Annotated in this window: 38 protein-coding genes (1 of these 38 running past the window's edge); 20 read left to right on the top strand and 18 right to left on the bottom strand. The window is 46.9% G+C overall.

The window, feature by feature from the left end:
* The 9 genes from R2X38_RS11140 to R2X38_RS11100 form a co-directional block, all read left to right on the top strand.
* Positions 1-1028, top strand: the 3' portion of a protein-coding gene (locus R2X38_RS11140; RefSeq protein ID WP_317522303.1) for an extracellular solute-binding protein. Its footprint begins 217 nt before the window's first position; 1028 of the gene's 1245 nt are visible here — the last part of the coding sequence; its start codon lies beyond the left edge, outside the window; its stop codon occupies positions 1026-1028.
* A 352-nt stretch (positions 1029-1380) separates the two neighbouring features.
* Positions 1381-1983, top strand: coding sequence for a carbohydrate ABC transporter permease (locus tag R2X38_RS11135; RefSeq protein WP_237156886.1), 603 nt, complete (start codon positions 1381-1383; stop codon positions 1981-1983).
* Between the two features lie 2 nt (positions 1984-1985).
* Positions 1986-2807: a carbohydrate ABC transporter permease gene (locus R2X38_RS11130; RefSeq protein ID WP_039464854.1), complete on the top strand. Its 822-nt coding sequence runs from the start codon at positions 1986-1988 to the stop codon at positions 2805-2807.
* Positions 2807-3286 (top strand): hypothetical protein, encoded by a 480-nt coding sequence (locus R2X38_RS11125; RefSeq protein WP_317522302.1) that lies wholly within the window; start codon positions 2807-2809, stop codon positions 3284-3286. Before R2X38_RS11130 ends, R2X38_RS11125 begins: the two co-directional genes overlap by 1 nt.
* 92 nt (positions 3287-3378) lie before the next feature.
* On the top strand, positions 3379-5550 hold the full coding sequence (locus tag R2X38_RS11120; protein ID WP_317522301.1) for a glycoside hydrolase family 3 N-terminal domain-containing protein: 2172 nt from the start codon (positions 3379-3381) through the stop codon (positions 5548-5550).
* A gap of 104 nt (positions 5551-5654) precedes the next feature.
* Complete coding sequence (locus tag R2X38_RS11115; protein ID WP_317522300.1) at positions 5655-7253, top strand: sulfatase; 1599 nt, start codon at positions 5655-5657, stop codon at positions 7251-7253.
* 117 nt (positions 7254-7370) lie between these two features.
* The gene (locus tag R2X38_RS11110; protein ID WP_317522299.1) at positions 7371-9032 is read left to right on the top strand and encodes a methyl-accepting chemotaxis protein; all 1662 of its coding nucleotides are present in this window, start codon (positions 7371-7373) and stop codon (positions 9030-9032) included.
* Between the two features lie 265 nt (positions 9033-9297).
* On the top strand, positions 9298-11931 hold the full coding sequence (locus tag R2X38_RS11105; protein WP_317522298.1) for a glycoside hydrolase family 3 C-terminal domain-containing protein: 2634 nt from the start codon (positions 9298-9300) through the stop codon (positions 11929-11931).
* Positions 11932-12175: 244 nt separating this feature from the next.
* Positions 12176-12667, top strand: a complete 492-nt coding sequence (locus tag R2X38_RS11100) for an outer membrane beta-barrel protein (RefSeq protein WP_317522297.1) — start codon at positions 12176-12178, stop codon at positions 12665-12667.
* A gap of 119 nt (positions 12668-12786) precedes the next feature.
* Here R2X38_RS11100 and R2X38_RS11095 read toward each other — a convergent pair whose 3' ends face one another.
* The 12 genes from R2X38_RS11095 to R2X38_RS11040 form a co-directional block, all read right to left on the bottom strand.
* On the bottom strand, positions 12787-14331 hold the full coding sequence (locus tag R2X38_RS11095; protein ID WP_317522296.1) for an alpha-L-fucosidase: 1545 nt from the start codon (positions 14329-14331) through the stop codon (positions 12787-12789).
* 105 nt (positions 14332-14436) lie between these two features.
* Complete coding sequence (locus R2X38_RS11090) at positions 14437-15912, bottom strand: sulfatase-like hydrolase/transferase (RefSeq protein WP_317522295.1); 1476 nt, start codon at positions 15910-15912, stop codon at positions 14437-14439.
* Positions 15913-15929: 17 nt separating this feature from the next.
* Positions 15930-17402 carry a hypothetical protein gene (locus tag R2X38_RS11085; protein WP_317522294.1) on the bottom strand — a complete coding sequence of 491 codons (1473 nt, stop codon included), beginning with the start codon at positions 17400-17402 and terminating at the stop codon, positions 15930-15932.
* A complete protein-coding gene (locus R2X38_RS11080) occupies positions 17392-20550 on the bottom strand; it encodes an efflux RND transporter permease subunit (RefSeq protein WP_317522293.1) in 3159 nt (1052 codons plus the stop codon). Before R2X38_RS11080 ends, R2X38_RS11085 begins: the two co-directional genes overlap by 11 nt.
* The gene (locus R2X38_RS11075) at positions 20550-21848 is read right to left on the bottom strand and encodes an efflux RND transporter periplasmic adaptor subunit (RefSeq protein WP_317522292.1); all 1299 of its coding nucleotides are present in this window, start codon (positions 21846-21848) and stop codon (positions 20550-20552) included. Before R2X38_RS11075 ends, R2X38_RS11080 begins: the two co-directional genes overlap by 1 nt.
* A 2-nt stretch (positions 21849-21850) precedes the next feature.
* Positions 21851-23272: an efflux transporter outer membrane subunit gene (locus R2X38_RS11070; RefSeq protein WP_317522291.1), complete on the bottom strand. Its 1422-nt coding sequence runs from the start codon at positions 23270-23272 to the stop codon at positions 21851-21853.
* 84 nt (positions 23273-23356) lie between these two features.
* Entirely contained in the window at positions 23357-24853 is a 1497-nt protein-coding gene (locus R2X38_RS11065) for a sulfatase (RefSeq protein ID WP_317522290.1), read from the bottom strand.
* Between the two features lie 49 nt (positions 24854-24902).
* A complete protein-coding gene (locus R2X38_RS11060) occupies positions 24903-26213 on the bottom strand; it encodes an anaerobic sulfatase maturase (RefSeq protein ID WP_317522289.1) in 1311 nt (436 codons plus the stop codon).
* Between the two features lie 308 nt (positions 26214-26521).
* A complete protein-coding gene (locus tag R2X38_RS11055) occupies positions 26522-27931 on the bottom strand; it encodes a sulfatase (RefSeq protein ID WP_317522288.1) in 1410 nt (469 codons plus the stop codon).
* Between the two features lie 57 nt (positions 27932-27988).
* A complete protein-coding gene (locus tag R2X38_RS11050; protein WP_317522287.1) occupies positions 27989-29404 on the bottom strand; it encodes a sulfatase-like hydrolase/transferase in 1416 nt (471 codons plus the stop codon).
* A 67-nt stretch (positions 29405-29471) separates the two neighbouring features.
* Entirely contained in the window at positions 29472-30956 is a 1485-nt protein-coding gene (locus R2X38_RS11045; protein WP_317522286.1) for a putative glycoside hydrolase, read from the bottom strand.
* Positions 30957-31002: 46 nt separating this feature from the next.
* Positions 31003-31434 (bottom strand): hypothetical protein, encoded by a 432-nt coding sequence (locus R2X38_RS11040; protein ID WP_317522285.1) that lies wholly within the window; start codon positions 31432-31434, stop codon positions 31003-31005.
* A gap of 544 nt (positions 31435-31978) precedes the next feature.
* Here R2X38_RS11040 and R2X38_RS11035 point away from each other — a divergent pair.
* The 7 genes from R2X38_RS11035 to R2X38_RS11005 all read left to right on the top strand — a co-directional run bounded on the left by R2X38_RS11035 (position 31979) and on the right by R2X38_RS11005 (position 42608).
* Positions 31979-32884: a hypothetical protein gene (locus tag R2X38_RS11035; protein ID WP_317522284.1), complete on the top strand. Its 906-nt coding sequence runs from the start codon at positions 31979-31981 to the stop codon at positions 32882-32884.
* Positions 32885-33349: 465 nt separating this feature from the next.
* Positions 33350-35089 carry a sulfatase gene (locus tag R2X38_RS11030; RefSeq protein WP_317522283.1) on the top strand — a complete coding sequence of 580 codons (1740 nt, stop codon included), beginning with the start codon at positions 33350-33352 and terminating at the stop codon, positions 35087-35089.
* A gap of 200 nt (positions 35090-35289) precedes the next feature.
* A complete protein-coding gene (locus R2X38_RS11025) occupies positions 35290-36612 on the top strand; it encodes a hypothetical protein (protein WP_317522282.1) in 1323 nt (440 codons plus the stop codon).
* Positions 36613-37029: 417 nt separating this feature from the next.
* Positions 37030-38745 carry a sulfatase gene (locus R2X38_RS11020; RefSeq protein WP_317522281.1) on the top strand — a complete coding sequence of 572 codons (1716 nt, stop codon included), beginning with the start codon at positions 37030-37032 and terminating at the stop codon, positions 38743-38745.
* 191 nt (positions 38746-38936) lie between these two features.
* Positions 38937-40256: a hypothetical protein gene (locus R2X38_RS11015; RefSeq protein ID WP_317522280.1), complete on the top strand. Its 1320-nt coding sequence runs from the start codon at positions 38937-38939 to the stop codon at positions 40254-40256.
* Positions 40257-40400: 144 nt separating this feature from the next.
* Positions 40401-41981, top strand: a complete 1581-nt coding sequence (locus R2X38_RS11010; protein WP_317522279.1) for a tetrathionate reductase family octaheme c-type cytochrome — start codon at positions 40401-40403, stop codon at positions 41979-41981.
* 3 nt (positions 41982-41984) lie between these two features.
* A complete protein-coding gene (locus R2X38_RS11005) occupies positions 41985-42608 on the top strand; it encodes a cytochrome b/b6 domain-containing protein (RefSeq protein ID WP_317522278.1) in 624 nt (207 codons plus the stop codon).
* Between the two features lie 98 nt (positions 42609-42706).
* Here the strand turns inward: R2X38_RS11005 and R2X38_RS11000 are convergent, their stop codons facing one another.
* From R2X38_RS11000 to R2X38_RS10990, 3 genes are all read right to left on the bottom strand, one after another.
* Positions 42707-43159, bottom strand: coding sequence for a septal ring lytic transglycosylase RlpA family protein (locus tag R2X38_RS11000; RefSeq protein WP_317522277.1), 453 nt, complete (start codon positions 43157-43159; stop codon positions 42707-42709).
* Positions 43160-43397: 238 nt separating this feature from the next.
* A complete protein-coding gene (locus R2X38_RS10995) occupies positions 43398-45119 on the bottom strand; it encodes a sulfatase (protein WP_317522276.1) in 1722 nt (573 codons plus the stop codon).
* Positions 45120-45244: 125 nt separating this feature from the next.
* Positions 45245-46963, bottom strand: coding sequence for a sulfatase (locus R2X38_RS10990; RefSeq protein WP_317522275.1), 1719 nt, complete (start codon positions 46961-46963; stop codon positions 45245-45247).
* A 573-nt stretch (positions 46964-47536) separates the two neighbouring features.
* Here R2X38_RS10990 and R2X38_RS10985 point away from each other — a divergent pair.
* The gene (locus R2X38_RS10985; protein WP_317522274.1) at positions 47537-49069 is read left to right on the top strand and encodes a sulfatase; all 1533 of its coding nucleotides are present in this window, start codon (positions 47537-47539) and stop codon (positions 49067-49069) included.
* Positions 49070-49553: 484 nt separating this feature from the next.
* Here R2X38_RS10985 and R2X38_RS10980 read toward each other — a convergent pair whose 3' ends face one another.
* The 3 genes from R2X38_RS10980 to R2X38_RS10970 form a co-directional block, all read right to left on the bottom strand.
* Complete coding sequence (locus R2X38_RS10980) at positions 49554-50990, bottom strand: sulfatase-like hydrolase/transferase (protein ID WP_317522273.1); 1437 nt, start codon at positions 50988-50990, stop codon at positions 49554-49556.
* A 76-nt stretch (positions 50991-51066) separates the two neighbouring features.
* Entirely contained in the window at positions 51067-52584 is a 1518-nt protein-coding gene (locus R2X38_RS10975) for a putative glycoside hydrolase (protein WP_317522272.1), read from the bottom strand.
* A gap of 32 nt (positions 52585-52616) precedes the next feature.
* Positions 52617-52958: a hypothetical protein gene (locus tag R2X38_RS10970; protein WP_317522271.1), complete on the bottom strand. Its 342-nt coding sequence runs from the start codon at positions 52956-52958 to the stop codon at positions 52617-52619.
* A gap of 532 nt (positions 52959-53490) precedes the next feature.
* On the opposite strand from R2X38_RS10970, the gene R2X38_RS10965 reads away from it, so the two are divergent.
* From R2X38_RS10965 to R2X38_RS10955, 3 genes are all read left to right on the top strand, one after another.
* Positions 53491-54519, top strand: a complete 1029-nt coding sequence (locus tag R2X38_RS10965; protein ID WP_317522270.1) for a hypothetical protein — start codon at positions 53491-53493, stop codon at positions 54517-54519.
* Between the two features lie 142 nt (positions 54520-54661).
* Positions 54662-55960 carry a hypothetical protein gene (locus R2X38_RS10960; protein WP_317522269.1) on the top strand — a complete coding sequence of 433 codons (1299 nt, stop codon included), beginning with the start codon at positions 54662-54664 and terminating at the stop codon, positions 55958-55960.
* 146 nt (positions 55961-56106) lie between these two features.
* Entirely contained in the window at positions 56107-57450 is a 1344-nt protein-coding gene (locus tag R2X38_RS10955; RefSeq protein ID WP_317522268.1) for a putative glycoside hydrolase, read from the top strand.
* The last annotated feature ends 221 nt before the right edge of the window (positions 57451-57671 follow it).

Here is a 57671-nt window from a genome sequence, read left to right as displayed (position 1 = left end):
TGTATGCGGGTATTTTTGGTTACATGGTTCCGAGGTACGCCAAGTTAGGTCGTTTGATGTATCTTGATGACTTCGATGGTTTCGATGAAATGACAGATCGCATCGAACCGCAATTTATGGAAAAGCATTTCGGTCGCCAGTATTACATCCCGTGGCATGCTACCACGCAAATGATGATTTATAACAAGGACCTATTCCGCGAAGCAGGATTAGATCCTGAGTTGCCGCCTCAGACTTGGGATGAGCTGTTGGTTGCTGCCGAAAAAATTAATAACTTGCCAGCACGTTCGAATGGCAGCCGGGTTCATGGCGTTGCCCTGTGGAACGACGCGCTAGCAAGCGGTGGCTGGTACTGGAACATGCTGTCACCGATGTATTACAACTTCAACGATGGTGAGTACCAGCTACTTAACCGCTACGGTACCCACCCGGTATTCGATAAAGAAGAAGCGGGCATGGTGCCATTCCTTGAGACCATGAAGCAGCTTCAGCAGTTTGCCCCGCTAACGATGGAGCAGAACTTCTTCTCGCGTACCATCGGTATTTGGCCGCAGTACGGTATTGCCTGGCGTGCCAACCTTCAGGACGCAGCAGGCAAACCAATGGTGATCGGCGAGGATGTCGGCATTGCTCCTATTCCGGTTCGTGAGAAGGGTGATACGCATTACTCCAACCTTGATGGCCGAGCTTTGATGGTATTTAAGAATACTCGTCATATTGAACAGCGCAGCTGGCAGCTTATCGAGCTGCTGATGGAAGATGATTTCAATCTCAAGGCGAATATGGCGCTGCAGAACTTGCCGACCCTGGCGTCATTGCAAGAGCACCCATACTTCCAAACGGAGGACATCAAACCGTTTGTCGACCAGCTACAGCATGTGGTGATGAACGAGTCCAATGCAGCGGTATCGGAAGTATCGAGCATCATACTGAATTACTATTCGCAATCGGTTGTTATGAACAGGCTAACAGCAGAAGAAGCAGTTCGCGCAGCAACAGAAGATGTTAAGAAAATAATGCATCGGTAACGGTTAACGATATTGCGAATTCGGCTGCAGGCCTTGCTGCAGCCACCAAAAGATTTTAATTTTCAAATGGAATAAAGCCATGAACATAAAACGTTACTGGGTGCCATACCTGTTTATGTTGCCGTGGGTAGCATATTTCATAATATTTATGCTGTACCCGTTCTTCTTGTCATTACAAAATAGTTTTTTAGATATAAATATTCTTAATCCTGAAAATACCCGCTTTGTTGGTTTAGGTAACTGGGTTAACTCAGCAACAGATTATAAATTTTGGAAATCTCTTTTTAATGTCTTTTTCAATCAGATAATTTTCATCACATTGAGTTTCGTGTGTGCAATGGGCGCAGCCCTGATGCTGAATGAAATTACTTTTTTGTCGAGCCTGTTTAGAACCGTTCTTTTTATTCCGGTTGTGACATCAATCACGGTTGCAATGATTATTTTTGACTTTGTTGCAGGCCCGAATGGCCCAATTCAGTCGTTAATGATGGATTGGAATGTGCTGAGTTCGCCAATCTTCTGGAAATTCGAAAAATGGTTACCAATGCCGGTGATCGCGGTATTCAGTGCCTGGAAGTGGTTTGGCGTTCAGATGATTATCTTCCTTGGCGGTATTGCCAGTATTAACCGTTCATTGCTTGAAGCAGCAGATATTGATGGGGCGACCTGGTGGCGCAAGATCACCAAGATTATCTTGCCGCTGATCAAACCGCAGATTGTCTTTGTTATGACCATCAACGTGATTAACGGTTTGCAGATGTTTACCGAAGTATTCATGAACTTTGATTTGCAGGGCGGTCCTCACAATTCGGCCCTCACGCCTGTACTTCACTTGTACCAAACCGGTTTCGAACAGATGAAGATGGGTGAAGCATCAACCATTGGTCTTCTGCTTGCGATTGTTATTTTCGTGTTGACCATGCTTCAGTTGAAATTGACTAAGGGTAAGGACTAACCATGAATAATTCCAACAAAGGTAAGCTGCTCATTTATATCGGCTTGTTAGCTGCCAGCCTGATCGTGCTTTACCCGTTCTTCTTTATGATCATCAACTCGTTCAAGTCTGGCTCGGAGATCATGCACTCGCCGAATGCGTTGCCGACCTCATGGTCAGCCAAGGGCTATATCGAGGTGTTTGACAGCGTTAATCTATGGCGCATCTTCTTCAACACCATTTTTGTCTCGGTATCGGTGATGGTGCTGAACTGCTTGCTGTCTGCCATGGTGGCCTTTGCAATTGCCAAAACCAAGATGCCTGGTCGCCAAGTATGGCTGCGTTTGATTCTGTCTTCGATGATGGTACCGGCGATTCTGTTCACCATTCCTGTGTACATGATGATGTATGACTGGGGCTGGGTGAATACCTATCGCGTGCTTATCATCCCGGGAGCCATCAGTGCCTACAATATCTTCCTGCTATACCAATTCATGACTCAGGTCGATGAGGCATACCTTGAGGCGGCACGTATTGATGGTGCCAGCGAGATGCGTATTTTCTTCAAGGTTGTCCTGCCAATGATGCGCCCTGCGATGGCGACGGTTGGCATCCTGACCTTCATGGGGGCATGGAACGACTTCATGGGGCCGCTACTGTATATCCGTGACGACTCTATGCTGACCCTTCAGCTAGCACTGTTTAAGTTCCAGCAAGATATTCCTGCCGGCAACCTCGAACAGGTATGGGCGATGACGACCATGATTGCCGTACCGGTTGTGTTTGTTTTCTTCTTCATGCAGAAGAACTTCATCAAGGCGTTCACTGGGGTAGGAGTTAAGTAATGAATGTATCTCAGCTTAAAAAAATCGTTCTCCTACTCTCCGTTGTTCTCGTGGCTTATTGGGCGGCGTGGGGCAAGGCGTACTTCTTGTCCAAAAGTTATTTTGACTATGCGGTAGAGCAAGAAGCCGCGGGAAATTACGTCATTGCGCTTAAAGGAATGAACAAGCTGGAACTGCGTATCGACGAGCAATACCTCGGTGGTTACCAGCAAGTGATCGAATCCTGGGAGCATGCGCTGTTTGGCATCCGTCCCGCTTTCTATGAGGAAGCATTGGTCGCGCCAGGGCGGTTAATTCCGCAATTTGCCGATGACGATCTTCAAGCCTTCATTGATATCTATGTTCAGCTCGATAGCAAATACGTACCGGAAGTCGCCTATTCGCAGCTTCAGCGTGCACGGCAGACTGGCAATGACGAGCTGGCTGCAGAGATGGAAGAGTTTCTGACCCAAGCATTCCCTTACTTTGATTTTGAATAAATCATTTTTCACTTTTGCCGCCCTGTTAGGGCGGCTTTTTTTCAATGATCTCTGCTGAGATGAATTCGCACAAATAGATTTCGGAGTATTGTATGGAATTCCCATATAAGAACAGTACTTTACCTGTTGAAGAAAGAGTCGAAGACTTGTTGTCACGAATGACAGTGGCAGAAAAAATTGGCCAGCTGTGCCAATCCCCAATGCTTGAATACAATATCAACCGTGATATTTACCTTGAGCGTATCCGCCAGGGCCATTGGGGCTCGCGTATTTTGGCCGATACAGCTTGGGCCGGTAATGCGCCAGGTGAAACGGTGAGCCCAGCCCAGCTTAATGAAATCCAGCGCGCAGCCGTTGAGGGTAGCCGTCTTGGCATCCCGCTTATCATTGCCCGCGATGTAATTTATGGCCAGCAAACCGTGTTGCCGATCCCGTTGGCCCAGGCAGCGTCATGGAACCCAGAGCAAGTTCAGAATGCCTACCGCTGTATCGCCAAAGAAGCAGCGTCGCTCGGGATCCATTGGACGTTTGCGCCAATGCTCGATATCGTTCGCGACCCACGCTGGGGCCGTGTTATTGAAAGTAGCGGTGAAGATCCATATCTAACCAGCCAATTTGCCAAAGCCGTGGTAAAAGGTTTCCAAGGTGATTCGCCGGCAGATGAAGACTCTTTGGTGGCTTGTGCCAAGCATTTCGTCGGCTACGGTGCTTCAGAGGGCGGCCGTGACTATGACACCACGGAGATTTCCGAAAACTCTTTACATAATGTTTACTTGCCACCGTTTGCCGCTGCCGTTGAAGCAGGTGTCGAAACCGTTATGTCCGGTTTTAATGATCTGGGCGGTACGCCGGTGTCGGGTAGCCAATCGCTGATCAATGGCTGGCTCAAATCAGAGCAGCAATTCGATGGCATGGTGATCAGTGACTGGGGATCCATTTCGGATCTTGCCTATTTCGGTGTCGCCAAAGGTGCTGAGGGTGCTGCTGCAGAGGCACTTAAAGCCGGTGTTGATATGGCGATGACCAATGAAGCCTATGAAGATCACCTTCAAGATCTTCTGGACAAAGAAGCCATTGATATGGCCCATATCGTTGAGGCAACCCGCCGGGTACTGCGTACCAAGTTCAAGGCGGGATTGTTCGAGCGACCTTATGTCGATGAGTACAAGCACAAGAGTGTCATGCGTCACCCAGAGCACCTTGCACAGGCGCTAACTGTTGCCGAGCAGAGTATGGTGCTGCTTAAAAACAACCATGATGTGTTGCCGATTGAGGCTAAGCCGATGACTATCGCAGTGATTGGCCCGCACGCTCACTCTAAGCGTCAGCATCTAGGTTCTTGGTGTTTGGACGGTCGTGCCGAGGATGTGACCAGCATTTATGAAGGCATTAAAGCGTGGACAGCTAAACTCGACTGCACCATTGAACTGTTAACTGAGGAAGCAGCATTTACCGATGAAATGGTCGAATGTGCTCATCGTGCCGATCTTGTGATCCTGTGTACCGGCGAAAGCCACCGCCGCACTGGTGAAGCTCGCAATGTTGCAGAGCTAACTTTGCCTGCTGGCCAGGAAGAATTGATCCGTGCTATCGGTGAAGTCGGCAAGCCTTTGGTTGTAGTGCAATGTACCGGCCGTCCAGTACCGTCTGAAGCGACAGAGCAGTTTGCCGATGCGCTTCTGTACGCATGGCAGTCCGGTACCGAAGCAGGTCATGCCGTGGCACGTTTGCTATTCGGTGATGTCTCCCCGTCAGGTCGATTGCCGATGTCGGTGCCGCGCAGTACCGGTCAGATCCCGATGTACTATGCCCGCAAGCCACTTGGCAAAATGCGTGATTTCCAAGACTACCAGCCTTACAAAGATCAAAAAGCCACCCCGTTATATCCATTCGGTTTTGGCTTGACCTATGGTGAGTTTGAATACTCCAACCTGCGCTTGAGCCAAGCTGAGCTGACGGCAGGTGACACCTTGTATGCAACAGTGACTTTACATAATAAAGGCACGCTAACTGCGACAGAAGTCGTTCAGTGCTACATCCGTCAGCAAGTTGCATCTACTACACGACCTGTTCGTGAGCTGAAAGATTTCTGCCGAGTAACCTTGGAGCCGGGTGAGACCAAAGAGGTCGTGCTATCGCTACCTGCTGAAAAGCTGCGCTTCTACGGCATCAACAAAACCTTCGCGCTGGAATCTTCAACGGTCGAACTGTATGTCGGTGGTGACAGCAATGCCACGCTTGGTGCGACCGTAGAGGTGAGCTAATTCGCTTCTAACGCTTATTTTTCAGCAACCACTTTTCTACAACTACTTTAGCAACATACGGCGCCCCGTTGATCTAGGCGGGGCGCAGATAAGAGCCAGCTATCATGACGAAAGAACGACAGGCTGAGCCGTCAGCGACTCGCCCCAACATTATCTACATCATGTCTGATGACCATGCGATTCGGGCATTGAGTGCTTACAACAGCGATATTGCCCATCTTGCTCCGACGCCTAATATAGACCGTATTGCCCAAAACGGTGCGCGGTTTGACCAATCCTTCGTGACCAACTCTCTGTGTGGCCCTTCCAGAGCCGCCATGCTGACGGGGAAATTTGGCCATAAAAATGGTTTCAACCACAACGGACAGTTGTTTGATGGTTATCAGCCGACTTGGCCAAGGCTACTGAAAGCCCATGGTTATACAACGGCTTGTATTGGGAAATGGCATATCAACCTCACTCCTGAAGGGATCGACTTTGATCATTGGGAAGTACTGAACGATCAGGGGGAGTATTACAACCCTGACTTTATTACCGCCCAAGGCGTCAAGCGGGAGCATGGATACACTACTGAGCTGATCACCCAGAAGTCTCTGCGTTGGCTGGAAGAGCAACAGCAAAGTGACCAGCCTTTTGCCCTGCTGCTTCACCACAAAGCGCCACATCGCAACTGGATGCCGGCCCCGCAACACATGCGTGCGTTTGAGAATACCATCTTCCCAGTGCCGGATAACTATTTCGACACCTATGAAGGCCGAGCGGCAGCTGCCATGCAAACCATGACCATCTATCGGGATGCCCAGGAAGGCCATGATTTGAAAATGACCAAAGGGGTGGGTGAAACAGAATGGCGCGAGGATATCTGGCCATTTCTGCTGGCGCGTTTAACACCGGAGCAACGTCAGGCATGGGATGAAGCCTACCAAGAGCGTAATGATTGGTTCAACGCCTACGAAGCCAATATGACGGCAGAGGAAATTGCCATCTGGAAATACCAGCGTTACTTGCAGGATTACCTGGCCACCATCAAGTCGGTCGATGAGTCTGTGGGTGAGGTGCTTGATTATCTTGAAGCGAACGGCCTCGCAGATAACACCATTGTGGTCTATACCTCAGATCAAGGCTTCTACATGGGAGAGCATGGTTGGTTCGACAAGCGCTTTATGTATGAAGAATCATTCCGTGCGCCTTTGCTGATCCAGTACCCGAACCGGATCAAGCCGGGGACTGTAGTGGATCACTTGGTGCAGAACATCGACTACGCACCAACCTTCCTTGAGTATGCGGGCCTTGATGTACCTGCGGATATCCAAGGTGAATCTATGGTGCCGTTGCTCGACGGCGAATCACCTGCGGATTGGCGCCAGTCTCTCTACTACCACTTCTATGAATATCCGGCGATGCACGATGTGACCAGGCATTACGGTACTCGTGATAGTCGCTATAAGTTGATGCACTTCTATTACGATATCGACGAGTGGGAGTTTTACGATATCGAAGAAGATCCGACCGAGATGAACAACGCGATTAACGTTCCGCGCTACCAGCAAGAGATCGCGCGGCTAAAAGCGGAGATCAGCAAACTCGAGGCGAAGTACGATGTGCCGCCACGGGAGGAATGGGTCAATTTACCGCTTGAGTATGAGCCAGCGCCGACGCTGGAAGAGCTTTTCCCAGAAAGCTATCAGGTTGCTTGCCAGTAAGAGTGAGCGAAATACATCTGTTCGTGCTTTGCGTATGTCAACGAATCAGGGCTTAGGCCGCGTGTACTGCCCTAAGCCCTGATGATTAAATACCTACAGAAGAGAATAAGAATAATTATGTCATCACTATTCACATGGACGAGAAAAATCACCAACCGGCTTGTTGTCACTATCGCCATTGCTTTCTGCTCGATTGCCTTTGTTGGGTATGAAGGATTAAGTGGGTTAAGCCAGTTGTCCAATCAAACCGCCACCTTGGTTGAGGATGATTTGGCAAAGGTCATCACCATTAGCGATATCCAGCAGCGAGTAGAACAGGCTAGGGTACACTCCTTGTTGGCGATACAGCATGATCCCAATGCTTTTAGCGGCAGCTATCATGATCATCCCATCTCGGCGCATACCGATCTGATCTATGAAAGTTATGATGATCTTCAGGCGCTGTATTTTGATTTGATGACATTCAATATGGGAGCAAGCCTTGAGGCGGCGGCCACACAGGCGAGCTCTCTGACTGATGAATTGTTCTTTTCGGGCTTTGAAGTCATTGTTGATTTGTTGGAACTAGGTGAATTCCAGCAAGCCAATGTGCTGCTGCTCAGCGAGGTAAACCCTAAGATCGAGCAACTAAAAACGTTACTTCATACCATGAATGACCTAAGTGCGACCGGTGCTAGGGATGCCTATACCGAAGCGGTCAGCGACGGGCAGAGCTTTGTCTGGAGTATGAGTACAGCACTGATTGTGAGCACATTACTGTTAATCGGCATAGCCTATTTGACCATCCGTCGCATTGTGTTTGCACTCAAGGAACTTCAGGCCACGGCCAATAATATTGCCGAAGGTAATCTAACTTGCCGAGCTCAGGCTCAGGGCCAGGATGAATTTACGGTTATTGGCGATGCGGTTAATAACATTGCGGCAAGTTTCCAACAAACTGTCTCTTTGATTGGCGATTCGGCTAATCAGCTCAATACTGCCTCCCAGCAAAATACTCAGCTCAGTGAGCAGACGGCATCAAATGCTGCATCGCAGCAGGCACAAATCCAACAAATTGCCACCGCTACCGAAGAGCTGACAGCAACGGTCAGTGATGTGGCGGCTAGCGCAGTGGCAGCAGCTGAAGCTTCCCAGAAATCAGATGAGCTGGCACAAAGCGGTGTGGGTGTAGTGAATGAAGCGATTGCTCAGTCTGTTGATTTGGCAGATGAAATTGAACAAGCCAAAGTTGCTATCAACGAGCTTGGCAAGCATTCGCAAGATATCGGTAGCGTGTCAGATACGATTCGTGAGATTTCTGATCAAACCAATTTATTGGCTTTGAACGCCGCCATTGAAGCGGCAAGGGCCGGTAGCTATGGTCGCGGTTTTGCGGTGGTCGCAGATGAAGTCCGTACCTTGGCACAGCGTACCAAGAGCGCCACGGAAGATATTCAAGATACGATAGCTCGCCTGCAAAACGGTTGCCAGCATGCCATTGAGCGTATGGAATCCGGCGATCAATATGCCCGTGAGAGCACGGTCAAAACTAAGCAGGCAGGCGAAGCATTACAGGCCATCACTGAAACAGTTGCTGGTATCGCAGAGAAGAACATCCAGATAGCCTCGGCGGCAGAGCAACAGGCCGTGGTAACCGGTGATGTAAATACCAACGTGTTTGAAATAAATGCATTGGCCGATAAAACCGCAGCAGATTCGGAATCAAGCAAAGGGGCCTCTGAATCTATTGTCAAACTGGCCCACTCTCTCACCAGTGAAGTGAATCGTTTCACCGTTTAGCCATCATATCTTTGCTTGATGCAACATTATTTCAAGCCGGTGGTGTTCACCTCGGCTGAGATGGTGACCAATAGCTGGCTCATGTCATAAGAGGCTTTTCACTGTAACCTATACCTCTCTGATACCAGTGATAGAGAGGTTTTTTTATGTCTTTTTAGGGTGAATCTAGCTCTCAAAAATGACATCAAGCTTGTGAAGTGATTGGTTTTAACCTATCTGTTTTGATAATCTAAAATCAATTCGAAACGTTTATATTGAGGCGAGAATGAAACTGAAAAAGATGGCCATCGGCGTCAGTCTATCTGTTGCAGCCATGGGGGTTAGTGCTGATAATCCCAAGCAGAATAACGAGGAGTACATAGCTTTTTTTGATCACACTCTGTCGATCGAAGAGCGCTTGGATGATATTAGCGCCCGGCTCACGGATAAAGAAAAAGGCAATATGATCACCCTGTGGAATGAGGGGGTACCGCGTTACGGGTTGAAGTCATTTATGCCCGGCGAAGCGCTTCATGGTCTGGCGGCTCCTCGCAATAATGCTGCGACGGTCTTTCCTCAGTCGATTGGTCTGGCCGCTACTTGGTCTCCTGAAACGATGAAGCGGATGGGCGATGCCGTATCCGATGAGGCTAGGGCCCAATATCACAACGGACCGGTCATTCGAGATGGCAAGCGTGGTCCGCTGACGTTCTGGTCCCCGGTGATCAATATCGCCCGCGATCCGCGTTGGGGGCGTACCCAGGAAGCATATGGCGAGGATCCGCTACTCAACGGGGTCATGGCCAGTGCCTATGTAAAAGGTCTTCAGGGGGATCATCCCAAATACCTCAAGACGGCTGCGGGTGCCAAACATTTTGTCGCTAACAATGAAGAGCATAACCGTTTTCATGGCAATGCGGATATTTCTGAAAAGCAACTTCGAGAATACTATTTCCCCGCCTATAAGCAGGTTGTTCAAGAGGCCGATGCCCAGATTGTCATGACAGCCTACAACGCCTTGAATGGCGAACCTGCGGTAACCAATACCTGGCTGATCAAAGACATCTTGCGCGGCGAGTGGGGCTTTGACGGCTTTGTGTTGGGTGATTACGGCTCTATTTTGATGACCACCAAAGGCTGGAAGGATAGGGGCTTTCGTGGGCATGATATCTATGATACCTACGTCGATTCCGCGGCAGCGGTATTGAATGCCGAGACTCTGGATTTCGATAATACCCGTATTTTCCGAGATGAAGCGATTACCGCAATAAAACAAGGCAAAACAACCTCAGAACAGCTTGACCGTGCGTTTCGCAATACCATGCGGGTCGGCTTGCGCCTGGGCATGTTTGATCCTGAAGATATGTCACCCTGGAAGGATCTGCCGTTCGATATCATGACCACCTTCAAGCCGTTGGCTCTTGAGCTGGCCGAAAAGAGTATGGTGCTGCTGCAGAACGAAGACATTGATGGTACGCCACTGCTGCCGTTGGATAAATCAGCGTTGAAAAAAGTGGCAGTGATTGGCCCTAACGCCAATACGCTCAACTTCGGCACGTATTCGGGAACCCCGAGAAACCCAGTTACAGCGCTAGACGGCATTAAGGACTACCTAGGCAGCGATGTCGAGGTGGTGTATGTGCCTTGGCAAGGTAGTAATAACATCTTAAGTGCGATTCCAATGGATAACATCACCCTGCTGGATACTCAGGGGATGGGCGTTTGGCAAGCTGACTACTTCAATAATCGCGGTGCCACTGGCCAGCCGATAGCGTCCAATAACGTCGGGGATATCGACTTTAATTGGACCGGTTCTAAACCTCATTCTGATATCAAGGACAATAATAGTTACTCCGTTCGTTATACCACTTCGATAGTCCCTCCGCAGAGCGGCCTTTATACCCTAGGCTTTGAGAGCCTCGGTGCCAACGTCACCTTGAACGTAAACGGTTCAACTGTGCTGCGTAGCCATGGTGATACCAATAAGCGTCTACCATCAACGGTCGAGATTGAGCTTGATGGCGAGAAGACTTATGAGCTCGAGCTTTATTCTATGCGTTTACCTAGAGCAAAAGGCCATGAACTGATGTTTGGCTGGCAGCTGCCACAGGTCAACTCAGCTCATGCTGGTCAGGAGTTGGCCGCGGCAAAAGAGGCGGACGCCGTCATTGCGGTGATGGGCCTTTCGACAGATTACGAGCGTGAATCGATAGACCGTATAGCAGAAGGCCTGCCGCGCGAGCAAACCGATATGCTAAAAGGTGTCGTTGAGGCAAACCCTAATACCGTGGTTGTGCTTCAATCAGGTTCGTCGATAGAGAGCCCTTGGCTGAAAGAGAATATTCCGGCGATTTTGCAAAGCTGGTATCCAGGCGAACAAGGTGGTGCAGCTATCGCTAATACTTTGTTTGGTGACAACAACCCAGGCGGTAAGCTTCCGCTTACCTTTGTGAAGTCGTGGAGTGACTTACCTGCCTTTAATGATTACGACATCAGCCAAGGACGTACTTACCTGTACTTTGACAAAGAGCCGCTATGGGCTTTCGGCCATGGCCTGAGCTATACCGAGTTTGCCATGTCAGATCTGAAGCTCAAGAGCGGCAAGGTAGCCAAAGACGGCCACATTGATGTCACCGTCACGGTAGAAAACACCGGTAAAAAGGCAGGTGATGAGGTGGTCCAAGTCTACATTACGGATATGTTTGAACGCAGCGAGAAGCCAAAGCAACGCCTGAAAGCGTTCGAGCGTGTCTCGCTTGAAGCAGGCGAAAGCAAGCAAGTTAACCTCAGCATCGATGTCAACGATCTGGCTTACTGGGACGAGAAAACCAAAGGTTGGATGCTCGGTGACAAATACGAAATCCGGGTAGGTAACGCGTCGGATAATATTTTGCTGACTGAGACGATAAAAGTTGAGTAGCTGAAATAATATATTGACCACCTTCATTAATTGAAATACTCACCGTTTGCAAAAAACGAACGGTGAGTATTTAAGGTAAAAGCCACTTTTTCTATATTCCAGTAATGTAATTTTAAAAAGCAGGGGGAATAAAGAGAGAGTTAGGTTGGGTATTGATTATATTTCTTCGCAATCCGGTCGTTGTAAGTAGTACGTGGTTTTTATAGAACACGTTGGTTTTAAAATTAAAAGATAGATAAATTTCATGAACAAATTAAGTTTTGCTGCTTTGACAGCTTTAATAGCTCTTTCTGGTCAATTGCATGCCGCTGAATTACAGCATCGTTTGGGGGTAGGTTATAGCACTACGGACTTTGAAGCATTAGGTGTTAGCTTTGGCTATGGCAATGGAATCAAGTTGGAATATGGTTATGATTTCAACCAAATTGCTGGTATGCATGTTTCCTACGAGCAGAACAAAGACGGTATTTTAAAGGGAGACACCCTCAAATTAGGTGGTGACCTTGGCTATACGTTTGAATTTGATGAAGCGTCGATCAAGCCTTTTATTTCTGGGGGTTTTTACTCTTATGAAGAGAATTTTTACGATGACTCCGGCTTGTATTGGGGGCTAGGGGCTCGAGCCACTTACAAAAACTTCTATATTGATCTGCGCCAGGATTTTTTCGAGCTGAAAGATCAAGGTATCAGTGTTGATATGGAGCAGTTTGCTGTCACGCTGGGAATCAAGTTATAAGATTAGGCCGAACTTGCCCCAAGGCTTCATGTTTTCATGCTAAACGGGGAATAAGTAAAAAGCGTTACTGTTAACCAGTAACGCTTTTATTATTGCTATCTAAATCCAGTTCGGAGCTTTTATTTTACTTGAGCCTGTTCCACCGACTGTGCGAAGTGTAACGCTATTGGGTGCGCGTGCTCTGTGGGCTTGTGGTTAGGCATCGTCACCTCAAGGCCACGCTCCGTTTGCTCGTAGGATAGCTCTCCCTCGACGCCAGGCATGGTGATCGACGTCAACTCGCTGAGGTCAAACGCGCCTTTTTTCAATGAGGTGATGGTGAGAATTTGGCTGTCCCCCGGCCAGTCTAGTGCAATGGCGTAGACCGTTTTCCAGTCTTTACTGCGGGTAAACCGGATGTCCTCGGCGGTATAGTTATAGCCTTTGTGATTTAGTTCTCTTTGGTTCTCAGCCGTGGCAATGGTTGGCCCTTCACCATATAGGTGGAAAGGTCGAGTATTATAGATGGCTTCGCCGTTTTGTTTCAGCCAGCCTCCCATTTCACGCAGGCGAGAAACGTACTCTTCAGAAATGCTGCCGTCGGCACGAGGCCCGAAGTTAAGCATCACGACCCCGTTTTTACTGACAATATCGACTAACATGTCGACGAGTTCATTGGTTGGCCAGTACTGGTCATTGTCAGCAAACCCCCAAGAATGCATGCTAACCGAGGTGTCGGCTTGCCAGGTCATTGGCTGAATGCTGTTGAAGCGACCTCGCTCCATATCAACGACCGCACTCCCAAGCGGTAATTTGTGCCTATTTTTATAGGTCATGACCACCCCGGGTTGGCCGAAGCTTCCCTTGCCAAATTCGATGGACTTATTGTAAAAATAGGCGAGGAAATCCTTCCGCGGTTGCTCGAACTCGGGCCATTTGTTCCATCCCCAATCGAAGTAGTACAGATCGGGTTGATAGGTATCGACCAATTCGGTGGTGATATCCCACCAGCGTTTTAAATACCACTCGTCAACGCCCTTTCCGTGACCATACAAGTCATATGTTTCTGGTGTGACGTCACCGCCTTCTTGGTGATTCATTTTGTAGTAATCAAGGTTGAAGGCAAAGTGGTTGGAGATGCCGGTTTTAAGCCCTCGTTCACGGGCTGCACTTAGTAGCTCGCCTGTAATGTCACGTTTCGGCCCCATATCAACGGCGTTCCAACGAGTATGTTTGCTGTCAAACATGGCGAAGCCATCATGGTGGATGGATACGACGGTATAGAATTTGGCGCCAGCCTCCACCGCGAGATCCATCCATTCATCGGGATTGAATTTTTCAGCCGTGAAATGCGGGATCAGATCCTTGTATCCAAACTCAGCGGGATCACCGTAGCGCTCGGAATGATATTTAAAGAAATTATTTTCATTGTCCTTTCGGCTGTACATATGGCGCGGATACCACTCGGCGGCATGCCAACCACGGTATTCCGGTACAGAATAGACGCCCCAATGCGCCCAGACACCGAATTTGGCGTCTTGGTACCACTCTGGAACTTCGTAATTCACCAGGGAGTCTGGGGTTGGTGTGTAGCTTTGTGGCTCCCCCGCATTGGCTAGGCCTGAGGCGATTGCCAAAGCAACTGCAGCAGCGACCATCCGCACGGGGTTCATGGTATTTTTCATTGTTACTCCTGAGAAGGGACGCTCATTGCAGGGTGATTGGCATCACGAGAGCGTCCCAACCGATCAAGCCGTAAAGTGGCTTTTATTGGTGATTGAAACTGCGACTTACAGATCCTGGGTAAACTCCACGGTATATGGAGTGTCAAACAGCGCTGGGTATTCGGGCTCGGGGAACTCTTTGAGAAGCTCCAGGTATTCATTGAATAGCTCCTGGAATTTTTCCGGTTCTTCATGCCTTAGGTCGCGGCGCTGGGCAACATCGACATTGAGGTTGAACAGCATGGCTTTGACCTCTTCTTTGACCAGCTCGCGGTTATTGCGCTTTTCTCCGGCTACTTTGTGTTGGTCATTCCAAGTCAGTACCCAATCGCCTTTGCGGTAGGCAATATCGTGGAAGAAGCGGAAGAACATCGTCTCATGTGGCCTGCCTTCTTTCTCGCCATTTAGGTATGGCACCAGATCGACGCCGTCGAGCGCAGGCGTGTTGTCAACCAAAGGAATATTCCGCGTCAACGTTGGCAGAATATCCAAGGAAATAACCGGCTTGGTATATTGCTTTCCGGCAGGGACGACGCCAGGCCAATTAATCACAAACGGTACCCGGATACCGCCCTCAAAGGTGTCGCCTTTAAAGCCCCTGAGATCGGCTGGGTTACCCGCGAGGTTAACGGGCTCCTTGCGGCGCACGATGGTTTGATAACCGTTATCGGACAAGAACACGATGGCGGTGTTATCGGCGATCCCTTTTTCTTCAAGCGTTGCCATGATATCGCCAAGGCCATCATCCATGGCCAGCAGCATGGCAGCGATCACGCGGCGGTGCCAGGTGGCAAATTCACCGTCCATTAGCTCATCAACACGCTTTAGATAATGCTCTGGTGCTTGGTAGGGGGCGTGCACGGCGTTGTAGGCCAAGTGCAGGAAGAACGGCTTGTCATGGTTGCGTTCGATAAACTCGACGGCTTCGCGGCTGAACTCATCGGTTAGGTAGGTGCCATTCGGGTATTCAACCATTTGACCGTTGCGATAAATCGGTGAACGGTTGTTCTTACCGTTGTAATGCATATTGGCATTGAAATAGTCGTGGCCACCGCCGAGGAAACCGTAGAAATAATCCAAGTTACGATTCCACGGTTTGTGCTCGTCTTTGAAGTGGCCGTAATGCCACTTGCCGATGGCTGCCGTCTTGTAACCTGCTGCCTTGAAGTGGTCTTGCATCATAGGCTGGTTGGTAGGGAAACCGATTTTGGCATTGCGAGAAAAGTTGCCCCAGATCCCGAGGCGGTCTTGATAGCGACCTGAAATCAGCCCAGCGCGAGATGGGCCACATACCGATGAGGTGACGTAGCCTTGGGTAAAGTGGGTGCCGCCTGCAGCAATTTTATCTAGATTGGGCGTGAACATGTCATCCGCGCCCATGAAGCCTGATTCGTCATAGCCGAGGTCGTCGACTAATACCACAATGAAGTTAGTATCGGTCTGTGCGGGCTCTGCTGGTAATTGCTCTGCATTAGGCTGACCTGCCAGCGACAGACCGGGCAGTAAGGCTAGGCTCAATGCTGTTTTGGTAAATGTTTTCATGGAGGGTACTCTTTAATTTATTGTTGGTGCCAGAAAATAGGGTTGGAGTAGAACCACAAGTCTTGCCAAGGGGATTGGTTACCTTGCTGCCTTGTTGGCTCCAAGATGTCGGTACTGGTACCCCGCAGGCGTAGATAACCATTCTGATGTTCCCGCGGGATATCGATAGTCAAGGCTATGGTGTTGTCTTTGACCTGCCATTGAGACTGGTCAATTCGCTGGATGACTTGAGTGGTGCTATTGGCGTTGGGCTCATTGGCGATGGCAGGATCAACGGCGCCGGTAATCACATCGATACGGTTTAATACCGGCATATCACCGTTGGCATTCTTGCCTTCGCTCAGTTTGAGCTCTAGCTTCAGTGATAGTTTGTCTTTGTCACTGCTTACCACCAGAGTCTCACCAAGAGAAGCGCTATTGTTTGATTGTTGATTGGTATTTCCGTCAGTCAGTTCGGCATTAAGACCGCTGATCAGATCGCCGAAGACAATAAAGCTTCTACCGTGACGGAGCCCATCCATTATGTCAGCGGGCTCATTTCGGGCATAGACATAGGTTTTGTTGTACTCACCGGGCCAGAAATCTCGGCCACCAACACTGGTATGCGTATGTGAATCTGCCGAGGAGGTGATCCAAAAACGCATGCCGTTGCCAAGGATATGATCCCAAACCCCTCCTACAACAGCTGTCATTTGGTCAGCGCCCCTAAAGGTGCCATATTTGAAATAACTACCTCGGGCACCTCTGGCCGCCTGATGCCCAGGAGTGCCGACCATGCCGATAAACACCTCAGGATCGGTCTGGTGCCAGGTCATGAGTTTTTCAGGTGTCACTCTTGCCCATTCGTTGAGGCCGGTTGCCTGACGACTAGGGTGGTTCTTGATGATGATCGGCTTTTCAGCTTGGCTGGCGAGATAAGCAATACCCTTTTGCATGTGCTCGACATTGTTACGATTACGGGTTTTATTGCGGTACTCGCGAATAGAGTAATCGCGTTGGAAGTTGACCAGGACTTCGCGCTCATCGCTATTGATAGGCATCATGACCGTGGCATGTTCTCCGGCAGGCACGTCAAGTTCGATACCGAAGAACTGGTGGACAGCCGGTACGGACTCGCGGGCGGCCAATAATTCTGGATAGGCTTTGTTGTCGAGTAATTTTGAGTGCTCCGGGCCACCGTGGTCAGTGTTGACTAACCAGCTCAGGCCATATTTCTGGGCGGCTTGGGCATTATCAAGATAGCTATGTTCGCTATCCCCGCCTTTGATTGGAGACCACGGCGAGGTGGATTTATCCCACTTCACACTCCAGTGAGTATGGGCGTGGTGCTCACCGGCTAGCCATTGCCTTTGTTGTGTGCTGTCAGTTTCGAACGTATCAGCAACCCCCTGTGCTGACAGGGTGCTGATGAATAGAGCGAGTGCTAATTTACGCATAGCTGCTGGTGACCGCGACGATAAGGTCGAGATCTGGCTTTGCTTAGGCTGCATGGGAAATATCCTCTATCGAGTGAGTATCATGTTCAGTGTGCAGTGTTGTTTTTTGTGGCTCGGTGCCTAATTGGAAAAAGGCCTTAATATCTTCAAGCGCATGGTATAGGCAGGGCAGCAGTACCAAGGTAATGAGGGTGGCGAACAGAATGCCGAATCCCAGCGAAATCGCCATTGGGATCATCAGCTGGGCCTGGTTGGAGGTTTCCAAGATCATCGGTGCAAGTCCGCCGAAGGTGGTCAAAGTGGTCAGCATGATTGGCCTGAAGCGTCGTGCACTGCCGTTGATAATGGCTTCTACCGGTGGTTTGCCAGCGTCGCGGTTGCGGTTAACTTCCGTTACCAGAATCAGGCTGTCGTTTATCACTACACCACTGAGCGCCAGAATGCCGAGTAGGCTCACTATACTCATCACATAGCCGAGCAGAACGTGGCCGAGCACTGCACCAATCAAACCAAACGGGATAATGGTCATGATGATAAGTGGCTGGGTATAGCTCTTGAACGGGATAGCCAGCAGGCAGTACAGCGCCAGCATAACCAGAGCCCCATTAATGGCTAGGCTCTCCAGACTCTCTTTTTGTTCAGCTTGATCACCGCGGAAGCCAATGTCTAAACCCGGGTATTTTTCTTCAAGGATCGGCAGTACCTCACGGCGCAGCGTTTGGGTGAGGTTCATGGCCTCTGATGAAGGTGTAATATCGGCACTGACGCTGATCCGGCGCTGTCCATCGCGGCGGTGGATCGCTGAGGCCGAGTATTCACGGTACACGTCTGCGATTTGTGATAACGGAATGAACTGGTCGCCAACTTTGATCGGCAGTTGTTCAAGATGATAAACACTGGCTCGCTGCCAATCAGGGAGCTGCACTTTGACGTCGACCTCATCGCTGCCTCGTTGCTGGCGAATTGCTCGCACACCGCTGAACGCATGGCGGATCTGGCGGATCAAGCTTTGCTCTGTCAGTCCCATGCTTTTCCCTTCTGGACGAAGGGCTAGGCGGATCTGCTGACTACCTGACATGAAGCTGTTTTCGATATCAACGATACCGGCATAGTTGCCGAGGATCTCGGTTAATTCTTCACTGGCCGCACGTAGTGCATGGGTATTGCGGTGGGTGAGCTCCAAGGTTACCCCGGCGACATCCGCGCCGGGGCCATTGCCCGTCGCTGAGAAACGCACTGCATTCGCTGCGGGCACTTCACCGGTTAGCTCTCGCCATTGGGCTGAGACCTGACGAGTGCTCAGTGCGCGGTCTTCGCCTGGCTGCAAAAAGATCCGTGTCATGACGACATATTCGCCATCCCGGCTCCAGATCCGGCTTGAGATCCCTTTTGCCAGCGCTTTGCCTCCATTAGTCGCAACGACCTCTTTAGCTGCGCTTTCAAGTTGCTCTTTGACCATTTCTGCTTCTTCAGCAGAACTACCGACAGGCATAAAGGCGCGGGCGACAGAAAATTCGGCTTCGACCCTAGGCATGGTGGTAAAGCCCATGTGGCCGCCCGAAATATAGGCAATTGAGCTGATCAGCATGGCAAACCCTGTTGCGACTACAATGTAGCGGCCAGCGAGTAAGTGCTTCAAGGCAGGCTTGTAGATAAGCCGTATAAACCATTGCAGTCCGGCGTCGACTTTGCTTTGAACGGCATTAAATGGTCTTGTCCAGCGAGGAGGCTGACGATAGTCAATATGGGCGACGTGGGCAGGGAGAATAAACAGCGCCTCGACCCACGAGATGATGAATACCGCAGCGACCACAATTGGGACGACTTTAAAGGTCAGGCCCAGTGTTCCGGGCAAAAACCAGATTGGGATAAAGGCGACGATATTGGTCAGGATACTAAAGGTGAGTGGTGTGGCGATATCCTTTGCCCCCTCAATGGCGGCGTCGGTAAAGCGCATTCCCTGGCTCATCTTTTCATGAATGTTCTCCCCGGCGATGATAGCGTCATCCACCACGATGCCAAGCGCAATAATAAAGGCGAACATGGAAATCATGTTGATCGATACATCCATGCTCGGCAGGAATAGTACCGCGCCTAGGAACGCCGTCGGGATACCCACGGTAACCCAGAAGGCTAGCCTCACATCGAGGAACAACGCCAGAACCAGTAGTACTAACAACAAGCCACTAAAGGCATTTTTAAGTAGCAATGACATGCGTTGCTGGTAAATCACCGCATCATCATCGACGACTTCCAGTGAAATACCGGGCTGCAAGCTCGCTTCGAGCTCTGGCATCAAAGCGTATACCGACTCTGAAATAGAGACGGGTGTTTGATCGGCAATACGGTAGATCCGGATGCTGGCAGAAGGGTAGCCATTGTAAAAGTTACGGTTATGGCGGTTGGCAAAGCCATCTCGAATGGTGGCGATATCTTCCAAGTATCGCTTGCTGCCGCTCGGGGTTTGCATAACGACGATATCGCTAAAGTCCTCTGCCCAGCCTCGACTTTCATCAATTTGCAGCAAGATGTCACCGCCAGCGGTTTCCAGCCGTCCACCCGACTGATTGATGGCGTGACGACTGATACTGTTGGCAATATCGTCGAGTCCCAAGCCATACTGCTGCAGGGTCAGGCTATCGACTTGGACTTGCACCTCGTATTTGGAAAAACCGCCGATTTCTACTTGGGTTATCCCTGGTGAGCTCAATAGGATATTGCGAATCTCGGTACTGGTCTCTTTCAAGGCAATGAGGTCAGCATCACCATAGAGCACCAGTTCAAAAGATTGATCGCGGGTTTCGTTGCGAAATATTCGCGGCTTTTCGGCCCCGGCGGGCAAGGGGGCCCGATTCACGGCACTCTCGACCTCGCGCAGTACTCGTTCGGCATCCACGCCATTCATCAGTTCAGCGGTGAGGTTGCTCCCTGCGGAGTTTGCCCAACCGTGGATCTCCTTGATCCCTTCGATACCATTGATGGCATTTTCGATCGGCAGGGTCACCCCTTGTTCCATCTCTGCTGGGGTGGAGCCTGGGTAATGTACCCAGATCCGAATGGAGTTGTGCTGATAGTTCGGGTAGACCTCTTTCTTAATTTGCCACGCCATTAACAGGCCGCCAATAATAAAGAACAGCATCAGCAGGTTAGGGGTCACTCCATTACCTGCCATCCAGGCGATAGCACCGCGACGGTTTTTCATCAGCTTGGCTCTCCTTGTTGGCTAACCTGAGGGTCAGTCGATGGGCTATCTGCTGTTGAAAGATCAAACTCGAGAGGGACTTGCCGAACTTCCAGATGGATCCCCTCCACGGCACCGGGAAGCGGGGTGGTGATCAACTGATCGCCATCATTTAGGCCGTTATCAATCAATACATAGTCTTGGGCACGGAAGGTTACTGAGACTGGCTGGGCAACAAGGGTGCCGTCTTCGGCCATTAGCCAAACGAATTTTTCCTGCTGCAGGTGGCGACGTGGAATACGCGCGACATTTTCAAACGGGTTGGTATCAATCTCTGCTTGTAAAAAGGCATTAAGCAGAACCTTAGGTTTACCACTATTTTGGGGCTGCCTCGCCAGAGGATCTTGGATCTCAATCAGTAGGTGGGCCAGTTTGACCTTGTTGTCGAGAGTTGGCAGCAAACTGACCACGCAACCTTGTCGGTTAGCTCTCGGTCCCCACTCATGAGGATTGCGGATGGTGACAGCAGAGCCTAAACATTTTCCTTTTGAGTCGGTTGCACGGCCATTGTCGGGAACGGTGATCCATTGCAGCTGGTGGGCGGGAACACTGACTCGTAGCCAAAACGTATCGGTGGCGACAAGTTCAGCAATCGATGAGTTATCTCGTAGCAAACTACCTTTTGCAACATCTAACGAGACAATTTGTGCATCAAACGGTACGGTGATGCGAGTGCGTTCATAATTCAACTCTGCACGCTGTAAGGCGGCTTGACTACGGGCGATATCGGCTTCGATTTGTGCCAGCTGCGGACCACGTAATACCAAATCAAGGTCGTCTGCTGCCAATGATTGTCCTGAAAGCGCGTATTCCAGCTCGGCGGCACGTCGGCGGCCATATTCGACCTGATAAAGGGCCTGGTGGCGATCCAAAGTGGCTTGTGCTTCCTTGACGGCCAGGGCGTGGTCGCGAAGGTCAATATTAAGCAGGGTTTCTCCGGCTTTGACATAACCGCCAGGTACCAGATCTTCTGCCATAGTGGTAACCAGACCGCGGAGCTGCGAGCGTAAACTGATTGTTCGCTTGGGCTCGACCGCGCCTTGTACCACTATTTGCGGGATATCACGGCTAAGCATGATGGTTTCCACATCAACGGTGCGGCTAGGTGGTTGGCCAGGGCGGGCTGGGCGGTGAGGTTTACCTTGCATAAACTGGTGGCTGGCGTAGATTCCGCCGGCCAGGATCAGGCAGGGAAGTAACAGTTTGAGCGCTGTTGCCAGATATTTTCGGGAATTAGATTGTTGGATGGGGCTGGTCATGCTCAGGATTCCATTCTTGGTTGCAGCTCAACTGCACCGTCTGCTGATAGAGATATAAGTTGTCCGCCTAGAGACTGATAGGTGGCAATGCGGCGCAGGAACAGTTGCCGCTGGGCATTAAGGGATTGTTTTTGTAGCGTGAAAAGCTTTTCCTGGGCATTGAGGACATCAAGATAGCCCTGCATACCCCGGCTGTAGCGAATAGATTCGACCTCGAGAATATTCTCGGCCTGACGGGTTTGGCGGCGTAATGAGTCGAGTTGCTCTTGCTGGCTTAGCTCAGAGAGGACATTGATTTCCACTTCCTCTATCGCACTGAGTACACCCTGGGTGTAGTTGTAGAAGGCCAAATCAGACGAAGCTTCGGCGACTTTTTGCTCCGCTTCGAGTTTTCCTGCGTTAAAAATCGGAACGTTTAACTGTGCACCCAAATCCAAGCGCCAGATATCAAAGGCATTTGACCAGTCACTGCTGGCTGCTGAACTATTGATGGAGATATTTGGCAGTCGAGCCGCGGCTGCAGCCGAGACATCCTGTTGGCTGGATTCATATTGGTACCAGAGTGCTCTGACATCGGGTCTTCTATCCAATAAAGTTGCCGGTAAGCCTGTTTCCGGCAATGCAGGCAAAGTAGGGAAAGTCGAATAGGCCCAGTCAACGGCTGTTGTTGGCGAGCGCCCAAGCAGGACATTAATTTGCCTTTCTAGAATCAGCAGGCTTTTACGGGCTTGTTTCTCTTGCGCTTCTAAGTTTTCCAGCAGCTGTTCCTGACGCCACAAGGCACTAATACTGCCTTGGCCGGTTCGATAGCGGTGACCAGTGATCTCGGCAATAATCTTGGTGTTGCTAATTTGCTTTTCGAGTATGGCTAAGGACTGGTGCTGTTCAATCAACTGATACCAGCGTCTAGCGATATCTCCGGCAAGGGTTTGGGCGGCTGCCTGCATTTGCTCTTCGCTGGCGAGGTAGCTGAAATAGGCCGCAGAAGCTCTGGCTTGGTTCTTGCCCCAGAGGTCAAGCTCCCAGCTCGCGTTGAGCCTGAGATTTTCTGTCGTTTCTTGCGTAATTTCGCCGCCGATTGCGTCACGTTCGCGGCGAACATTGCTACCAGCCACACCAGTGACAGTAGGATATCGACCTGCGTCTCGCACATCAGCTGTAGCTGCTGCTCGTTGTACACGGGCGATACTTGATTGCAGGCTGAAGTTTGACTTCAGGGCAGTACTGACTAATTGATTGAGTTGCGGATCGTTAAATTCACGCCACCAGAATTCATCGGCTTGTGCATCACCGGAAATACTGAATGATGGTGCAACAACGGGCGCAATATCGGTGTGCTCCTGCGGTGTTTGGACACAACCGTTGAGGAGCAACGTAATTACAGAAGCGCGGAGAAACAGCGTTGCGCGCGAACTTGAAGGCATGAGCAGGCTCCCACAAACCTTATCGGGTGGTTATTAGGTATTTAATATTGTTAGAAATCTATTAAGCGGCAGGATATTGCTTAATTATTTCATTTGCTGATTAAACTCTTTCACGTTTATTCTTTTGCCATCGTTAAAGCCCATATTTCGATTGGTTGGTTTTTCACTGAGTTTATTTATAGGCAGAGTCGCTTCCCAAGCATCAAATTTATCTTTCAACGCTTGAGCCATATTGGGTTTATCGTTAGCTAGGTCATGCCATTCACCCGGATCGTTTTCCATATCAAACAAGCGGATAGTACGTGGACCATTGTCATCATTGACGGCAAGCTTCCACTGGCCATCTCGGATGGCATAGTCATTATCCCTGCGCCAGTATAGAGTTTGATGCGGTTCACCGTCTTTTTCCCCCAATAAATAAGGGAAAAGATCAACGCCATCGAAAGGGATAGCGTCAGCGTCAGTGGTTGCTTCTATTTCATTAATACCAAAACGGGCGGCAATGGTCGGGAATATATCTAACGAGCTAACCATAGGCTCATATTTCATTCCCGGTTTTATTTGAGCGGGGTAATGAATAATAAATGGCACTCTAATTCCTCCTTCATACGTATCCCCTTTAAAACCATTAAATGGCCCAGGGCTAGACATGGTTGTTTCCCCTCGCTTTTTCTTGCGAGGTTGTTCAAAACCTTGTCCGGAAGGTGTGCCGTTATCACTCATGAAAAAGACTAGCGTGTCTTTATCAAGCTGGTGGGATTTCAGTGTATCCATAATGGCACCGATGCCATCATCCAATACTAATGTTTGTGCAGCAAAGAAACGCCGCTCTTCATGATGAACATCAAGGTGATCCAATCGCTCGATATACCCGTCAGGCACTTGCCATGGGTGGTGAACGGCAAAATGGGCAACATGAAGGAAGAAAGGTTTGTCAGCATTGTTTTCAATAAAGGCTACGGCTTCGTCGGTAAATAACTCGGTCAGATAGCCATTACTTTCTTGGATCGGCGGCTCTGTTTCAGTGTTACGGTAAAGAGGGGACAGCCACGGCTTGCCCCCTTCCTCTGAATCTGAAAACATGTAGTTGTGCGAACCGCCATGGAAGCCATAAAAAAAGTCAGCCCCGCGTTCATTCGGCCTGCCGGTGGGTTCACCCATATGCCATTTGCCAATGACGCCGGTGGTGTAACCCAGATCCTGCATCATCTCCATCATCAGAGGCTGGCTTCTTGGCACATTGTTTTGAGCAAAGTTGCCGTAAACTCCAAAACGTTGCTGGTAGACACCAGTCAACAACCCAGCCCGCGATGGGCCACACACCGAGGCGCTGACATAAGCTTGGGGGAAATGGACTCCTCCGGCTGCTAGCGCATCAATATTTGGGGTATGGATATCATCGAAACCGTGATAACCGACATCACCCCAGCCTTGGTCATCGGTATAAATTACAATGACGTTCGGTTGGCTTTTCAGGTTATCGCGTGGCGGCTCAACCTGTTGGTCTGCTAGGCTATTACCCGAGTAAATCAAGCCTGCAATCGCAAAAGCTAATGAGGTCCTTTTCTTGTTTCCTTGCATGTTTAACTTCATTGAATACAGGCTCGTAAATTACTGAGTGATAATCGACTTATACAATTTGGCAGCAGCGCTTAACTTTCTTGCCGCTACCGCATGGGCAAGGAGAGTTACGGCCACCGGTAAAGGTGTTAGCTACCATCTTCTTCTGAAGATCGAGATAGATAATGTCCGAAGCCGGGCGGCCGCGCATCAGTAGGTCGCGCATCTGCTTCATCTTGGTCTCGGTATGTTTGAAGAAGGCATAGTAGCCGGCACAGAAGTAGCTATGGCCTTCTTGGCCTGCCTCTGAGCGAGCAAAGCGGTGTTTAGGACAACCACCATGACATTGCATGCGGTATGGGCAACGACGGCACTGCAGGGTGAGCTTGTCTTTCTTATCCATACCGAACTTAACTGCTTTGTCGGTCTGGTTCAGATCGCGGATAGGATCACTGTGAATATTCCCCAGCTTGTGCTCTGGGTAAACGAAGTGGTCACAGTTATACATGTCGCCGTTTGATTCAAGAATGAAGGCATGGCCACAGGTTTCTGACTGTACACAAATGCCTGATGGCTCGTTGCACCATGTTGCTAGGGTTGAGTCGAAGGTATTGACGAAGATACGGCCGACGTCTTTCTTAACCCAACGGTCGAATACGCGGTTAAGGAATTCACCGTAGGCCAGTGACGGTACTGACCATTCGGTTACGTCCGCTTCTGCCTGGTATTCAGGGCTGACTAGGAATAGCCCTTCTTCTGTTTCCTGTTCGGCTTCGCGCTCTACGATTGGGATGAACTGCAAGAAGGTCGAGCCAATACCCACCAGGAAGTCATAAACTTCTTCAGGGTATTTGACGTTTTCACTGTTTAGCACGGTCAAGGTGTTGAAATCGACACCGTGCTTTTTCATCTTGGTGATAGCTGCCATGACCTTTTCGTGGCTAGCCTTGCCAGCACGGGTTACACGGAAATGGTCATGCAGACGGGCAGGTCCGTCAATGGAAACACCAATCAGGAAATTGTTCTGTTTGAAAAACTCACACCATTCATCATCAATCAGCAAACCGTTGGTTTGGAAGGCATTGGTAATACGGTGGTTCTGCTGGTATTTGTGCTGAAGTTCTACCGCTTTGCGGAAGAAGTCGAGCCCCATTAGGGTTGGCTCGCCGCCTTGCCACGAAAACTCAATGGTTTCGCTTCCGCTGTTCGCATCGATATATTGCTTGACGTAAGCCTCGAGTGTTTCTTCTGACATTTGCCAGCGGCTTCTGCGCTCAGGGTAAAGTTTTTCTTTCTCAAGGTAAAAGCAGTAGGTGCAGTCAAGGTTACATACTGAGCTGCTTGGTTTCGCCATGACATGGCATTGTTTTAATGTAGACATTGCTTACCTTTTCACGTTATTTGCATAGGTTTAGGGTTAACCCAGAACGTGCCTTAGCATCTTTTCAAGGGTTAGAACGCGAAACATCAACCTATGATTTGACTACCAGTTGAGAGCGTTTATTTATTATTTTGTATAAACGTTTCGAATTGATTTGAGGTTACCGCAAAGCCTAGCGAGCCACAAATTTTGCGTGGTTTGCATCCTTGGGAATGTGAGCTGAATCTAGAATGTAGTCGAAATGATAAAACCGGGTAAAAAAAGACAGCGCATTGCGCTGCCTTTGTATTTGGTCGATTGCTTATCGATTACAGGCTGTCTAGATTTCGCCAGTTCGTTTCGACAGGGAACATATTGCGGTTCCAGCCCCACATAGCATCTTCGTTCTGGGCATCCCACGCATCCCATGCTTCTTGTAGGCGTTTCACTTGTTCTGGGTGCTCTTTCGCTAAGTCTTTCGACTCAGAAATATCGTTGCTGATATTGAACAGCTGAACACGTGGACGCTTGTTGCGAATGTTTGGCATCACCAGTTTCCAGTCGTTGTCGCGAATCGCGCCAGCCATGCTGGTGTTCCAGTACAAGAAGCGGTTTTCCAACTCTTTCTCTTCGCCTGTTAGCAGCGGCAGCAGGTTGACACCATCAAGGTTCCACTCTGCCTGAACGTCGATATTGGCTGCAGCTGCCATGGTTGGCAGGATATCCAGTGAAATGATTGGATCTTCGATAGTCTGGCCTGCAGGGATGGTTCCTGGCCAAGAGACAGCAAACGGAATACGGATCCCGCCATCCCACAAGGTGCCTTTCTGGGCGCGAAGAGGCAGGTTGTAAGACGCATTCCCCTTTGGCTTACCGCCGTTGTCCGACAGGAAGAAGACAATGGTATTTTCAGTCAGATCATTCTCTTCCAGCGTATCGAGAATACGGCCAATGTTGCGGTCGACATTGTAATTCATTGCCAGCAGCTTACGACGCTTTTCATCCTCGATATGTTCGTATCGCTTAAGATCTTCCTCTGTTGCCTGAAGCGGGCCATGAACACCGTTGAATGGCACATACAGGAAGAACGGCGAGTCTTTATGGCGCTCGATGAAGCTGATGGCTTCGGTACCGAAGCGGTCAGTCAGGTACTCGTCGAAGTTGTCGTCGACTTTGTCATTACGGTACATGACGGAGAACGGCTTCTTGGCGGCTGTCTCTTGGTTCTGCGGCCCGACAAAGTAGTTGGCTGCACCGTTGTTGAAGCCATAGAATTCGTCGAAACCACGATGGTGAGGCCAGAACTTACGCTGCTTACCATCATGGTGTTTACCAACCATACCGGTGACATAGCCTGCCTGCTGGAAGTAGTAACCGAAGTTATTGTTCAGCATCTCATCAGGCGTGCCCTGAACAATCCCTTCTTCACGGACAAAAGGCCCTGTGTTGTTGTGAAAACCAAAGCGCTGCTGGTAACGACCAGAGGTTAAACCTGCACGAGAGGGGCCACATACTGGCGCGGTAACATAGCCTGCGGTTAGTGCTGCGCCACTGGCAGCAAGGCGATCCATGTTAGGGGTTTCGACATCCTGGCTCGAGTTGTGATAACCCACATCGGCATAACCTAGATCATCGGCAAAAAGGATCACCACATTTGGCTGTGAAGGAGTTTCAGCCTGCACTGCTGCCCCACTGCCCAGTGCCGCGAGAACGGTCATGCTAATAGCGGTTTTTTTCATTATGTGTTTCATAGTGAATATCCACGTTAATTATTGTGTTTTTTAGATTCGAAAGAATTAGTTGCGACCACGCCAGCCATTGGCATGAGGAAACAGGTTGCGGTTCCAGCCCCACTTGGCTTCTTGGTTGTCGGCATCCCAGCGTTCGAAGGCAGCTAGCAGACGCTCGACTTGCTCTGGGTGTTGGGCGGCAAGGTCATTGGTTTCGCTGATATCTTCAGATATTTTGTAAAGCTCTGGCTTAGGGTGTTTTACTAGGGTGTTATGGATCACCAGTTTCCAATCGTTATCACGAATGGCACTCTTGTTGATGGTTTTCCAGTAAAGGAAGCGCTCATCCATCTCGGTCACTTCGCCAGTTAGCAATGGCAGTAAGTTTTCGCCTTCCAGTTGCCACTTTTCTTGTTGCTCAATTCCAGCCATTGCCAGTGTTGTTGGCAAGATATCAAGGGAAATCATTGGGGTGTCAATCACTTGCTTAGCTGGAATTGTTCCGCGCCAAGTGATGGTTGTCGGTACTCGAATACCTCCTTCCCAATAGGTATTCTTTGCGCCGTTTAATGGGGTATTGAATGAGCCGTTGCCGTTAGGTTTTCCGCCATTGTCAGACATGAAGATGATCATGGTGTTGTCCATCAGATCATGCTCTTCAAGCTTATCTACCATCTTGCCGATATTGAGGTCCATGTTGTAAGTCATGGCGACCATCTTGCGACGCAGTTCGTCGTCGATATGGGCAAACTTCTCCAGATCTTCTTCCTTGGCTTGCATCGGACCGTGTGAAGCATTGAAAGGTACATAGAGGAAGAATGGCTTATCATGATGGCGGTCAATAAATTCAACCGCTTCATTGCCAAAGATATCTGTGAGGTAGCCGTCAAAGTCTTCGACCAGTTCATCGTTTCGATGAATTGATGAATAAGCCCTTTCTTCGGCATTCATAGTATTAAAGCCACTGACAAAATAATCGGCAGCACCATTGTTGAAACCGTAGAATTCATCCCAGCCACGGTTATGCGGCCAGTACTTCTTGTCATCACCGTCATGGGACTTGCCAATAAAGCCTGTGACGTAGCCTGCGTCCTGGAAATAGTTGCCAATGGTTTTGGCGTTTAGGTCGAGGCCCTGAACAATGCCCGGCTCTTTGATAAAGGGCGCTGTGTTGTCATGGTAGCCATATCGCTGCTGATAGCGGCCGGTTAACAAACCGGCACGAGATGGCCCACAGACAGAAGCCGTGACATAGCCAGCGGAAAAAATCGCGCCTTCTGCAGCGATCTTGTCCATATGTGGTGTGACAATATCTTGGCTTTGGTTCTGAAAGCCCATGTCGGCATAGCCGATATCATCGACAAAGATAAAAAGTACGTTGGGTTGCTGCGGAGTAGTGGGGGCTTCTTGTGCTAAAGCCGGACCACTGAGAGCAGCTGCCACTGCGAGTGTGATCCCATGCTTTTTCATAGCTGAGTTCATGTTATTGGTGTCCTAAATGTAGAGAAAACGGCCATAGAACATGGCCGTTGAATAGTAGTGCGGGATTTTATTGTGCGTCTGGTGCCGAAGCGTCAGGGTTCATCACTAGTTTGATGTCACCAAGACCGTAGCGGAATCCTGTTAGCTGGCTGAAGTCGATGTTGCCGTCGCCGTCGTTAACCTGCACATGGGTTTCTAGCTTCTCAACATATTGCAGGGCGTTGAGGCTAACCTGGCCGTTAGCGCTGGTGAAGAAATCGCGCAGTGGGATAGCAATATCAAGTGTTTTGCCTTTATCCGCTTCTGCTGCAGTTAGGTTATATGTTACAGCTACGCTGTTGCCGTATCCGCCTGATGGTAAATCTGTTGTGTTGTTGCCCGGGCTGTAGAACTGCATGACTAGCTCTAATTCGCCTTCTGTCGGAATATTGACTGTAGCATTATTGGGAATAACAAATTCAGCCTGCAATTCACCGTTTAGCATATAGTGGCTAAGATCAAGGCGAGGCTGGGCCATATCCTTGAGGTTTGCGCCGATATCAATAGCAAAAGAGAGAATACTGCGTTTTTCTGGGTCAAACTTGTCATCGTAATAAATGCCACGGGCACGGATATCTCCAGTCGCACCGACGTTAGTTCCATTGTTTGCAATCGTAATGGAAGAGCCACGTGTAATGCGAATATCTTGTGCTTCGCCGCTTAGTTCCCAGTCGCCAGTAGCTTCGCTGAGTTTTGTATCACGCAAGATGATGGCTTCTTCTTCCGTCAGAACTTTACTGTTGTTGTTATTGTAACAACCTTGAATGTTGGCACTGGCAGGAGTTAGCGAGACGGAGTTGTTGGCCAAGCGTGCTTGGCTGAATTCATATTGGATTGCGCCTTGTGTCTCAATCGCCATAGCGATATCGACATTTGTTAAGTCTAAGCCTTCATCAATAAAGCAGTTGAGAGGTACGCGAATAAATTGGGCTTTACCTGATGCAGAAGCAATGACTGAACTGGTAATGTCTGTCGATACTTTCGTGTCGCCATTGAACATTGTTAATAGCACTGGGTTAGGGTTCTCAGGATCGTCCCCTAAATCGTAACTTAAGGTATTGACATAGAATTGGATAGAGCCACCAAGGTTTTTCTCAGCATTAAAAATGTTGGCCTTATTGATATCGTAGGCTTTGTCTGCGGAGAAAATGAGTGACGCTTTATCTTCACTTACCGTGACGGTTAGCGGATCGACATTAGCGAATTCGCCCTCGACATTGATATTGCTTGATGCTGGCAGTGGGTTGCCATCAACAGCCGTTTCGCTGCCGTCCGCATCGACTGCATACATTACGTATGGACTTTCGTAGTCTTTTGGGTCGTTGTGGTAAAGAGGAACTTGCAAACCGAGTTCGTTTGAAGCGCCACCGCTACCGCCATTACCACCGCCGCCACCACCGCCGCCGCCACCAGTGTTACCATCGCCGCTATAGTCGTAGTTATCACTTAAACAACCTGTCAGGGCGAATGCCGATACAATCAATAAAGCTAGAGAGGATTTCTTATAAGTCATTGTAGGGAACCTTTATATAAATCTTTGGGGAATTCGGTATTCAGGCTTAACCTTTTTTAGAGGCGTTGAATCGGCGTAAGTCTTCGCGGCTGATGACGCTATGCAAACCTGACTGATAAGCTCTCCAATATGGCTTACGTGCTTCACGGAAAGCATCTGTCCCTCGCCCGTGCTCTTGGATGAGCTTGGCATTTGCTTTTGCCATATCCGCTTTTAGCTGCTTAACTTTGTCGGCATCACTTTGGCTAAGTTCCAAGAAAACTTGCATCTCGTGGACTTCGGCAGAGATGCGCTTTTGATCTCTTGGTGCAAGGTCATTGTATGCAAGAGCCTGGCTTGAAATAAGCATTAATAGTGCAGTAGAGCAGGTAGCAATCATTTTTTTCATAGCGGAATCTCCAAGAAGACCTGAGTCATAAAAACGTTTCAACTGAATGTTGGGTGAAACATACATAAGATATTTAAACGGTTCAATCACCAGCCCCTCAACAAGAAAAAAATATGACAGTTTTTAATGAATTTTGTGATGTGACTCTTGTTAAAGCCTTATTTATAGCAATTAAAGATCTACCTCATACATATGAAGCGTTACTTTGCTTTCATTCTGTAGCCAAAGCTAAGAGTATATTTGCGTACAAATTGACTCAAAAGAGTTTGGTTGTAAATTATTGTTTTTAAATGGTTAGATTGTTAGGAGCGATAACTTGCATGTGATTTGGTTCATATTGTTAAAAATTAGAATTAATATGAATATTCATGTTTTTTATGATTATATCAATCAAACCAAGGGCTTATATATTAATTTAGCAGATTAGTGCTTTCTTTGACTTCTTAGTCGAAACGTTTATCTTTGTGCGTATCAAATAGATGGCTGCATGATTAAGAATTTTGTTACTCATTTAATAACTCCAGTCATCAATTACAAAATTTAGCGAGTTATAATTATCCGATACGTGGGCAGGGTTAAAATGAATAAAAAATTGATATTAAGCATAGGGACGTTATTGCTTTCTGGTGGGGTTTTGGCATCTCCCACTAATTCAAGTTCTTACCAGATCGATATGGATGGTGATGTCGATACTATTCAAGTTAGTTCTGATTCGAGTGCGAGCCAGAGAAAAACAAACTTTTTCACCGGTTTGGTTTATAACCAAACTGTATTCGACTGGCAACCAAAGCGCGAGTCAGTTCGTTTTGTTTATCTTGATGGCTCGACGCGTATTAATCAAAACTTCCGTTTTCGTCATGTACTGTCAGAGTCTTGGGTTAAGCCAACACCGGATAGTTCTACACAGCATGGTAATATTAACTTTACCTTGGCTCCTCGTTATGAGCAGTGGGTGAGCCCTAGCTTTAGCTGGTTTGCTGAGCCGGTATTTATTCGTCAGACTGAAGCATCTTCTTCCAACACGAGCTATGAGCTGAAGTTCAAGCCTGGCGCGCAGTTCACTTTTGGCCAGCACTTTATCTCGACCACCGCGGACTATGCCATTAAGTGGCGCGAACGCTACGGGGACAATAACGATAGCGGTCATTGGGATTCGTATTCAATGGATGTGAACTACGTCAACCGCTACAGCCGTAGTATGAATTTCGGTATCAGCGGTAGTTACAGTGCCACCCCTGATAATGATGTGAGTGGCCGTCGCCGCAACCACAATTTTAAACCGTTCGTACGTGTACGTCATATGTATGATATTACAACTGAACTGAATACAGTCATTGGTAGAGAAGAAAGTGGGCCTTACTGGAATGGTTATGACTATGTAAGATTCAATGTTAATAACAACAAGCGACTAACCAATAATTTACGCTTGGTGGCCAATTTCCAATATGGTGATAACAAGCGGGTATATAATGGTGGCTTCGGTAAAAATGGCGATAAGCAGGAAATGCAGGTCCGTATTGGTGCCAACATCACTTTGTAAAGATTAACTAAAATAAAAAGGAGGATTTCCTCCTTTTTATTTATGGCTTATATAATCGGGACTTTTTCTTTTTAAATCAGAATATTTCCATTGTTCATTCTTCCTATCAATATAGATCAGCTTACAATAAAACTTTACAGGTTTGTTGCGAGCTGATCTTTGCTCGTAAAATATATGTCTAATTGTTTCTAGCAATAGATGCTCACTTTCTCCTACCTCATTATTCTCATCATTTTTTATGTCATAACTCCTTGTTTCCATTTTTGTTTTGATTACATTGTTTTACGTGCTTCACAAAAATGAAATCATGGTTTGAATGAGCCTGTTGAAACGTTTATATTGAGGGTGTTCACTCATCACGCATACATTGATTGTTGTCCTTAGCTAATATTTGACCGGGAAATCTTTGCTGGACGTTCAATACTTGATGCTAGTTTATGATAAATAAAAGGTTTTATTCTACCTATGGATTTTCAATACTCTAAATTAGTCAAGGGGATGGCGGTGCTGGTGGCAGCGAATGTTGCCATGCCTGAAACCGTCGAAGCTGCGCCTGTTTCGACGGAACAGCCAAATATTGTTTTTATTTTTTCTGACGACCATGCCAACCGCGCTATCAGTGCTTACGGCTCTGATCTGATTCAAACGCCAAATATCGACCGGATTGCCAATGAAGGGGCGATTTTCGAAAATACCTTTGTCGGCAACTCAATCTGTCAACCTAGCCGTGCCTCGGTGATGACGGGTAAGCATTCACACAAAAATGGAGTGACAGACAACACGGCACGCTGGAATCCAAATCAGCTTGCCTTCCCCAAGCTGCTGGAAAACGTAGGTTACGATACTGCGCTCATCGGAAAGTGGCACATGCGGCCAACACCGGTCAAGGAATTTGGCTATTCCTTGGTTCTTAACGGTTCAGGCCGTCAGGGCACTTACTACCAGCCTGAATTTGTCGATCAGAAGGGCAAAACAACGGTTGTGGAAGGCTACTCGGCAGACGTTATTACTGACATGTCCCTAGACTGGATGAAGCAACACGCGGATTCTGACAAACCCTTCTTAATCAAGATCCAATACAAAGCGCCACACACGCCGCGCCGCCCAGCGCTAAGACACCTGACTACGTTTAAAGAGCATGTTTTCCCTGAGCCTACCACCTTGCATGACGATTACAGTACCCGTGGTGATCATGCCCAGCGTGCTTGGATGCAGCTTTATGGTATGGGACCTGTGGGTATTAATGCATTCCCACCGGCAGCGACCACGCCAGAGCGCAAGCAGGTGCGTGAAGAGTGGTTGGCGAGTATGAACCCTCGTGAGCTTAAAAAACATGAAGAGTGGATGAATCGGATGAATAAGGAGCAGCGTGATGCCTGGCATGCTGCTTATGATGACATCAATGTTGAGTACTGGGAGATGCAAAAAGATCCTAAGTACGCCAGACAGAGAGGAAATCTCACTACCGAGCAAAAAGCAGACCGCCTAAGCTACATGTATCAGCGCTTCATGCGTGATTACGCTGCGACAGTATTGGGGATTGATGAGAACGTAGGTCGCGTACTGGATTATATTGATGAAGCGGGCATTGCCGATAACACCATTGTGGTTTACAGCTCGGACCAAAGCTTCTTCATTGGTGAGCACGGTTGGGCTGAGAAGCGTTACATGTATGAAGAAGGGATGAAAATGCCATTCTTGATCCGTTGGCCTGGGCACATTGAAGCTGGCCTGCGTCCGGACGCCATGATTCAAAACATCGACTTTGCGCCAACATTCCTTGATTCAGCAGGTGTAGCGATTCCTGAGGAGATGCAAGGCAAGTCATTCAAAGCTTTGCTAGAAGGCAAGGTATCTGATGAGCAATGGCATAAAGAGCGTCCTGCCGTCTACTACCACTACTACATGCATGGTGCACATAACGTTCCAAGGCATGATGGTGTGAGAACGGAGCGATATAAGCTGATTGACTTCTATTCGCAGAATGGCGGCAAAGGGGAATTCGAGCTTTATGACTTGGAGAAAGATCCTTACGAAGTCAATAACGTCTATGCCGACCCTAATTACGCAGACGTTCGCGAAATGATGCATGGCCAGTTGAAAGAAGCTCGAAATAAATATGAGGTTCCTGACGATGTGTTTGAAGTGCCATATGTTTATATGAATCGTAAAGAGCGTCGTGAACTCGGCCTGATTAAGAACTAAGTTATTGTTTTAAAGGTGTTTATTTAAGGCTTGTCATGCTGTCTTTGGCAAGCCTTTTTTAATTTACAAACTGCAACAATTAAATCGCGTGACCTATCGCACACTCTATCCCCGCTATGATTTGAATACTCAGTCGAAACGTTTATATTTGTGGTCAGAGATTACTTTAGCGTATCCCTTTTAAAGTTGAAGGAATAGAAATGAAAAAGAAGTTAGCTGCGCTGCTGATCGGTACCATGCTGCTGCCAGGTATGGCTTTCGCTGAAACAGCAGCGAATGAAACGGTCATCAGCGAATCAGTGAAAAGCGATCAAGAGATCATTGATAGCCTTTACCGTGGTGGCTATGCCTACTGGCAGCAACTGCGAAACGAGAATGGCACCTATGAAGATAAGCTATTCCTAAATGGTGACCGTAGCTACGTCGGCTCTATTGCCAACTCAGGTATGGGTCTGGTTGCCCTTACTATCGGCCACGCTAACGGCTGGGAGCCTGAAGCGGAAGAGCTTGCTCTGGTAACATTGCGCAAGCTTGCGGGGCGTGATCCGAACTTCACGGTACCACAGAACGCCACTAACACCTTTATTCATTTCTACAATACCCAAACGGGCGAAGCGGTTGGGGATGACTGGAGCCCAGTTGACAGTGCCATCATGATTTATGGTGCATTGTTCGTTAAGAACTACTTCAGCGAAAACAAGGAAATTGCTGAGCTTGCTGACTTCTTGTACCGCAATACAGATTTAACCCAGTATATTGCTGATGTACGTACTGGCCGTATCTACCTAGCACAGCATACCGACGGTACGTTTAAGCCGCACCGTACTAAAGCATTCAATGAATATATGCTTGTGGCAGGTATTGCCAACCAGCAGGCTAAAGATTTAGATAATGCAGTAAATGCGAGCAACGCGAAGAAATTCTGGGATATTTGGTACGCATCAACCAAATATTTACCGGTTGCTGAATATAACGGTATTCCAGTCCTTTCAGAAGGCAAAACATGGTTTACCTCGCAGTTTAATTTCTTATTCAATAATTACTTGATGCATGACTTCTCTAATCATCCAGAGTTTGTTACTGCGCTTGAAAATTCAGCAAAAGCCGATTTTTCTTTCTGGCGAGATGTCGATGTTGAAGGGGTTGAATTAAAAGAATATGAATGGGGTAGTGGTGCAGGTTCCTGTCCAAATGGATATTGTGTTGACCGTTTCCATTTCGAAGGTGATCGCCAGTTTAACCATAACTTAGTGGTTTCTCCACATATCCTTGCTGGTTATATTCCATTTAATGATAGGGCGAAAGCTGATTTGATTTCGACTTATCGTGATAACACTATAAATGCCAAACATGAGCTTGAAGGTGGCTATGAAATCTTGTGGCGTTATAGCCATGACCAGCCGGAATGGAAAGCGGAATTTATTGAAGGTGTTGATTTCTCGACATTTTTGTTTGGCATTGCTGCAATGCCTGAGCACTTAGGTATGGAGTTCTTCAATAAATACAACAACTACTTCGAGTAGTAGATGTATTTAGCTGTTTCTTAGGGTAATTTTCAATCTTTGCATCATTGTTGTTTGCTCCCAATCGAATTGGTTGGGAGCTTTTTTTATTAACATAAAATAAATTTTGACAGCTGTTTTTATTACCAGTTAACAGCCATAAACATTTTATTACAGGTGAATCGTGGTGTTATTGATAGTACTTAACCCGGATCACACTTTAAGTCTGTTTAATTGACGCTTCCTGTCGAAACGTTTATATTTTGTGTTGTGAAAAGGACATGATTCACCCGATGCGATTAACTTGTCAGCTTGGCCTGTTATTTACTGAGTCGTCGTGCACGGAAATGCACTTATCGTTGTTTTATCGCTATGCGTAAAAGTAAAAAATGGCTTGGTGACATCAAGTTGTTTAATCTTATATTAGGCAAGGACAATATGAATATTAAACGCTCAACCCTTTCGAAGGGGATTGGCTTATTATTGGCTTCGTCTGCAATGACCAGTGTTGCAGCTGAGCAAGAAAGACCAAACATTCTATTTATTTTTTCTGATGACCATGCCAACCAGGCTATCAGTGCATACAACCCGACTTTAGGTCAAACACCGAACATTGATCGTATTGCCAATGAAGGGGCAATTTTCGAGCGCGCTTTCGTCACCAACTCTATTTGTCAGCCAAGCCGTGCATCGGTAATGTCTGGTAAGCATTCTCACAAGAACGGCGTGCTTGATAACACCTCTCGTTGGAACCCAAATCAGGTTATCTTTCCTAAACTACTGGAAGAAAGTGGTTATGATACTGCCCTGATTGGTAAGTGGCACATGCACCCGACTCCGGTTAATGAGTTTGGCTATTCACTTGTACTGAATGGCGCTGGTGGCCAGGGTACTTACTACAACCCAGAGTTTATTGATCAAGAAGGCAAAACTCGGGTTTTCGAAGGTTACTCGACAGATTTGATCACGGACATGTCGTTGGAGTGGCTTGAAGAGTCTTGGGATGAAGATAAGCCATTCTTGCTAAAAGTTCAGTACAAAGCACCACATACACCACGACGCCCGCCGCCACGCCATATGGCGACTTTCATGGATCATAACTTCCCGATCCCTGATACCTTGTTTGACGACTACAAAACACGTGGCGAGCACGCAGAGAATGCTTGGATGCAGCTATACGGTATGACGCCGGTAGGCATCAATGCCTTCCCACCTGCACCGACGACGCCTGAGAAAGCCCGTGTTCGTGAAGAGTGGATAAAGAGCATGGATGGTGACCAGCGCTGGCACTTCGATCAGTGGATGAACCGCCTGACTGACGAGCAGAAAGCGGCATTCCACGAAGCGTACGATGACGTCAACGTCGATTACTGGGAGAAAATGAAAGACCCAATGTACAAGCGTCGTTGGGGTAATGTTCCACGTGATCTGAAAGTTGCCCGTACTGAGTACATGTATCAGCGTTTCATGCGTGATTACATGGGTACGGTAATGACGATTGATGAAAACGTTGGTCGTATTCTTGATTACCTAGACGAAAGTGGCCTGGCAGAAAATACTATCGTTGTTTATAGCTCGGATCAGAGCTTTTTCATCGGTGAGCATGGTTGGGCTGAGAAGCGCTACATGTACGAAGAAGGTTTCAAGATGCCATTTATGATCCGCTGGCCGGGTCAGATCGCACCTAACCAGCGTCCACAGGCAATGATCCAGAATATGGACTTTGGCCCAACGTTCCTTGATGCTGCTGGATTACCAACACCTGAAGAAATGCAGGGTAAATCATTCCTGAAAGTACTTAAGGGCCAGACCTCTGATGCCCAGTGGCAGGAAGAGCGCCCAGTGGTTTACTATCACTACTACATGGAAGGTGCACATAACGTACCTCGCCATGACGGTGTTCGCAGCGACCGCTACAAGCTGATTGACTTCTACTCGCAGAATGAAGGTAAAGGCTTTTTTGAGCTGTACGATTTGGTGAAGGATCCAAATGAAGTGAACAATGTTTACGAAGATCCTGAGTACGCAGAAGTGCGTGCCATGATGACCACTGAGCTTGAGAATGCCCGTGAGCGTTATGATGTGCCTGAAGATTACTTCGAAGCGCCATACCCGTTCATGAATAGCGAGGAGCGTAAAAAGCTGGGCTTTTAATCTGCCACTTTTAAATTAAACGCAAAATCGAACAGTCTAATAGAAATTGCCCTTCATGCGCTATGTATGGGGGGCTTTTTTTTTATGGACTGTTGTTACAGGCACAAATCATAAATAGGACTTGATGAGTTAAGAGAAGCTTATGGTATGTTCGGCCAATACCTGATTGACTCTTTTAAGTATTTTAGACTATGTCACAACACACCCGAGCTTCTACTTCATCTCACTCACCTAAAGCAATAGGCGCTAAAATTACCGAGTTGGCATTGCGCGAGCACTTTTATCCTTCTGGTTTTGAGCAAGAGCTACAAAACAATTTGGATTTCTTTTTAGATGGAGTTGGTGTCGATGAACATGCAAAGGTGCCATACGATACCTTGTTTGTCACAGGTTCTGATATTGACCCGCAAAACTACGTCAATACCACCGAGATCGGGTTGTACCTCAATATCCTGACTGAGGCTCACTTAAACGGCAATGAAGCAGCTCTCGTTAGGATCAATGAAACATTAGATGTTTTACTGGGCGCGCCAAACTGGAATGGTTTGTTCTACTGGCCATACGATATTGTCGAAGGCCAACTACAGCCGCAAGATGAGGGGATAGTCCCTGCGGTGGATAATGCGAATTTGGCTTTTGCGCTGGCAGCGGTATCGGGCGCTTACCTCGATTCAGGTGATGAGTTAGCGATAAGTGCTGTGACTAAAATTGATGAGATTTTGCAGAGGCAAGTGCCCGGCTGGCAACAGCTCTATGATCCAAAAAAGGATCTACTGTATGCCGGTTGGTCAACGAAAGACAGGGCTCCTCTTGGCTATTACATTGACCGCAAAGCCAATGAAAGCCGCTTGGCCCCGCTTTGGGCCCATTTGATCACCAAAGGCACCTGTCACCCTGTTCCCCAGTCAGCTTTTAATAATATGGAGCTGTATACCGGCTCTTTCGAAGTTAACCGACAGACACTCAAACCTATGCTGACTTGGGACGGGGCGTATTTCCAAGGCATGTTGCCGGCCATCTGGCTCAATGAAAAGCAGCTTATTCCGGATTATTCGATAATCGAAGATATGACGAAGGTACAGCTAAGCCATTCGGAGCAAAACAATATTCCTTTTGTATCTTCAGCTGCTACAACCGATGACAGTTATGCTGCTTTTGGTGTGCCCGAACTTTCCGAGGCGTCGGTCCGTTTTTGCTTGTCTATTGCGGGGGGGAATACCGGAACACCTCATGCGACGGCTTTGTCTTATATGGTTAATACCGAAGATGCGGTAACTGCTCTCCAATCTATTAAAAAGCGGCACCCAAACATTGAGTCGCCATATGGCTGGTTTGATGCCGTTGATACCACTGGAAAGATGTCGACAAAGCTGATCTCACTTGATCAAGGGATGTTCGTCTGTGCTTTCCTTGCAACGAGTATCAACCATCAGGTTGATACTTACCTTAAACGATTTGGTTACTATCAGGATGTGGTTGATATGTATCAGTCGTTCACGTCGGATTCTTAAATGAAAAAGCTGTGACCTAACGCATAGGTTGGGTATTTTTCGCCCGTCTTTTTTGACTTGGAACAAATCTGCTTTCAATTGTATTGGCAATCTAGCATTAGCGATCACTTAATTAAGAAACGGCTAATGTAAGGAGGCGCTACAATGGATTGGATTACATTCTCGATACGGTGTCGGACTGTTTGCGTTGCAGCTATTTTTCTCCTGCCCCTTCAAATTATGGCCTCGACCGCCGATCACACCACTTTCGAACAGCTTAAGGGGCCTTTTGAGCGCGCAGAGCAAGTTACCCAAGCCTGTCTGGATTGCCACACCGAAGCCGGAGAGCAATTACAGCAGTCCACACACTGGACCTGGCAACATGGCCTAGCGGGTAGTGATGCCATGTACGGCAAAACAAACGTCGTCAATAACTTCTGCATTGCTACCGCTTCCAATGAACCACGCTGCACCAGTTGCCATGCCGGTTATGGTTGGAAGGATGATAGTTTTGACTTCACCAAGCATGAAAGTGTCGACTGCCTGATCTGTCACGAGCAATCTGGGCAGTACCGGAAGTTCCCGACCGATGCTGGCCACCCCAACTATGTCGACAAGGAGTGGCCGAAAGGCTCTGGTAAGATGTTACCTGCGGTTGACTTAGCCATGGCCGCCCAAAGTGTTGCCACCCCAGATATTGAAAATTGTGGTGCTTGCCACTTTTTCGGTGGAGGCGGGGACTCGGTAAAACATGGTGATATGGACTCAACTCTTTTTAGCGCATCACCAGAGCTGGATGTCCACTTATCTGAGCAGGGCGCGAATCTGAAATGTCAAGACTGCCATACCACAAGCAATCACCAAACCAAAGGCTCGCGCTATTCCATGCTGGCGAAAGATACCTCAGGGATCGATATTCCCGGCCACAGTGATTTTAGCCGGGCAAGCTGCGAATCCTGCCATGGTATCGAGCCGCATCAAGGCTCCCGAAATGCCATTCGCCTCAACCAACACGTCGACAACATCGCTTGCCAGACTTGCCATATTCCTGAGTTCGCCCGGGAAAAAGCCACCAAGACATTTTGGGACTGGTCAACCGCAGGTGACAAGAGCCGCCCAGTCACCAAAGACCAATGGGGCAACGTAACCTATACCCCGAAAAAAGGGGACTTTGTCTGGGAAATGAATGTCGTACCAGAATATGAGTGTTTCAACGGCGATATTGACTACACCGTTGTCGGTGAGAAAGTCACAGCTAATGAGGCCGGCATTATTGCGTTAACGACCCCGCAAGGACGTTGCGGCGATGATGATTCCCGGATTTGGCCATTCAAGGTGATGAAAGGCAAACAGCCCTACGATAGCGCAAACCAAATCATGGTCACACCGCATCTATTCGGTAAAGACAAAGCCGCATACTGGAAGACCTATGATTGGGATGCCTCGGCACAAGCTGGGATGGAGGCCAGTGGTGAAAGCTTTAGTGGCCAGCTCGAGTTTATCAACACCGAATACCATTTCCCAATTACCCATATGGTAGCTCCCGCGGACAAAGCGTTGGACTGCCAGTCTTGCCATAGCCCGGAAGGCCGGATGGTCAAATTGGCGGGCTTCCATATTCCCGGTCAATCCGTTTCCTTCAAAGGCAGCCACTATCTGTGGTGGTTGGTCGTGCTAACGCTTGGGGTCGTGTGCATTCATGCACTGTTGCGAGTGATCGTCCCAAACAAAAAAGACAAGGAGTAAGTTATGCGTCAGATGATTTACAAACGGTTTGAGCGTTTCTGGCATTGGTCGCAAAGCTTGCTGATGTTGGCCATGTTAGTCACAGGGTTTGAAATCCATGGCACCTTTAGCTGGCTGGGTTTCGAACAAGCACTGCTGTGGCATGAGGTGGGGGCACTTGCCTTGATCATTCTTTGGTTGTTTGCCATTTTCTGGCATTTCACCACAGGGGAGTGGCGGCAATACATCCCAACCACGGAGAAGTTGATGACTGTGATTCGTTATTACAGTAAGGATATCTTCTTCGGCAAACCTCACCCCTATAAGGCGACACCGGAGCGCAAACACAACCCACTACAGCGTTTCTCTTACTTGGGTTTCAAATTGCTATTGGCTCCTGTCATTTGGCTATCGGGCTTATTGCTGCTTGCCTATCCCTTTGGGCTGGAAGTGTTCTCATTGGCCACGCTGTCAGCCGTGCACCTGGTCGCTGCGTTTTTGATCCTGATTTTCCTAATCGTACATGTCTATATGACAACAACAGGACCGACACCTCTGAGCCATATCAAAACCATGTTCACTGGTTATGAAGAACCTCAGGAACAAGGCAATAAAGAACCCACACAGTCAACCAAGAAAACGGTGTAGTTGTGCCTAAACCCATGGCGATTTCCCCCTGAAATCGCCATCAACTTTGTGCAGCAGCCTGCTGCACAAAGTAGCCCAGGGTATATTGGGGTAGAGGATTAGTGCTTGTACCTAAAGGTATTACTATCATCAATGATTTCAATTTTGACCGGCGCTAATCCTTTCTTGATGTCACCTATTTGTTCAAATGACCTATGAGAAAGGTCAATGACTCGGCCTTTCGCAAAGGGACCTCGATCATTGATTTTGACGTCAACCGTTTTGTTATTGGCTGTATTTGTAACCCTCACGATAGCCCCAAAAGGTAAGGTTCTATGAGCTGCGGTATAGGCTCTCATGTCATACCGCTCACCACTTGCAGTGAGCTTTCCGTGGTATTTGTTACCGTACCACGAAGCATGACCAGCAAGCTGATGTGACTTTGCGTAATTCTTTGTTTTTTCATTATTGATAGCCGTTGTTGACGAACAGCCAACCAGCAAAGTTAGGGTGAGAGCCGTAAAGGCGAGGTTTAATTTCTTCATCCTATTTGGATACTCAATCTTCTTCATGTCATGTTTGTCTTAGTTGATCATCGGATATGACTCGCCGATTTTGACACGAACTGTGTTTCGTTCGGTCATGGTTAAGAAAGATTTGGGGACAATCCTTGCTTTTCCTTCCTTATAGAAAGCTAAGACAAAAAAATACCCCGTTGAAAACGTTGCTATATTAGACGCTGCTTTCATTGGGGTATTGCTTTTACGGTATAGCTTTTGGGGGTATTTGCTTTAGTTAGAAACTACTTTTTTAAAAGCCTAGCGCTTTTCGCTCCTTGCGGTTCATGTACGGATAAGGTGCTTCGAAAACATCATTGGGTACTTTGTATTCGGCACGGGCTTTTTTCAGCTCAGCCATCATGCTGTCACGCACATCTTTGTACTTAGGATCTTCGAACACGTTGTTTACTTCGTTTGGATCCGCCTTCAAATCATAAAGTTCGAACCAACCTTTTCCGCTGTTCTGAGAGTAGAAATCGATCAGTTTGTATTGATCACTTCTTACACCATCATGACGAGGAACGTTGTGGCCACCTTCCATGTAGTAGTGGTAGTACACGATAGGGCGCTCTTGCTGCCACTGGGCATCGCTTTCTTTGCCAGTCAGCACATCAAGGAATGATTTACCCTGCATTTCACCTGGTACTTTTGCTCCTGCTGCAGTGAGGAAAGTCGGTGCAAAGTCGATATTTTGGATCATTGCCTCAGGTTTTGAGTGGGCAGGGATCTTCCCTGGCCAACGGATCACAAACGGCATCTTCATTCCCGGCTCATACATGTAGCGTTTTTCCGCCCAGCCGTGCTCACCGATAAAGAAGCTCTGATCTGAGCTATAAACGACAATGGTGTTTTTAGCGAGATCGTTTTCATCCAACCAGTCAAGAATACGGCCGACGTTTTCGTCAACTGCAGTCACTGATGCCATATAATCTCTCATGAAACGTTGGTAGATGTATTCGGCACGGATCCGTTTCTCGTCTTCTGGCACATTGCCGTATCGCACTTTGTATGGCGGAGATTGGATTTTCTTCCAGTAATCCACATTGATGTCATCGTAAGCTTTGTGCCAAGCGTCGCGCTGCTCATCGGTCATACGCGCCATCCAGCCTTCAAATGCTATACGCTTTTGCTTGGTCAGGCTCTTAATCCATTCATCTCGGATTTCAGCACGCTCTGGCGTTGTTGGCGCTGGTGGGAAAGCATTAATACCTTCACCAGACATGCCATAGAGTTTCATCCACGCTTTGTTGGCATGCTCACCACGGGTTTCATAATTGTCGAACAATGTTTCAGGTAGTGGGAATGTTTTGTCTTTAAACAGTTCCAGGTGGCGCAATGGTGGGCGACGCGGTGTATGCGGCGACTTAAACTGAACTTTTAGCAAAAATGGCTTGTCGGCATCACGCTGATGCTCCAACCACTCGATAGATTGGTCGGTAATCACATCGGTCGAGTAACCTTGAACTGTAGTGATATTACCTTCGTTATCGATAAATTCTGGTTGGTAATAGGTCCCTTGGCGGCCATGCCCATTGAGGACGTTTGAGTAGCCAAACTCATAGACCGGGGCAGGGTTCATGTGCCATTTACCAATCAAGGCTGTTTGATAGCCGACATCTTCCAGCAGGTGGGTGTAGATAGTCTGATTCGGGTTCCAACGTGACGTATTGTCGATAACACCATTTAGGTGCGAGTGCTTACCGGTCAGGATAGTTGCACGGCTTGGTTGGCAAATGGAGTTGCCGACAAAGGTGTTCTCGAAAATAGCCCCCTCATTAGCAATGCGGTCAATGTTAGGGGTGTTCACAAACTGATCATTGTAGGCACTGATAGCTTGTGTAGAGTGGTCATCGGAAAAAATAAACAGAATGTTAGGTTGTTCGTAGGTGGCAGCAACACTTTGAGAAGAAATAGCACCAGCGGCTAACAGCACACCTATTCCTTTGGATAAAGTCGAGCGCTTAATTTTCATATTATCCTGCTTTGATTTTGTTAATAATAAATGGTTTTCCAACCAGTTGGTTTCAGGCATTGTTTGATGTATTAGCAAATGATTAATACCTCGGCACCAGATAACGGTGCCGAGGTTAACAGCAATTAATAGCCCAGCGCTTTACGCTCTTGAGCTGTCATGAATGGGAACGGAGCTTCATAAACATTTGAAGGAACCTCGTACTCTTTGCGAGCATCGTGAAGCTCTTTCATCATAGTTTCACGAACTTTGGAGTATTTCGGATCGCTGTAAACGTTATTCACTTCGTTCGGATCGGCTTTAAGGTCATACATTTCGAACTCGCCCTTACCGTTGTTTTCTGAATAGAAGTTAATCAGCTTGTAACGGTCGCTACGCACACCATCATGGCGTGGTACGTTGTGAGCACCTTCCATGTAGTAGTGGTAGTACAGGTACGGGCGCTCTTTCTGCCATTGGGCCAGACTTTGCTTGCCAGTTAGTACATCAAGGAAAGACTTGCCCTGCATTTCTTCAGGAGCTTCAAGACCAACAGCATCTAGGAAGGTAGGCCCGAAGTCGATATTCTGGATCATCGCCTGTGGACGTTGGTTCGGAGCAATGTGGCCAGGCCAGCGAATGATGAACGGCATTTTCATGCCTTCTTCATACATGTAGCGCTTTTCCGCCCAGCCATGTTCACCGATGTAGAAGCTTTGGTCTGAGCTATAAACCACGATGGTGTTCTCTGCCAGACCTGTGTCGTCTAGGTAATCCAGAATACGGCCGATGTTTTCGTCAACGGTAACTGCCGCAGCCGCGTACTCTTTCATGAAACGCTGGTAGTTATACTCGGTACGGGCTTTCTTCTCCGCTGGTGGCACGTAGCCGTAACGCATTTTGTATTCTGGAGTTTGGATCTTCTTCCAGTAATCGACGTTGATATCGTCATAGGCTGCGTGGAATGCGATGCGCTGCTCTTCAGTGAGGCGATCCATCCATTTGTCGAACGCTTCACGTTCAGGCTTGCTCATACTGGCTAGCCACTCTTCGCGGATCTTTTTCTTTTCTGCCGTTGTCGGTGCTGGTGGGAAGGCATTGATACCTTCTGCTGTCATACCGTACAGCTCCATCCAGGCTTCGCTCGCATGCTTGCCGCGAGTTTTGTAGTCATCATGTAGCGTGGCTGGAATTGGGAATTTAGTGTCTTTGAACAACTCCAGGTTTCGTAGTGGTGGTCGGCGTGGTGTATGCGGTGACTTGAATTGAACCTGAAGTAAGAATGGTTTGGCAGGATCACGGTTGGTTTCCAACCACTTGATTGATTGATCGGTGATGATATCGGTGGAATAGCCTTCAACGGTCGTCTTCTTGCCGTAGTTATCGATGAATTCTGGCTGGTAGTACGTTCCTTGCCCGCCAGCACCACTCAATACGTTCGAGTAGCCAAACTCTTTCACTGGGGTAGGGTGCATGTGCCATTTACCGATAAGTGCGGTTTGATAACCGGCGTTTTCCATCAATTTCGGGTAAATGGTTTGGTTTGGGTTCCATGCTGAGGAGTTGTCGATGACGCCATTTAGGTGTGAATGCTTACCCGTGATGATAGAAGCACGGCTTGGTTGGCAAATTGAATTACCGACGAACGCGTTTTCGAAAATAGCCCCTTCTTCGGCAATACGGTCGATATTAGGGGTTTGTACCAGATCACCGCTGTAAGCACTGATGGCGTTGTTTGAGTGGTCATCAGAGAAGATGAAGAGAATATTGGGTTGGTCGCTAGCTTGGCTGGCGTGGGCTGCGCAAGAACTTGCTGCAAGCAAGAGCCCAATCCCCTTTGCGAGAGTGGAGTGTGAAGTTTTCATAAGATCCTTGATTACATATCAGTGTTAAGAAGACAAATGGTTCATGTAGAAGACGATACTGAACTTGAATTCGGCCATATTTGCTTCATCAAAGATGAGTGTCTCAACTAAAAATTGTTAATACTTCGAGAGTGTTGAGGAATGATTGCTTACTGGCATAGCTTGGGAATGCTTTGAATATAAACGTTTCGAGTTAATGGATCAATTCTGCATGTATATAGAAGAGGGGTTTGTTTCATTAACATGACGAACATCTAATTTTTTCCGCTGTTTTTATTGAATATCGCTATTTCATCGCTTTTTTTGTGGACCACCTTCAACTTTCTAGCAAAATTCAGCTAGCAATCACCGTTGGTACAAGTAAATGTTAACTCTGTCACATGGCGTTTTGTAGAAACGTTTATACTTTACTCATTGTTAATATGAAGTACGGTTTGACTTGTTTGCTGATCATCACTTTCAGTTGAAATTGAGAAAACTTGGTGAAGAGAAAACAGGAGGTTATCCGAATAACTGGGAAATTTATGGGGACAGTTATTCATGGATAGCAATAATTCTAAGGATAAATAACTAATGGTTACCATGAAAAAGAATGTATTAACCACTGCGATGTTGATGCTGTTTTCGGCAACTTCTGCACCGTCTCTGGCTGCTGAATCAGCGAAGAATGAGCAGACCGCACCTAATATTTTGTTAATTACTGCTGACGATATGGACTATGGCTCGCTGGGAGTAACTGGTTCGACTGTTCCTGAGATTTCGCCAAACCTTGATCGTTTAGCCAGCCAGGGGATCCGTTTCAACAACGCTTTCGTCACTGTTTCGGTGTGTGAGCCATCTCGTGGGGTTATGGCTACTGGTCGCTATATACAGAACAGCGGCATTTGGGGTTTTTATCCGACAACCCAGAATATTCCGACCCTAGCAGAAGAGCTCAAGGATAATGGTTATACCGTTGGTATCTTGGGCAAAGTGAATCACTCAACACCGAAATATGTTGATGATTATGTCTGGGATTACAGCAAAGACAAAGCGGATATCGGCAGTGGCCGTGGCCCTAAACTTTATCGCAAACACTTATCGGCATTTATCGATTCAGCACAGGCAAACGATCAGCCTTTCTTCATGATGGCCAACTCCCATGATCCGCATCGCCCATACTTTGTCGACAGTCCGAACTATGAAAGAGGCGGAAAGCAAAGGCCTTCGAGGATCTATAAACCAGAGGAGATCCAGGTACCAAGTTTCTTGCCGGATATTCCCGGGGCTCGCAAAGAACTGGCTCAGTACTACAGTTCGGTAAAGCGCTTGGATGACACTGTGGGTGAAATGATGTCAGTGCTTGAAGAGAAAGGAGTGAGTGATAACACTATTGTTCTGTTCCTGTCTGATAATGGTATTGCCGCACCGTTTGCGAAATCCAATGTGTACCGTAACAGTAACCACACCCCATTCTTTGTTCGCTGGCCAGAGAAAATCAATGCGTCGGTTGACGATGAGCACTTTGTTTCAATGGTCGACTTGATGCCAACCCTGCTTGATGCGGCGGGCGTTGAGGTGCCAGATTCATTGGATGGTAGAAGCTTCCTGCCTATTCTAGAAGGTGATTCACAGGCCGAGCGAGATTACGTTTTCACCCAGTACCATGAGAATGCTGGTGGCCGTATTTTCCCTATGGCAGCGGTACAGAATTCAGATTGGCTATATATCTTCAACCCGTGGGCCGTCGGTGGCCGAGAGTATAAAACATCGGCTAACAACAGCGGCACCTTCAAGGCTATGAAGAAGTTGGCAGCTGAAAACCCTGAAATTAAACAGCGGGTTGAGTTTTTCCTAAACCGTACTGTTACTGAGTTCTATGATCTGCGTAACGATCCTGATGCGAAGGTTAATCTAGCAGATAAAAAAGAGTTCAAAGAGCAACAAATGAAAATGACGGAGCTTATGCGTCAACATATGGAACAATATAATGACCCAATGTTGGAGTTATTCCTTAAACGTGATGATATTGATTTCCTAGTAAGCCGAACCGCAGAGCTACAGATGGAAACAAAAGAGAGGAAGAAAGTCCACCGCCAGCTGAGCGGCGGTAAAAAAGGTCATTAATTTTAATATACACCCAGGTTATCTCAAGATGCAGATTCAGCGAGAATATATAAGCTTATAGACAAGGCACTGTTTTGAAGAGCTAGTGGCTCTAAATCAAGGAAATATAAGCAACAATAAGAGCAGCAGTGAATAACTGCTGCTCTTTTTTCTTTGAAATGTAGAGTGGCTGTTCATTCTTAATGATAAATTAACTAGAAAGCGATTAACTGTTAAAATAAACCTATCGACCAGCTATTTATTCATTGAGGAAGCCTAGAGAAACAAGAAATTGATCAGTCGACTGTAAGGTCTCATCTCATTGTATTGGCATGTGTTCTTAACTACCATATGGCCGATTTTGTATTTTTGACGGCTATTCTAGCTGAGGTGCTATGTGTGTTTCTTATTCTTCCCTTTTGTTGATTTAACAAGAGATATCTAAGATCTGTTATCGATAAAAAAGCCAGAGCTTATTAACTCTGGCTTGATTAAGTCACTTTAACTAATATTGTTTACCACGGAAGACCGTTTTATGCGGGAACTTCTTCTTGTTCCATCCCCATTTGGCCGGTTCATTTTTTGCCTGCCATTGTTTGAACTCTTTCATCAAACGTTCGACTTGCTCTGGGTGCTTGTCAGCAAGGTTGTTGGACTCACTGATATCCTCGCTGATTTTAAATAGCTGGATCTCTGTTTTTCGTGGTGTGATATTTGGCATAACAAGCTTCCACTCATCATCACGAATCGCCGCTTTGATCACTCTATCCCAGTATAGGAAGCGATTATCTAGCTTCTCAGATTGGCCTGTTAGGCGTGGCATGATATCAACACCGTCGAGATCCCAGTCAGAAGTATCAGCACCAGCTGCTTTGAGTACGGTAGGTAGGATATCAAGAGAGATCACTGGATCATCAATGGTTTGCCCGGCTAAAATTTTCCCTTCCCATGCGACGGTGAAAGGTACGCGGATGCCGCCATCCCAAAGTGTATTTTTCTGGCCACGCAATGGATGGTTATATGAGGCATTGCCTTTTGGTTTACCGCCATTGTCAGACAAGAAGATAATAATAGTATCTTCCATCAACTCATGCTCTTTGAGTTTGTTGATGATATTACCTACGTTCTTATCCATGTTGTAGTTCATCGCTACCGACAAACGACGCTTAGGATCTTTAATATGTTTAAAACGCTCGATATCTTCATCCAGTGCCTGTAGCGGGCCGTGAATAGCGTTGAACGGAACATAAAGGAAAAACGGCTCGTCTTTATGGCTTTCGATAAAACTGACAGCCTCGTTACCAAAGCGATCAGTGAGGTAGTCATCAAAAGGCGGCACTAATTGATCATTATGGTAGATAGATGAGTTTGGTTTTTCTTCGGCATTCTTATCATTGATAGGCCCAACGAAGTAATTGGCGGCACCATTATTAAAACCAAAGAACTCGTCAAATCCGCGGTTATGTGGCCAGTATTCTTTCGGGTCGCCATCATGGTATTTACCAATCATTGCCGTGGTATAACCGATGTCCTGGAAGCGATTACCAATAGTCGGGATATCAAGTGGTAAGCCTTGCACGATACCTTCTTCACGAACATAAGGCGCGGTATTGTCGTGGTAGCCAAAACTCTCTTGGTATCGCCCCGACAGCATACCGGCACGAGAAGGACCGCACACCGGCGCAGTAACATAGCCGGTAGTAAGAATAGCCCCGGCTTTCGCCAGTTTATCCAAATTTGGTGTAACCACATCATTGCTGCTGTTTTGGAAGCCAGTGTCTGCATAACCAAGGTCATCAGCAAACAGTAGAACGACATTAGGTGCGCGGTGGCCATCTACCATAGGTATGGGTTTCGAGTCGGCTAAAGTGGGCTGGCTTAGGCATAGTGCTGTGCTGAGTGCGCTTGCGAGGGCGCACTTTTTTTGCGATGGAAGAGTCATAATATTCCTTTAACTCACATTTGAAAAAGCCAACCCAAATGATGAGTTGGCTTTGAGAACGAATGACTATTGAGTATTACTCTGCTGGAACTTCAGGTTCAGGTGCTTCTGGTTCATCGGTTGGCATCACAAGTTTGATGTCGGCAAGGCCATACCTGAAATCTAAAAGGTTCAAGTAGACAGGCTCATCTTCAGGGCCACCTTGTTGAATATGCGTGACAAGTTTTTCTACATATTGAAGAGCATTTAAATTAACAATACCGCTGGAAGAGGTGAAAAGATCTTTTAGCGGAATATCTATCTCATGGATATTTCCCTTCGTTACACCTTCCTGAGTTAGGTTGTAGTAAATAGCCTCAGAGCTTGGGTACCCGCCTGTGGTCTCGCCCGTTGCACTGGCTACCGGAGTTTCCATTTTAATAACCAAGTAGGTATCTGCGCCTGGTATATCGGAAGAGGTTGAAGGCATGAAATATTTCATTTTCAATGAACCTGCCATATAGTGGCTCATATCCAAACGGGGCACATTCATGTCTTTGAGGTTTTTGGCCAAATCAATCGCAAAAGTGAGAATGCTTCGGCTGTTTGCATCCCAATTCTTGTCTGGAGTGTAGTGAATACCATTATAGCGAACGGTACCTTCATCGGTTGAGTTACCCGGGTTTAGCTGAAGACCATTGCCACGGGTTGTACTTAGTGTTGGAGCTAAACCTTCTTGGACCCATGCGGTTCCGCGTCTAACGTTTTGAGCAATTACTGTTTCTTCTCCAGTAAGCACCGTGGACTCACCATTATTCAAGCAGCCTTGAACGTTGTTCGCTCCTGGTTTGTCTGTTACTGAGTTGGCAATAATACGGGCATCGCTAAACTGGTATTCAATAGGGCCTGATGACTCAAGACTCATTGCCATGCCAACCTTACCAATCTCTAATCCGGCGTCTTCGAAACAGCGTAAAGGAACACGAATCAACTGTGATTGATCAGCACCGATAGAGGCAGAAACCGCACTTGTTACATCAATGGTAGCTTTATTGTCTCCTGACGCCATGCTGAGAGTGACAGTATTTTTTTCATCTTGAGCATTAAGCACATCAAAGCTATTTGTAATTACTCTAAATTGTAATGTGCCGTTTTGATTATCGTTACCGTTGGCTGTATTCAGGTCATAAGCTTTGTCGTCAGAAGAAAAAACAATGGATGCTTTATCGTCGGAAACCGTCACAGTTAGCGGGTCTTTAACAGAGGATTCGCCTTTTAAGCTAATGTTGCCGTGATTAATGTCATTGTCGCCACTAATTGCTAGAGGTGTGCCGTCCTTGTCGTAAACATACATTACGTAAGGACTGGTATCTTCTTTATCTGGGTCTTGATAATACAGAGTAACTTCTCGAGGTAGCTTCAAGTCTTCCCCGTTATCGCCGCCACCATTATCGCCGTCGCCGTTATCACCACCGCCGTTATCACCACCGCCCTCTGGTGGTGTAACTTCGCCGCTATTACCGCTACCATCAGAATCTTTTGCGTCTTCAACACAGCCAGATAGGCCAATAATTGCGGCAATGATTAGCGCCAAGTGCTTCTTTTTAATTTCCATTTTCTACCTCCTGTTAAATTGGTATGGGCGTTTTATTTGCCAGCTTTTGCTTGGCGCCACTCTTTTATTTCTTGCTTGGTAATAATTTGGAAAAGCTCACCTTGATAATTCTTCATTGCTGTTTTGCGAGCTTGTTTGAATTCGCTGGTGCCACGGCCGTGTTTGGCAACCGCTTCACGGTTACTTAGTGTGAGCTCTTTTTTTAACTCTGTGATTGTCTTTGCCTCTGCTGGGCTTAAGTTCATGAAATTTTTCATAGAACTCACTTCATTCTCAATCCGTTTTATATCCTTTTCATTTAACTCGGCCGCAAAGCTAGAGGAAGCAGAAATAATGCTAAAGATGGTAATAATTGATAGAAGAAATCTTTTCACACTGAAATCCTTTTATTTTTCGGAGTAAATTGAAACGTTTCTATGTTTTGTTGAGTGAAACATACTCCAGATAATAGGGGGATACAACATGGCAAAGCTCAAAACTGTGACTAATGAACACATTTTATTACATGGTGTGACCCAAATCAGGTTATGTGCTGGTGAGATAGGGAGGAGCCGCGAGTCCAGTGAACATAGGGAATTAGCATTGTTTTAGGCGGTAATTCAAAGTTTTTGTATAGCGAACCGTACAGTTTGAGAAAATAATTGTGATTGGCTTCATATAACTGAAACTTGGTTGTGAGAAGGATTTTGCTTGCAAAGCCAGTATTTACATGGCTTTATGGTGGTTTACATTAATTTACACACTGTAATAGGTAGTTGTGTAGAGGCGTCGAAACGTTTATCCTTCTTGTGTTTCTTACAAAACTTGATGCTGGTGGTTTCATTTGGAACTTTAAGGATGAAACATTATTGCGATAATGATTTAGTTTGTTATGCAATATATATAATAAATCCTGGGTGAGACTAAATGAGAGTATCAAGTTTTGATGATAATGCGTTTTTTAATACGGAACAGATACGCACTATAGACGGAATGATTATGAATAAAATAATACCTATATTACTTGGTTCTCTGGCTTTTCCCGGATATGCCAACGCAGAGGATGACGGCAAGTTTCTTATCATGGAGGATGATGTTGATATTATCCGAAAAGCGCCTGAATATTCTTCATACAAAATGCCCAAACGAACCTCTTTCTTTACGGGTATGGAATATAACGAAACGGTTTCGGATTATTTTGCTAAGACAGAAAACATTAAGTATGTTGTAGCGGATGGCTCGACACGACTTCATGAGAACTGGCGGATACGTTATGTACTTAGCCAGATCCAGAACAAATCTGGTATTGAGCAAGAAACCAGTTATAAAAAGACAAACTTTACCATTGCTCCTCGTTATGAGCAGTGGGTTAACCCTTGGTTTAGTTTTTTTGCTGAGCCTGTCTACGTGCATCAGTCTGATCCTGATGCAGGTCAAACCAATACAGAAATCAAACTTCGTCCGGGCTTACAGTTTACTAAAGGTAAGCATGGTTTAAATACCGTCTACACTCACAGTTTTGTTGATAAAGAAACTGAAAACGAAAATATTACGAATAAAAAGTTCGAAACTTTTGAAATTAAAGCCAACTACATTTACCGATACGGTTCTAGCGTGAATTTTGGTCTAGAGCTTACACGTAATGGCTATGTTGATAATTCCGACCCTGAGTTTCGTCGTCGAGCCTATGCGGTCAAACCTTCAATGCGTATCAAGCATTGGAAAGGGATTGTGACTGAAATTAGTACGCCTTATAACTACAACGAGGGAGGTTTGAAATTAAGCGGCTCAGAAACCGTTAAGATAAATCTGAACAATAACTATCCAATAAATAAAAATATGAAACTCATTGCCAATGTTGGTTATTCAATGGTTAAGCTTCATGAAGGTGGTATCGATAAAGAAAAAGATAAGAATGGATTGAATGCAAAACTTGGATTCAATTTATCTTTCTAATTCTATTTTAGCTTGCAATTAAAGACTTCAACGTATTGTTTATTATGGAATGACATGTTTCCTCTATGAAATAGCTCATAGAGGCGATTTGATTAGAGTTTTGTCTTAAATATTTAAAGATAGAGCTTGGAAAGGAATGATAATGAAACAAAAACTGTTACCAATGTTATTGGCTGCGTTTTTAGCCCCTCAAGCAGTAGCGGTAGATGATCAGAAAAGTGATGATGACATCATTCAAGATTTATACCGTGGTGGCTATGCCTATTGGCAGCAGGCGAGAAATGACAACGGTTCCTATGAGGATAAGCTTTTCCTTAACGGTAACCGCAGTTATGTCGGTTCTATTGCTAATTCTGGGATGGGGTTGATTGCTCTCACCATTGGTCATAAAAATGGTTGGGAGCCGGAGGCAGAGCAATTAGCGTTGCAGACGTTAAAAATGCTAGCAGGTAAAGATCCACACATCCGTGTTCCTCAAAATCATTCGAATACTTTCATTCATTTTTACAATACCCAAACAGGTGATGCTGTCGGCGATGATTGGAGTCCTATTGATAGTGCAATCATGCTAAGTGGCGCATTGTTTGCGAAGAACTATTTCAGTGATAATGAAGAAATCGCCCAACTAGCGGATGAGCTATATCGGAAAACGGATTTAACCGCCTACATTGCTAACGTCGAGGACGGTCTCATCTTCCTCGCTCAGAATAATGACGGTAGCTTCAAGGAATATGCAACCAAGACCTACAATGAGTATATGTTGGTGGCAGCATTTGCTAAACACCAAGCTCTGGATTTTGGTTATGGTGAAGATTCAGCCCCTGTTGCTTTCTGGAATAAGTGGTATGCAACACCAGATAACTTACCTGTTGCTGAGTATAATGGCATCCCTATTCTTTCGGAAAGCAAAAAATATTTTACGTCACAATTTAATTTTTTGTTCAATAACTACTTGATCCATGAATATTCAAATTCACCGGCTTACCAGGCTGCGACGGCCAATGCGGCGAGTGTTGACCATGCATGGTGGAATGATTTGAAAGTTGATGGGCTAGAGAGTTATGAATGGGGAACTGGTGCGGGGGCTTGTCCTGATGGGTATTGTGTTGACCGTTTTCATTTTGATGCCGATCGTCAGTTCAATAAAAACCTAGTTGTCTCTCCACATATTATGGCTGGTTTCATGCCTTACTCAGAGAGTGCTCGTAGCGATCTAATTTCAACATATCGTGATAAGTCGGTGAATGCTCGTTATGTACTGCCTGACGGTCATGAAATCCTATGGCGCTACAGTTATGACCAACCTGAATGGAAGGCTGGATGGGTTGAAGGCGTAGACTTTTCAACTTTCTTATTTGGTTTAGCAGCAATGCCAGAGAATCTAGGTATGGAGTTCTTTAACACTTACAACAATTACTTTGACAAGGAAAATAAAAGTTAAATTGTGATTGGCGTGCATCGAATGACTGGGTGATACCTATATTAGTACTCAACTCAATGTTTATAGGAAAATATCACCCATGTTATCTAAATGGACGTACTGTCAAACTGTATTGAATATAAATTAAACTAGTTTATGAGATGCTTATGAAAACTAATTTTAAAAGAGCAGCAGTACTGACATCTGTAGTAATGGCATTGTCCGGCTGCTTGGAAGATGGCTTTAATTACAACGATGGAAAAGATGGTCCCGGTCCTGTCCCTGGTGGTGAGGTTACTCAGATATACGGTGAAGGTTCTGATGGTTCTTTCATCATGCAAGCCGTCGATAAAGATGGCAGTGTTGTCGATGTTGATGGTCAAGAAAGTTCAGCTTTAAGTAATATCCAAGTAACGGGTGATTACCAATCCCAAGCAGCACTTAATGTTGCTGTGACTCAGGATGCTAAGGCGGGTATCCAATTTATCGCAAGCTCGCCAGTCGATTACTCTAAGGCGAATGCTGATAAGACTGGCCTGCTGATCTTCGATGTTCATATGAAAGACTTCCCAACGGGTAAAGTAACGCCAGTTACTGTTACTTTGAAGTCTGATAACGGCTCTGAAGGTAAAGTTGATATCACTAGTTCACTCAATGCTTACTTGGGTGTAAAAAATAGTGATGAGGTTAAAAGCACTCAGAGTGTCCGAATTCCTTTGCAATGCTTTGCTGAACAGGGGGTTGATTTCAGTAAAGTGACACAATCTTTCTCAATGGATATGAGTGCTAATGCTAACTTCGATATTAGTAATGTTCGTGTCCAGGCAGAAGCCGGTGGTGATAAGCCTGGCATTAACTTAGTGATCGAGTGTGATAACTCATCGAAGAGTGAAGTGCTAACCACGGCTGAGTCTGTCGTGTATGCTCGTCAGAAAAACGAGCAGGGTGAATTTGTTGAATCTGGATGGACTTATCACCAGACTTCAAATGGTGCCAAAACTTATCCTGAAGACAGTGAAAATCCAGATATTGGTTGGGCGGGTGTTGAATCTACCGCGGATCCAGGCAAGCAGACGTACTTGAGCTTTATTTTGAATAAAGAAGATAAGTATCTTAAAGATGTTAGCCAGTACCTAGAGCATGGTGTATTAGAGTTTAATATCTGGATTGAGTCATATAGTGAGATGGCTCACCCTAATGATCATATTATTATGAAAATTGATACACCAACCAAAAATGAACCTGAAAGTCCTTCACCAGACTACCGTTACCCAGCATCAAAGTTATATACAATATATTGTAAGGTAGATAACTGTGAGGGTAAAAAACAAAAAATGTCAGTTCCGCTGGCTGATATATTTAGTACGGCAGATGGTGATATTGATATTAATGTATTGAAGCATATTAAGAAAGTAGTCTTTTTCCCTGAAAAAGTTGATGAGAAATCTTACACGCCAAAAGGCCTAAAATTCAGTGTCAGCGATGTGAAGTTCGTGATGAACCCTCAGTAAACGGCTTACCCTAAAGCTTGTAGCAACGATTATGACTGTTATATTTTTTCTAAAAACTAACAGTCAGATTCATAGATAGATTAAAAAGTTATTTTTGTCGGTACTACTTTCGCTAGGGGAAGAGCAGTAGTACTGGCTTTTTTATGGTTCTTCTCGGATTAGCGGGAAGCAGATACGAAAAACGGTTGGATACGTTATTGTGTAATCGCCAAACAACACTA

Origin of the sequence: Photobacterium rosenbergii, assembly GCF_033022775.1 — a bacterium.
Lineage (GTDB): Bacteria > Pseudomonadota > Gammaproteobacteria > Enterobacterales > Vibrionaceae > Photobacterium > Photobacterium rosenbergii_A.
Note: the sequence above shows the minus strand (reverse complement) of the source record. Positions and strands in the feature narration are given on the sequence as shown.

Bases quoted from the DNA above. Each gene is read 5' to 3' on its own strand.
- R2X38_RS11135 (WP_237156886.1), top strand. From the start codon at position 1,381: ATGCTGAATGAAATTACTTTTTTGTCGAGCCTGTTTAGAACCGTTCTT.
- R2X38_RS11130 (WP_039464854.1), top strand. From the start codon at position 1,986: ATGAATAATTCCAACAAAGGTAAGCTGCTCATTTATATCGGCTTGTTA.
- R2X38_RS11125 (WP_317522302.1), top strand. From the start codon at position 2,807: ATGAATGTATCTCAGCTTAAAAAAATCGTTCTCCTACTCTCCGTTGTT.
- R2X38_RS11120 (WP_317522301.1), top strand. From the start codon at position 3,379: ATGGAATTCCCATATAAGAACAGTACTTTACCTGTTGAAGAAAGAGTC.
- R2X38_RS11115 (WP_317522300.1), top strand. From the start codon at position 5,655: ATGACGAAAGAACGACAGGCTGAGCCGTCAGCGACTCGCCCCAACATT.
- R2X38_RS11110 (WP_317522299.1), top strand. From the start codon at position 7,371: ATGTCATCACTATTCACATGGACGAGAAAAATCACCAACCGGCTTGTT.
- R2X38_RS11105 (WP_317522298.1), top strand. From the start codon at position 9,298: ATGAAACTGAAAAAGATGGCCATCGGCGTCAGTCTATCTGTTGCAGCC.
- R2X38_RS11100 (WP_317522297.1), top strand. From the start codon at position 12,176: ATGAACAAATTAAGTTTTGCTGCTTTGACAGCTTTAATAGCTCTTTCT.
- R2X38_RS11095 (WP_317522296.1), bottom strand. From the start codon at position 14,331: ATGAAAAATACCATGAACCCCGTGCGGATGGTCGCTGCTGCAGTTGCT.
- R2X38_RS11090 (WP_317522295.1), bottom strand. From the start codon at position 15,912: ATGAAAACATTTACCAAAACAGCATTGAGCCTAGCCTTACTGCCCGGT.
- R2X38_RS11085 (WP_317522294.1), bottom strand. From the start codon at position 17,402: ATGCAGCCTAAGCAAAGCCAGATCTCGACCTTATCGTCGCGGTCACCA.
- R2X38_RS11080 (WP_317522293.1), bottom strand. From the start codon at position 20,550: ATGAAAAACCGTCGCGGTGCTATCGCCTGGATGGCAGGTAATGGAGTG.
- R2X38_RS11075 (WP_317522292.1), bottom strand. From the start codon at position 21,848: ATGACCAGCCCCATCCAACAATCTAATTCCCGAAAATATCTGGCAACA.
- R2X38_RS11070 (WP_317522291.1), bottom strand. From the start codon at position 23,272: ATGCCTTCAAGTTCGCGCGCAACGCTGTTTCTCCGCGCTTCTGTAATT.
- R2X38_RS11065 (WP_317522290.1), bottom strand. From the start codon at position 24,853: ATGCAAGGAAACAAGAAAAGGACCTCATTAGCTTTTGCGATTGCAGGC.
- R2X38_RS11060 (WP_317522289.1), bottom strand. From the start codon at position 26,213: ATGTCTACATTAAAACAATGCCATGTCATGGCGAAACCAAGCAGCTCA.
- R2X38_RS11055 (WP_317522288.1), bottom strand. From the start codon at position 27,931: ATGAAAAAAACCGCTATTAGCATGACCGTTCTCGCGGCACTGGGCAGT.
- R2X38_RS11050 (WP_317522287.1), bottom strand. From the start codon at position 29,404: ATGAACTCAGCTATGAAAAAGCATGGGATCACACTCGCAGTGGCAGCT.
- R2X38_RS11045 (WP_317522286.1), bottom strand. From the start codon at position 30,956: ATGACTTATAAGAAATCCTCTCTAGCTTTATTGATTGTATCGGCATTC.
- R2X38_RS11030 (WP_317522283.1), top strand. From the start codon at position 33,350: ATGGATTTTCAATACTCTAAATTAGTCAAGGGGATGGCGGTGCTGGTG.
- R2X38_RS11025 (WP_317522282.1), top strand. From the start codon at position 35,290: ATGAAAAAGAAGTTAGCTGCGCTGCTGATCGGTACCATGCTGCTGCCA.
- R2X38_RS11020 (WP_317522281.1), top strand. From the start codon at position 37,030: ATGAATATTAAACGCTCAACCCTTTCGAAGGGGATTGGCTTATTATTG.
- R2X38_RS11015 (WP_317522280.1), top strand. From the start codon at position 38,937: ATGTCACAACACACCCGAGCTTCTACTTCATCTCACTCACCTAAAGCA.
- R2X38_RS11010 (WP_317522279.1), top strand. From the start codon at position 40,401: ATGGATTGGATTACATTCTCGATACGGTGTCGGACTGTTTGCGTTGCA.
- R2X38_RS11005 (WP_317522278.1), top strand. From the start codon at position 41,985: ATGCGTCAGATGATTTACAAACGGTTTGAGCGTTTCTGGCATTGGTCG.
- R2X38_RS11000 (WP_317522277.1), bottom strand. From the start codon at position 43,159: ATGAAGAAGATTGAGTATCCAAATAGGATGAAGAAATTAAACCTCGCC.
- R2X38_RS10995 (WP_317522276.1), bottom strand. From the start codon at position 45,119: ATGAAAATTAAGCGCTCGACTTTATCCAAAGGAATAGGTGTGCTGTTA.
- R2X38_RS10990 (WP_317522275.1), bottom strand. From the start codon at position 46,963: ATGAAAACTTCACACTCCACTCTCGCAAAGGGGATTGGGCTCTTGCTT.
- R2X38_RS10985 (WP_317522274.1), top strand. From the start codon at position 47,537: ATGGTTACCATGAAAAAGAATGTATTAACCACTGCGATGTTGATGCTG.
- R2X38_RS10980 (WP_317522273.1), bottom strand. From the start codon at position 50,990: ATGACTCTTCCATCGCAAAAAAAGTGCGCCCTCGCAAGCGCACTCAGC.
- R2X38_RS10975 (WP_317522272.1), bottom strand. From the start codon at position 52,584: ATGGAAATTAAAAAGAAGCACTTGGCGCTAATCATTGCCGCAATTATT.
- R2X38_RS10965 (WP_317522270.1), top strand. From the start codon at position 53,491: ATGAGAGTATCAAGTTTTGATGATAATGCGTTTTTTAATACGGAACAG.
- R2X38_RS10960 (WP_317522269.1), top strand. From the start codon at position 54,662: ATGAAACAAAAACTGTTACCAATGTTATTGGCTGCGTTTTTAGCCCCT.
- R2X38_RS10955 (WP_317522268.1), top strand. From the start codon at position 56,107: ATGAAAACTAATTTTAAAAGAGCAGCAGTACTGACATCTGTAGTAATG.